Genomic DNA, 57671 nt, shown 5'->3' with positions numbered 1-57671 from the left:
GAAACCCGCCGCACGTGCCCGTACGGATGGGTCTCGAAGACCACGGGGATGTCCGCGAAGAGATCATCGTTCCAGCCGTACGAAGCGGGACGGTCCTCGTGGTACCACGCGACGACCCGCTCCAACGGCGCCGGGCTGAACGGGCCGAGCAGACCGCTCTCCTTGCCGTCGTCGTGGATCACCCGGTACAGCGCGCGGAGGTCCTCCGGCAGGCGCACGCCAAGCTGATGCTCCGCGGCGAGGATCTCCGCTTCGCGGTAACCAGGTCCGAAGTCCGGTGGCGCGCCACTGCGCCTGGTGTGTTCCGCGACGAACTGCTCCACCAGCGTCCGAACCTCGACGAGCACGTCCGGATCGGTCGGTCTCCCGTCATTGGCGGCTGCCGCCGGTCGGAGCATCCCGGCGGGCGGGTGGTCCGGATATCGGTACTCGGCGTCGCGCACCACCATCGGTTCCAGCGCGGGCAGAACACCGCCGTGACCACCCGCGTGGTAGTCGACCGCGTAGCCGCCGGCCGGTTCCCCGCTCAGCTCGACGACGAACGCGCCGTCGACACCCGTCGCGGACCTGAGCCGGGCCAGCAGGCCGTAGACGTCGGTCCCCGACGACGCACTCCAACGACCGATCAACGCCGCGTCGCCGGCATCGTCGTAGGTCTGGCTCTGGTGACCGTGCGCGCTCAGAGACGCCCGCATCGAACCGACCCGCACAAGCCCGGCAACGAACGCGGCCCCGACCTCGTGCATAAGGGATTCGACCTCGTCCACGGCCGGGATTGTGCCACGCCACAACGCTCGACACTGCCGCCAGCTTCGCGAGCGCCCTTACCGTGCGCGACTCCGTAATCGGCGATTGGTGGGCCTGGACGCCGACGAGTTGGGGATCGTCCTCGCTGTCGCACTGCCGTTGTTGGCACTGGTCTCGCGCCGGGCGCGGGTCCTTCTCCGGCACGCCCGTGGCCGTGTCGCTCTGGCGCTCGGTCGGCCGCAGGAACGGTACGGCCGATGGTTCCTCGCGGAATACGGAGTCCTTCGCAACATCTACCTCAACCAGGTGGAAACTCTGGATCTGGCGGACTCCTACATTTCGCTGTCTGTGCAAGTCGAAGGCGAAGCCAGCGCGGCCCAGGTGCCCGCGACCACGCTGTTGGCGGAATTCGGGCCGCGGCGAATAGTGATCGTCGGAGACCCTGGAACCGGCAAGTCGACCCTGCTCAAGGCTTATGGATCGGGCCTTCTCCGCCGCACTGCCGGAAACAGCGAGCTGAACCTGTTCGGTCGCACCAACGAACTGCCATTCCTGATCACTCTGCAGCGGGGCCGGGTCGTCGTCCTGCTCGATGGACTCGACGAGATCTCTCCACCGGCCTACGAAGCGGTGCGGTCCGCCATCCACGCGTTCGTCACGGCGGACGAGCATGCCGAACTGCCGACCTCGATGGCGCGGGTGGTCATCACTTGTCGCAGACAGACGTACCGGCAGATCGAAGACGACTGGATGGCCTGGTTCTCCTCGACGTCGTACGCCATCGCCGCCCTTCGCGACGCGGACATCGAGCGCTTCGTCAACCGGCGCGCCGCGCAGTTCCCCGCCGAGCGGCCCGCCGCCGCGTTCCTCGCCGACGTCCGTGCCTCCGGCACGGTCGACCTGCACCGAGTCCCGCTGATCCTGACGATCTCGGTCGGCCTCTACACCCAACTGACCGCGTACGAGATCCCGCACTCGGTCGGCGCCTTCTACGACGAGATGGTGCGGGAGCTGTTGCGCCGCCACGACTTTCGCGCCGAGAACCAGCTTCGCATGAACCGGTACCGGGCTGAGGACAAGCACCGCTTCTTGCGCGAGCTCGCCGTGCACCTGGCGCGAACCCGCTGGTCGCCGTTCGCCGATTTCACGTACGGCGAGATCCTCGAGTTCTGCTCTGCCCGGCGGGGAACGGTGCCGCGGCTGCGTGACGACCGCGACTTCGTCGACGAGATCATCGACAGGTCAGGTCTGCTGATCCGCACGACCGACGCCGGCCATTTCGCCTTCGCCCACCGTGCCTTCCACGAACATCTCGCGGCGGCGCAGCTCGCGCGGGATCCGCAACTCGGCTGCACCTTCCTGTTGGAGCACGCTCAGAACCCGGAATGGCGGCAGGTCATCCTGCTGTTCTGCGGCGAGAACCACCCCTACGTCGCGCCCTTCCTGCAGGCGCTCGCCGACGAGTCCGTCGAACTGGCCTGCCACTGCCTCGCCACGGCGGAGGTGTCCACCGACGTGGCCGCCAGCCTGATCGACCAAGCCAGGCAGCTGTCGCTGTTGCCGGCGATCATGGAGACAGTGAAGTCGCCGGTCACCGATACCCGGTCTCTGGCGTTCGAGGCTCTGCGATCCGAGCTTCTGTGGATCGCACAGCGGGCCAGCCCGGCCGAGCGACGCCGCATCTTCTCCGGGCTGTTCGGCGGGCATCTTCCCGTCGCCGGCAAAGTCCTGCTCGCCATGTCGGACCACGCCACACCCGAGATGGCAAACGCCATCGCCGAGCTAACCGCCACGTTGCCCGACGACGAACCGACGCTTGTCGCGCCGTTGTGGCACTGCCTCGCGATTCCCGATCTGCACCGGCGGAGAACCACCGCGCAGCAGATCGTTGAACGGCTCCTGCTGCTCGCGATGAACCGGGAGTGCGCCGAGACGCTGGAACGTCTGCCCGCGTTGCGTCCCGCATGGGTCGCGGACGCCGATCGGACGGCGGCCTACCCACTCAAGCGAGGCCTACCGGCCAGCTCCAACCTCGTCAGCCTGCTCGGCATGGGCCACGCGCTGCGGGTGTTCGACCTCCTTCCCCGAAAGAACCTTTACCTGACCGCGTTGGCCGAGCCCGGCCGTCCACTCGCGATGATCGAGACCTCCCCGTTCTGGCTCAAGCTGAGCCCGCACCGGGTGGTGCAGGTCCTGTCCTGGAGCGCCTTCATCGCGGCGCTGGTCGGCAATCTCGCTGTGGCCAGGCTCGCCTACCGCGGCGGCGTCGACCTGCGGCAGGCATTGCTGCCGCTCCTCGTCAGCCTCGCCGTGTTCACCGTTGTCGTGGTCGCGACCAGCATGTGGGCGACCCGGAGATTCGTCGACCACCTGTACGCCGCCCCCTTCACACGATGGGTGTACCTGCTGCCGACGACGGAGTCGGCATTCAGTCCGTCCCAGGTCGAACGCTCTGGCTCCTCGTGGCAACGCGGCCACGCCACCTCACGGCGCGACACCTGGTGGCCTGGCTGATGGCGGGCCCAGCCGTGCTCGGCGTACACCTTTTCGAGACAGCGCTCTATGCCGTACCCATCGGGGCGGTGCCGTGGTTCTCGTCCTGGTTGATCCCGTTCGTTCTGGTGCCCGTGCTGGTGTTGCTCTACTGGCTGCCCTCGACCGAGCTGTGCGGCCCGCACACGACGCGCGCTTTCCAGTCGTCCCGCCGCTTCCTCGACATCTACCGAGATCCGGCCAGCCGCCACTGGGTCGTGCCACCCTCGGGAGTCCGGCCGCTGCACAGCCGGTCAGCCCTGGACGGGCGGAACAACCGGCAGTCCGTGTCGCATTGAGCTACTTCGGTAGCGGCACCCAGAACTCGACCTCGGTGCCTTCCGTCGGGGTGCTGTGGATTGTTGTCGTGCCGCCCAGGTCCGCTATTCGGCCGCGCATCGACTGCGCTACGCCGAGTCGGCCCGCCTCCGCCGCTTCCGACGGCCGCTCCGGTTCGAAGCCCACGCCGTCGTCGCGGACGGTTACGCGTACGCCGTCTGGTTCGTGCTCCACCAGCAGCCACGCCCGCGCTGTCGGGCCCGCGTGTCGGCGGACGTTGTCGAGGGCCGCCTCCACCGCCGCCGTCAGCTCTGTGACGACGTGTGCCGGCAGCACGATCGGCTCGGCCGGCGCCGAGACCTCGACCACTGTGGACGCCAGGGCGGACAGCGCGGAACGGAGGTCCGCCTCGACGCCGGGACGGGCCACCGCGGCACCACCCGTCAGCAGCGTGCGCAGGGCAACCTCCTGTTCGCCGGCCAGCGTTGCCAGTTGGGTGCCGGTCGCGCCCAGTTCCGGGCCCTGGCGCTGCACCAGGGCCAGCACCTGGAGGACGCCGTCGTGGATTGGGCGGGCCAGTCTGTCCCGTTCCGCGGCGGCGGCCTCCTGGCGGATCAACTCGGCTCGCTTTCGTTCCGCCCACCGCTCCGCGATGTGGTGCGCGACACCGATTCCACCGATCGCCGCGCCCGCCGCCAGCAGCAGGACGGCCGACGTGGTGAGGTGGGAGACCGGGTTCAGGTACGACGACTCCGGCAGGCCGTTCTCCCGCACGTAGGTCACCTGGACCGTCTGCAGCCCGCCGGCGGCCAGCACGCCGACCAGCGGGCCGAGCACGGCCGGGATGGCCCCGCGCGGCGCGAGCACCGGCGCGGTCGCGCCGGCGACGGCGGTGCCCGCCGCCGTGACGAGCACGAGCAGCAGCACGCCCGGCACGACGCTGTGCTGGTCGGCGAGCTTCGCCGGCTGGCCGGTGGTCGCCGCGTGTGCGATGAACAGCGCCGTCGCCGCGGCGGCGGCCAGGGTCGCCGCGGCCGGGATCCGCCAGCGGCTGCTCGCCGCCGCCGCGCCGATCGCCGCCCCGGTGAGCGCGCCGAGCCATCGCAGCGGCCCGACAAAGGCGAGCGCGCTGTACGCCAGGAGCAGCGGCGTCGCGACCGCTACCTGGGCTGTGGCGACCGCGATCGCCGCGGACAGCGACCACAGCCCGGTGGCCGCCGCGAGGCACAGCCCGACCGCCAGCGTGATCGCGCCGGCCACCGCCACGGCCACCAGGGGATGCCGGTACACGGCCGAGCGGCTGACATCCAGCAGCCCGGCGATCCGATCGGTGGTCAACAGCGACAGCGGCAGCACCAGGGACAGCGCCAGGCCGGCCGCGATGACCAGGCGCAGCCGTCGCCAATGCCACGGGGAGGTGTCCGGTGGTCCGGCCGCCATGGGGTCGCCGCGGCGGAAACGCCATACCGCTGGTGCGAGCAGCGCGAAACCGGCCACGATCATGCCCGCGTGCCAGGCCGGTCGGGTCAGGTCACCGCGCAGCCAGCCGGCTCCGACTATCGCGGAACCGAACAGCCGCGACCCGAACGCCAACCCGACCAGGGCCGCCCCGAGCCCCGGCGAACCGTTGCTCAGCAGGCCCTGGGCAGAGGCGAGGACACCGACCACGGCAAGGGGGTACGCGCACGCGTGCGCGAGGGACAGCAACGTCGGGTGTGCCATGGTGGTCAGTGGGCCGAGGACGAACGGGGACCCCAGCAGGCCGGCCACCAGCAGCAGGTATGGCCACCAGCGCAGCAGGCACAGGCCGGCCACCGTCACCACGATCGGGGCGAGCGCGAGCAGCCAACCCCGGCCGTGGAACTCCGGCGCGCCGCGGGTGGCGATGAACGGCGACACCTGGGCGTACACCGGTGACGTGGCCACGGCGAGGAACAGGCACCCGCCGAAACCAGCCGCGAAACCCCACCACCGCCACGTCATGGCGTCGATCATCACCGAATCGACGACCGCGGACCTGAGCCCATGTACTCAGCCAGGTCCGGCATTGATCCCGACCTATTGATCCCTTACGCTGAGCGGGTCGGCGAACGCACAGCGCTATCCCTTACCCGTCCCCTGCTTCGGGAGCGCCCGCATGAGTCGCCGTCGTCCGCTATTCCGAGCCTTCGCCATTGTCGCCGCCCTCACGCTCGCGGTGACCACCGCGATCGTCGGGCCGGCCAGTCCCGCCAGTGCCGCGCCGCGGTTCCGGGTGCTGGTGTTCTCCAAGGTCACGAACTTCTACCACGACTCGATCCCGGCCGGTATCGCCGCCGTGCAGCAGCTCGGCGCGGCGCACAACTTCGAGGTGGAGGCGACCACCGACGCGGCCGCGTTCACCGACGCCAACCTGGCGAGGTTCGACGCGCTGGTCTTCAACAACACCAACTCGACGCCGGAGGCGGGCGCGTTGCTCAACGCCGCCCAGCGCGCCGCACTGCAGACCTTCGTGCGGGCCGGTGGCGGCTGGGTCGGCCTCCACGCGGCGAGTGCCAGCGAGCGCGACTGGACCTGGTACGACGGCCTGGTCGGCACGATCTTCGACGTACACCCGGATTTCTCCTCGACCGGTGGCGTCTTCCCCGGGCGGATCAAGGTGCTCGACCGGGCGCACCCCTCGACGCGGAACCTGCCTGAGCTCTGGGAGCGCAGCGAGGAGTGGTACAACTGGCGCACCAACCCGACCGGTCGGGTGCACACGCTCGCGCAGATCAAGGTGCGCGACGGCATCCCGGGCCTGGACGAGGGCGTCGACCACGCGTACTCGTGGTGCCAGAACTACGACGGCGGCCGGTCCTGGTTCACCGCCGGCGGGCACTCGATCTCGTCGTTCAGCGAGCCGTTCTTCCTCGACCACCTGCGGTACGGCATCGAGTGGGCGGCCGGCGGGGTCGCCGGTGACTGCAGCGCCACCCAGAACAACAAGTTCCAGCGAGTGCCGCTGGTGACGCAGAACCTCGCCGACCCCTTCGAGCTGGCCGTCGCCCCGGACCGGCGGGTCTTCTACATCCAGCGCACCGGCGCCGTGAAGGTGATCGACCAGAGCACGCTGGCGGTGACCACACTGATCGACTTCGCGTACACGCCGGCGCAGACGAGCCAGTCCGACGGGTTGCTCGGGCTCACCATCGACAACAACTTCGCGACCAACAACTGGATCTATCTACTGTGGTCGGACAAGACGCTCAACCAGCTCAACCTCTCGCGGTTCACGGTGACCGGGTCGACGATCGCGCTCAGCTCGGAGAAGCGGCTGCTCACCATCCCGACTCTGCGCGGCGAGGCGCGGGCCAACTCGCACATGGGCGGCTCGATCGCGATGGGCCGGGACGGCAACCTGTACGCGGGGATCGGCGACAACACCGACCCGTTCGAGTCCAGCGGGTACGCCCCGATCGACGAGCGGGCCGGGCGCCGGGCCTTCGACGCGCAGGGCACCGCCGGCAACACCAACGACCTGCGCGGCAAGATCCTGCGCATCCGGCCGCAGGCGGACGGCACGTACACGGTTCCGGCGGGCAACCTGTTCGCGCCGGGGACAGCCCGTACCCGATCGGAGATCTATGCGATGGGGATGCGCAACCCGTTCCGGATCACCGTCGACCCGCACACCAACGCGGTGCTGGTCGCCGACTACGGACCCGACGCGACGGCGGCCAATCCCAACCGCGGGCCCGAAGGAACGGTCGAGTTCAACCGGATCACCAGCGCCGGCAACTACGGGTGGCCGTACTGCGTCGGCAACAACACCCCGTTCAACGACTACAACTTCGCGACCTCGACGTCCGGCCCGGTCTTCAACTGCGCGGCGATCGTCAACAACTCGCCGAACAACACCGGCCTGACGAACCTGCCGGCCGCACGTCCGGCATTGGTCTGGTACGCCTATTCGGCTTCGAGTCAATTCCCGGAGGTGGGCACCGGCGGCGGCGGCCCGATGGGTGGCCCGGTCTACGACTACGACCCCGCCAACCCGCGCCTGTCGAAGTTCCCCGAATACTTCGAGAACAAATGGATCGTGTACGAGCTGACGCGCAGGTGGTGGAAGACGCTGTCCGTCAACCAGACCGCGCAGACGTTCAGCGACCCGCGGTTCGGCCCGACCAGTGTCGGCGGGCTCCAGTCGATCAACACGATCTTCACGGGCATGAGCTGGATCCAGCCGTTCGAGGCGGAGTTCGGGCCTGACGGGTCGCTCTACGTGATGGACTTCGGGGCCGGCTCGGGCAGTGGGCGCGGTGGCACGAACGAGGGCGCGGGCATCTATCGCATCGACTACGTCGCCAACGGTGTGCCGCCCGTAGCGGTGATGACCGCTAACCGCGACTCGGGTGCGGCGCCGTTGGCGGTGACGTTCTCGAGCGCCGGCTCGTCCGGAGCTCTCAGCTATGCGTGGGACTTCGACGGCAACGGGAGCGTCGACTCGACCGCCGCCAACCCTTCGTTCACCTATTCGACTCGGGGCCGGTTCACCGCGCGGCTCACGGTCACCGGCGCCGGCGGGCTCACCGCGATCGCCACCACGGAGATCACCGTTGGCAACACCCGGCCCACCGTCACGATCAACATTCCGCACGGCGGCTTCTTCGAGTTCGGCGACCGGATCCCGTACACGGTGACGGTCTCTGATCCCGAGGACGCCGCCATCGACTGCAGCCGGGTGGTCGTGCAGACGTTGCTGGGCCACGACGCGCACGCGCATCCGCTCGACAACTATGTCGGTTGCTCCGGCACGCTGGTCACCGAGTCGGGCGGCGGCGACGGGCACGGGCCGGGCGCCAACCTGTACCAGCTGGTCAGCGCGCAGTACACCGACGCGGGCGCGACCGGCGGCATTCCGGCGCTGACGGGCTCGACCCAGATCGCGTTGCAGCCGCGCAGCACGGAGGCCGAGCACTTCGACGCCCAGTCCGGGGTGAGCATCCTCGACCGGCCCGCGGCACAGGCCGGACGGCGGCTGGGCGACCTCGACAACGGCGACTGGATCAACCTGGGTCCGGTCAACCTGACCGGCATCAGCGGCGTGACGGTCGGCGCGTCCTCGGGCGGCACGGGGGGCACGATCGAGTTCCGTGCCGGGTCAGCGACGGGCACACTGCTGGGCACGGCGACGATCAACAGCACGGGTGGGTACGACAACCTGATCTCACCCACGGTCGCCCTGACCAACCCCGGTGGCACCTTCCCGCTCTATCTGCGGTTCGTGAAGGCCGGCCAGACGGGCGATCCAGACATCATGGCGCTGGACTGGCTGCGCTTCAACGGCCGGGGAGTGAAGGTCGAGACGGGGGCGACGCTGACTGTCAGCGCCACGCCGAGCTCCGGGACCCGACCGCTGACGGTGGCCTTCACCAGCACGTCGACGGCGCCGCCGGGCCGCACCATCGTGGACCGGGAGTGGAAGTTCGGCGACAACACCGCGTCGGTCCACGCGGCGACGGCGAGCCACGTCTACTCCCGCGCCGGCACGTACACGGCTTGGCTGACGCTGACCGACAGCGTCGGCGCCACCCACTCGAGCAGCGTGACGATCACCGTGAGTTGAGCGCCTGACCGGAGCCGCCGCCCTCGTCGCGGGTGGCGGCTCCGCGGTCAACGGCCCAGAGCGCGGAGATCCGCGACGACGGCATCGTCGATGGGCCGGGCGATCCAGGTGCCGCCGTCGTCGCTCGGCTCGTCGAGGCAGACGTACACCTCGTCGTGTCCATCATGGACGACGATGTAGCCGCCGTGCTGCAGCAGCAGGCGCTGCCGCTGGAGGTCCTCCAGCGTCCGCGCGTGCCGGAGGCGGACGCCGCCGTCCTCGTCCCGGTCCGCCAGGTCGGCGTAGATCCTGATCAACCGCTTGCACGGCACATAGGTGGTGTATTCGTCGTTGCCGGCCTTGTCCCACATGACCGCTTCGCAGTTGGGGCAGGAGTACAGCCGGGTCAGGGCCGCGGTGCGCACCTGCTGAAGCTCCCACTCGTCCGTGGTGGCCGCATCCGTGAACAGCAACTTGCCCGTCGCCCAGTCCGGAAGGACCTGGAACCCGTCATCGGGAATCGGCGACAGGTCATGAACGTACCTACAACGACATGGCAAGTTCGGCATGACCGTGATGATCAACGCTTCGGCTGCTGGACGATGCGCCCACCCTGATGTGGGTCCGGTACATAGCCATCCGCCGGTTTTGGCAGCGCGCGCACGCAGGCGGTGGAGCACGCGTTCACCAGCAACGGCAGCACGTCGGTGGCGACGCGCAAGGAGATCCACCGTTGCTTGAACCTGGCCGGGTCGATGGGGCCGTCGCAGACACCGCAGGCACGGATGGCCTCGACACCCCACACCTGCGGATCCAGGTCGTCGTGGGCGGCCAGTGTTCCGCGGTTCTGCAGCCTCGGGAACGGGGGACGGAACTTGACGTTCCCGTACAGGGCCCGGGTGCTCACGGTGCTGTCACGTAGGTTCGGGCAGCGGGTCAGCTCGTACGGGAACCAGTGCAGCGAGTACGAGGTGTACGGCTCGAACACTTCGAGGCTGGTCATCGCGCCGATCTCGGGCGGAATCCGCACCAGCGGGCTGCCGTACAGCAGAAAATGCTTGACCCGGCTGAGCTTCGCGATCGTGGGCGGCAACGTCACCAGGTCGGCCCGCTCGCTCGGCGTGAGGTCGACCATCGGCCGAAACACCTCCCGCCCGTCGGCCGCCGCCTCGTCGATCAGCTCGACCATCCGCCGCCATCCGGCCGAGGCGGTGTCCTGGCGCTCACCATGGAACCTGACTCGCGCACCCGGCTGCGCGAAGCAGTTCTCCGCGGCGCGCAACGGGCCACTCCCGACCGTGTCGGCGGCGAAGCGATTGGGTAGCAACCGCGGGGTCGGCTCGGGCTGATCGTCCATGGCGACAACCTAACGTTGAGGTGGCGGGTCGTGGGCGAGGGTCATCGGCACCCGTGAGTGATTTACTCGCCTACTCTGTGACACGTTCGCTACGGTGGGTCAGGCAGTTCTGCGGTTTCCGAGCGTTCGTCAAAGCGAGGGAGACTATGGGCCGGCGCCAGCCCTGGATCGTCACACCGTTGATTGCCGTGGCGTTGCTTCCTGTCGCCACAAACGTGGCGGCCAACTCACTGCCGGATGCGTGGCGGCCGTTCCTATGGATCGCGTGGCCCTGCGCAGCGCTGTTGGCACTGCCCCTGGTTTGGGCTGAAGCCCGGACTCGTCGGCATAGGGCAATGCGCAATATCGACGTGCCGACCCCCTCGCAGGCGCGTTCTCAGCGGGTATGGAACGTACCCACGCAGGGCCGACACTTTTCGAACCGGACCAGTGAGCTCGCCGCAATCGGCGACCTCATGATGCGCGGGGTCGGGCGGGCGCTCCTCTTGCACGGCATGGCCGGCGTAGGAAAGACCGAAACCGCCATCGCCTTCGCGTTGCGTAAGCGATCCGAACTGGAGATCGGCTGGTGGATCGACTCCGCGACCCGCGTCACCGTGATTGCCGCGCTCGCGCGCCTAGCAGAACAGCTCGGAATCCCTAGCGCCAATGATTTAGAAGCCGCCCAGGCGGTGGTAAACAGACTCGGCGAAGCCGAGCGCTGGTTGCTGATCTTCGACAACGCCGAGGAACCGGCCGACCTCGATGGGCTCGTGCCGATGGCGACGACCGGAACCGTGCTGATCACGTCTCGGAATCCACGGTTTGAACGCCTCGCTGAACAGATGATGGTCGAGCCGTTCGACCACGAGCACGCGGCCCGGTTCCTGACGAACCGATCAGGTGATCGAGACGTGGCGACCGCGCGCGTACTGGCTGGCGAACTAGGCGGTCTGCCGCTTGCCCTGGAACAGGCAGGCGCGTACTGCTCGGATGCCGGCGTCGACCTCGATGGTTACCTGGACAGGTACAGCTCACGGAAGGTGGCTCTCCTTCAAGAGGGAGCCGCCACGCAGCATGTCAGCGTCGACACGACACTGCGGATCTCCGTTGCACGGGCGCGCCGGCTCAACCATGCCGCCGCGGACTTGCTGCAGCTTATGGCGTTCCTCGCACCGGCTGACGTACCGCGCGATCTTTTGGTTGGTGCGCCCACTGCCGATCTACCGACGCCGCTTGCCCAGGCCTCCGGTGACATCCTCGTGCTGGATCGGGCGGTCGCGGTGCTGCGCCAGACCTCACTGCTGACGGCCGCGACACCAGTGTCGCTGCGGGTTCATCAGCTGGTCGCGGATCTCCTTCGTAGTCACCTCGAGCGACGGAGCTCGCGGATCTCCCGTATGGTGCCAACGCTGAGGTGGCCGGGTCAGCGCTGGCTACGGTGTGCGCTGCGCGTACTCGGGCACTACGGTGCCCCAGACGGCCGGGACCCAAAGAGCTGGGCTCGAGCCGCTGTTCTCCAACCTCACGTGCTAACCGTGTTGGGACACGTCGAACGGCTTCGTGTGGCGCTCGGCCAAGCCGACACCGGCGTAGCGGCTGGGCTGCTCGGCGACATCGCGATCAACGTGTCTCGCGGCGGCGCCGTCAGTGACGCGGTGCCGCTTGCTGAGCGGGCCTTGGCTCTGGCACGAGCACTGGACGAAGGCAGCCCGGAGCGCGTTCGGGTGACGAACAAGGTTGCGCAGGTGCTTCACGGAGCCGGTCGTCCGGCGGAAGCGGAGTCGTTGTATGTGCCCATGCTTGAACTGTTGGAACGGACGCGGGGGTGGGACGACGCGTTGACCGCCGAGATCGCCAACAACCTCGCCGGCGTCTACATGGAGCAGGAAGACCATCTGGAACAGTCGTTGTCGCTGATGGACGCCGCTCTCACCACGTGGACCAGGGTTCTTGGCACGAGCGACCTGCGGACGCTGATCGCCATGCAAAACAAAGCGCGGAACCTGCGACGCCTCGGGCGCAACGACGAGGCGCTCACGCTCGCGCGCGAGGCCTACAACCTGCAGGTCGCCCTCAACGGCGAAGACCATCTTGACGCGCTCGTCTGCCTTAACAACCTTGCCGAGTCCACGCGCGTGGCGGGTGACCTCGTCGAGTCCGAGCGTCTCCACGCTCGGGCGCTCGCGGCGCGAGAGCGACTGCTCGGCCCTGCTTCGCCACCCACGATGATCTCTCGCAATAACCTCGCTCGGGTGAGGGCTCTGCGCGGCGACCTTTTCGCCGCCGGCGCCATGTACCGACAAGTGTTGGCAGACGCGGAAGGTCGCTTACCCGCGGACCATCCCTGCGTGACCAACGCCAAGAACGGAATCGCGCAATTCTCGAGCGGCGCGAACACGGCCTGAGGACCCGACAGGACGGATGCGGACGTACTTGGACCGGGGGGCGAAGTTTGGGGGCTGCCTCAGCGCGATTCCGGGTCCTGTCCCTGTGCGGCGCGGCCGCCGTCGACCGGGATGACTGCTCCCGTGATCAGGCTCGCGGCGGGGGAGAGCAGGAAGGCGACCGCTTCCGCGACCTCGTCGGGGCGGCCCACGCGGCCGATCGGGTGTAGCCGGGCCATCTCGGCCGCGACCTGGGTCACCGCTCCCGCCGGCAGCCCGGCCAGGTAGCCCGCGTAGCGCTCCGTTTCGATCGAGCCCAGCGCCACCGCGTTGGTGCGGATGCCGGCTGGGCCGTAGTCGACGGCCAGCGACCGGGTCAGGCCCTCGATCGCGGCCTTCGCGGTCGCATACGGCAGCGCGCCGCGGACCGCGCGTTGGGCCTGGTGGGACGAGACGTTGACGATCGCGCCGCCGGTGCCGGCCGCCAGGAAACGGCGGACCGCTACCGCGGCGCCGACCACCGCCGGCGCCAGGTTCAGTGCGATCAACGCGACCACCTCGGCCGCTGGTGCCGCGTCCAGCGCGAGGTCCCGGAAGACCGCGGCGTTGTTGACCCAGCCCGCCAGCGGCGCCGCCGCGCAAGCGGTGTCGGCTGCCTCGGACGCGGCCGCCTCGTCCGTGGCGTCGCCGGTCACCGAGCGCAGGCGCGGGTGTGACCAGGTCGTCGGGGTCAGGTCGAGCACGACCACTGTGGCGCCATCCAATAGAAGCAGGCGTTCGGCGATCGCGCGGCCGACCCCGCCCGCTCCGCCTGTGACCACATAGGACCCCGTCACGGGGCGCGGTCTCCTCGGTCGCGTTCCTGGTCGCGGACCGCGCCCAGGTCCTCGAGCCGATCCAGTTGGCGCATCGCCTGGCCGATGCGCGCGTTGCCGAGCAGGCGGCCTCGGTTGCGGTCCAGGAACGACCAATAGCCGGCCGTGTACGGGCACGCGTTGACGCCCAGTCGTGATCGCGGGTCGTAGCGGCAACCCCGGCAGTAGTCGCTCATCCGGTTGATGTACGCGCCGCCGGCCGCGTACGGCTTCGTGGTCATCGCCCCAAGATCCGCGTACTGGCTCATGCCGATGACGTTCGCCGTCATCACCCACTCGTAGCCGTCGACGAAGCTGCGGTGGAACCAGTCGACGATCTCCGCCGGGCGCCAGCCCCGTTGCAGCGCGTAGTTTCCCAGGACCATCAGGCGGGGGATGTGGTGCACCCAGCCCCGGTCGCGGACCCCGGCCAGCACGTCCGACAGGCAGCGGGCCTCCAGCTCGTCGGCGTCCAGGTCGCGGAACCACACCGGGACGTGGCGGGTGGCGCGCAGGCCGTCGGTGGCCGCGTAGCCCGAGCCGAAGTACCAGTAGAGGTGCCAGATGTAGTCGCGCCAGCCGATCAACTGGCGGACGAAGCCTTCCACCGAGGACAGCGGCGCCGCGCCCGAGCGGTAGGCCGCTTCCGCCCGGTGCACCGCGTCCAGCGGGTCGATCAAGCCTAGGTTCAGCGGCGCCGACAGGAGGCTGTGGGCCATCCAGGGGTCGTCGGCCAGCATCGCGTCCTCGTACGGGCCGAACGCCGGTAGTCGGTGTTCCACGAAGTGGCGCAGGCGGGCCAGGGCCTCGCGGCGCGTCGCCGGGAAGAGGCGCGGGCCGTCGCGCCCGACGAAGCGGATGCCTTCGCGCTCCCAGCGGTCCAGGTCACGCCGTACGCCCTCGTCGATCTCGTCTTCGACCGGCATCGGCGGCGGCGCTGCCGGCACGCCCGATGCCGGCGGGGGCTGGCGGTTCTCCGCGTCGAGGTTCCACTTGCCGCCGGCCGGCGTGTCGCCGTCCATCAGCACGTCCAGGCGGCGGCGGGCGTCGCGGTAGAAGTCCTCCATGCGTAGTCGGCCGTGGCGGCCGTCGGCCCACGTCACGAACGACGCCGGGTCGGTGGCGAAGCCGCGCGGCGGCAGCACCGTCACCCCGTCGAGGTCCTGCACGAACGAGAGAGCCCGGCGAGAGGTCGGATGGCATACGTCGAGTGGCTCGCCGCTGACCTTGCGTAGCGCTTCGCCGTAGGTCTCCGTGCGGAGGTAGATGGCCTGGTCGCCGAGCTCGGCCGCGCGGTGCCGCAGAGCGGAAAGGACGAGGTGGGCCTTTTGTCGGTGGAACGCCCGGCGCCGGAAGACGGCCTTCGACTCGACGAGCAGCACCGGTTGTCGGGGCGCGTCCAGGAAGTGTGGCCCCAATTGATCGGCGAACAACCACCGACGGATCATCCGATCATTGTGCCCCTCTAACGGCTGATTCAACCCGCCGATTTGCGGGTCACGATCGTGTCGCGTAGTTGACTCAGCCGCGCGTTGCTGTCGTCGATGCCGAGCCGGGTGAACACGCCCGTGCCGAGGCTGCCGTGGTCGGCCCACGAACAGACGACGACGTCGGCTCCGTTGTCGACGCCGACACCGCAGCGTCGGCTCTCGCCGCGATCGGTGGCGTCGACCGTGCGCACGTCGCGGAGGCGGTAGGAACTGGTCACGCGGGTGATCTCGTCGACCACGTCGCCGTCGGGGGAGAGGTGGAAGCCCGTCGTGCCGTACACGGTGGCGCGTTTGTTGTCACCGTCCACATATACGCCGGCGAACGTCGACTCCTTCCACAGGTACGCCTTGTTGAGCTCGTCCGTCAGGCGCTTCGTGGTGGTGCGGCTCTGCGCGTCGTCCCGCAGCGTCAGGCCGCCGACCACGCTGGGCGTCACCGACTCGGCCGGGTACTGCGCGAAGATCGGCTGGCCGAACCACGCCGGGCAGCCGCAGCAGCAGAGCAGCGAGAGCAACGCGAACCAGGGCCAGCGACGGCGCCGGCGGACGGGCACCGCGACGTAGCCGGGCGGAGGCCGCCAGCCCGGGGGCGGGCCGGCCGGCTCGGGCCGCTTCGCCTTGCGCGCCTTACGCACCTGGACCGGCGGCACAGGAACCGGCAACGGGGGAGGCACGTGCGAGACCGGCGGCGGTGCGTGCGGAACCGGCGGTGGCACCGGGGGCTCCACCCGCGTCGGCGGATAAGAGAGATCCACCGGGTACGACGGCAGCGGGTCGACGTCGCCCCACGGATCCACCGGGGTGTCCGGCTCGTAGGACGTGGGCAGGCTCAGCGTGGGATCGCGCTTCTCGGCCGGCGGCGGCGGTGGTGGCGGGAAGACCGACTCGTCCTCGAGCCAGCGCTTGCGCTTCGGGGCCGGCGGTGGCACCGGCGCGGCACCGCTCCAGCGCGGCTCGCCCGGCTCGGTCGCGTCGTCCTGACGCTCCCGCTCCTCCTCCGCCATCGCGGCGCTCCTCTCCCAGCCCGACCCGAGGTTAGACGAGCCGGGCTAGTCTTCCCCACCATGCACATCGAACTTGCCGCGGTGGTCGTCGACGACTACGACGAGGCGATCGGCTTCTTCGTCGACGCCCTCGGATTCGACCTCGTCGAGGACAGCCCGTCGACCACGAACGACGGCCGGCCGAAGCGCTGGGTCGTGGTCCGCCCGCCGGGCGCGGCGACCGGCCTGCTGCTCGCCGAGGCCGACGGCGCGGACCAGAAAAAGGCGGTCGGCAACCAGCTGGCCGGGCGCGTCGGCTTCTTCCTGCGCGTCGACGAATTCGACGCCGCGTACGCCCGGATGCGCGAAGCGGGTGTCACCTTCCACGGCGAGCCACGGCACGAGGTCTACGGCTCCGTCGTCGTCTTCGAGGACGTGGCCGGCAACAAGTGGGACCTGCTCGGGCCGCGCCACTAAAACGCCTGGTAGACAGCCCAGGCCGCCAGGCCGACGATCAGCAGCGCGCCGGCCCGCCGGGTGTGGATGAACGCCAGCGGTGCCCACCACAGTGGCCAGACCGGGTTGTTGGGCGGCGGGTCCACCGGCTTCGGCTCGCGGAACCGCCGCCACACCCAGACCAGCGTCGGCAGCCCGCCCAGCGTGAGCAGGGCCGGCCAGGGCAGCTCACCGACGGCGACCAGGACCACGACCCCGACGTAGTAGAGCAGCATCATCCCGACCGTGGCCGCCTTGGCCAGCGGCTCGCCGAGCAGCACCGGCAGCGTCCGCGTCCCACCAGCAGCGTCGTACGGCAGCTTGTCGATGTGCTTGCCCATCAGCACGGTGGTCGGCAGCAGCGCGTAGACGAAAGCGGTGACCACGACGGCCCAGGGCAGCGTGCCGGTGCCGGCGTAGTAGACCCCGCCGACCATCAGCGGACCCCAGGTGACCAGCACGTCCGCCTCGCCCAGGCCGACCTTCTTGAGCCGCAGCGGCGGCGCGGTGTAGGCCCACGAGAGGAACAGCCCACCGAGCGCGAACGCGGCGACCCACCAGTCCTGCCGCACGATCAACGTGATCATGATGGCCAGGTCGATCACCTGGCAGAGCAGGATGCCGACGAGCAGCTGCCGGCGGGTGACCAGGCCGGCGAGGATCGGGTGCGGCGCGTAGAGCGCCCGGGGGTAATCGGCGGTGTCGTTGCCGATGTCGGTGTCGGTCAGGTCGTTCATCAGGTTGTTGGCCAGGTGCGCGACGACGATCCCGACCACGGCCAGCGCGATGTTGAGCCAGTCGACCGGGACGACGGCGACGGCCGCGAGCAGGACCGCGATCAGACCCGAAACGAAGGTCATCGGGAGTACGCCGGCCCGGGTGACGACCAGCCAGCGGGTGACCGAGTCGACGACGCCCTGCTCGGGCGGGTTGGTGGTGGCGAACGCGTAACGCCAGGCCGACAGCCGGTCGGCCACGCTGAGGGTGGTCACGCCGTCGATGTTACGCCGATCTTGAACTCGTTCAACTCGGCCACCTAACGCGGCAAAAACCAGGCAACCGGCGCCGCGTACCCTGGTGGATTGGGATTGAAGGAGGGGTCTATGACCGTCGCAACCGTGTGGCCGCGGCTCGAAGAGCTGCTGCCGCGGGTCAGCAAGCCGATCCAGTACGTCGGCGGCGAGCTGGGCGGGGTGCGCAAGGAGTGGGACACCACCACCGTGCGCTGGGCCCTGATGTACCCCGACGCGTACGAGGTGGGCGTGCCCAACCAGGGCGTGCAGATCCTCTACGAGGTGCTCAACGAGCAGCCCGACGTCCTGGCCGAGCGCACGTACGCGGTCTGGCCGGACCTCGAGGCGCTGATGCGCGAGCACGGGGTCCCGCAGTTCACGGTCGACGCGCACCGCCCGGTCCGCGCCTTCGACCTACTCGGCGTCTCCTTCGCCACGGAGCTCGGCTACACGAACCTGCTGACCGCGCTCGACCTGGCCGGCATCCCGCTGCTGGCGCGCGACCGCACCGACGAGGACCCGATCGTGCTGGCCGGCGGGCACGCCGCGTTCAACCCCGAGCCGATCGCCGACTTCCTCGACGCGGCCGTGCTCGGCGACGGCGAGGAGGCGGTCCTCGAGGTCACCGCGCTGGTCCGGGCCTGGAAGGAAGAGGGCTCCCCGGGCGGTCGCGACGAGCTGCTGCTGCGGCTGGCCAAGACCGAGAGCGTCTACGTGCCGCGCTTCTACGACGTCGACTACCTGCCCGACGGGCGGATCCAGCGGGTCGTGCCGAACCGGGCCGGCGTCCCGTTCCGGGTGCACAAGCGCACCACGATGGATCTCGACCAGTGGCCGTACCCGAAGAAGCCCCTCGTGCCGCTGGCCGAGAGCGTGCACGAGCGCTACGCCGTGGAGATCTTCCGGGGCTGCACGCGCGGCTGCCGGTTCTGCCAGGCGGGCATGATCACCCGGCCGGTACGCGAGCGGTCGATCACCACGGTCGGCCAGATGGTCAAGGAGGGCCTGGAGTTCTCGGGCTTCTCCGAGGTCGGCCTGCTGTCGCTGTCGAGCGCCGACCACTCCGAGATCGGTGACATCTGCTCCGGGCTGGCCGAGCAATATGAAGGCACCAACGTCTCGCTGTCGCTGCCGTCCACCCGGGTCGACGCGTTCAACATCGAGCTCGCCCAGGAGCTGTCGCGCAACGGCCGGCGGACCGGTCTGACCTTCGCGCCCGAGGGTGGCTCCGAGCGCATTCGCAAGGTGATCAACAAGATGGTGTCGGAGGAAGACCTCATCCGCACCGTGGTCACCGCGTACACCAACGGCTGGCGCCAGGTGAAGCTCTACTTCATGTGCGGGCTGCCCACCGAGACCGACGAGGACGTGCTCCAGATCGCCCGCCTCGCCCACGAGGTGATCAAGGCTGGTCGCGCGGCCACCGGTTCCAAGGACATCCGGTGCACGGTCTCCATCGGCGGGTTCGTGCCCAAGCCGCACACGCCGTTCCAGTGGGCCTCGATGTCGACGCCCGAGGTGATCGACAACCGGCTCAAGCTGCTCAAGCAGGAGATCAACAGCGACCGGTCGCTGGGCCGGGCGATCGGCTTCCGCTACCACGACGGCCAGCCGTCGCTGATCGAAGGCCTGCTGTCCCGCGGCGACCGCCGGGTCGGCGCGGTCATCCGCCGCGTCTGGGAAGAGGGCGGCCGCTTCGACGGCTGGTCGGAGCACTTCTCCTACCAGCGCTGGGTCACCGCGGCCGGCGAGGTGCTGCCCGGGTTCGGCCTCGACCTCGACTGGTTCACCACCCGCGAGCGCGACGAGCTCGAGGTGCTGCCCTGGGACCACCTCGACTCCGGGCTCGACAAGGACTGGCTCTGGCAGGACTGGCAGGACTCGATGAGCGAGTTCGAGCAGGACGACTGCCGCTGGACCCCGTGCTTCGACTGCGGCGTCTGCCCGTCCATGGACACCGAGATCCAGATCGGCCCCACGGGTCGCAAGCTGCTGCCGCTGACGCCGGTCGGCAGCGGTCGTGACTGAGCTCCGGTTCGTTTCGCCCGCTGACGACCCGGCGCTGGAGGATTGGCGCCTGATCCACAACGTCGTCGTCCCGCCCTGGCCGCTCTCGCTGCCCGAGGTGACCGAGCGGGCCGGCCGGAATCTTTTAGAGGTGGCCTACCTGGACCGGGTGGCGGTCGGCAACTCGACCGTCCGGCCGCCGGGCGACGACGGTGTCGCCACCGTCATCGCCCGGGTGCTGCCCGCCCACCGGGGCCGCGGGTTCGGCACGCTGATCCACTCGCGTGCGCTCGCCGCGGCCAGGGAGCTTGGTCCAGCGGAGATCGAGACGCTGGTGCTGGCGGCCAACGTCGACGGCCTGCGCTTCGCCGAGCAGCAGGGGTACGTCGAGGTCGAGCGCTACGAGGTGCACGGCGCTCAGGAGGTCAGGCTGCGCCTGCGGTAGGCGGCCAGCGCCAGCGGCGCGAACACCGCGACGAAGCCGACCATCCACGCCAGGGTGATCAGCACCGGCTGGGCGACCGGACCTCCGAGCATCAGCCCGCGCAGCGCGTCCATCAGGTGCCGCACCGGGTTGACCTGGACGAACGCCGCCAGCCAGCCCGGCATCGTGTCGGTCGGCACGAAGATGTTGCTGGCGAACGAGAGCGGGAAGATGATCACCGCGCCCAGGCCCTGCACCGCCTGGGCGTTGGGCAGCGACAGGCCGAGCAGCACCCAGACCCACGACAGCGCCAGCGCGAAGCCGAGCGCCAGGGCGCAGGCCGCGAGCACGGGCAGGGGACCGGTGCTGAAGCGGAAGCCGAGTGCGAGGCCGAAACCGAGCAGGGCGACGATCGCGATCACCTGGCGTACGACGTCGGCGCCGATCGCGCCGACCAGCGGGGCGATCCGCGGGGTCGGCAGGCTGCGGATCCGGTCGAAGACGCCCTTCTCGATGTCCTGGTTGAGCGCCGTGCCGACGCCCATCGTCGCCAGCAGCGTCATCAGGCCGAGCATGCCGGGCAGCACGAACTGGAGGTACTCGCGGGTGCTGCCGGAGATCGCGCCACCGAACACGTAGACGAACAGCACGAGGAAGATGGCGGGCCCGAACACCACGTCGGCCAGCGACGCGGGGTGCCTTCGGAGTTTGACGATGCCGCGCCAGGTCAGGGTCAGGCACTGGGTCATGCGGTCAACTCCTTCGTCGTCGTCAACGCGCGGAACACGTCGTCGAGGCTCGGCAGGTGCAGGGCGATCTCGGCGATCTCGGCGCCCGCGTCGTCCAAGCGGCGCACCACGGCCGGCATCATCGCGCCGTCGGTGACCGGGACGCTGAGCCGCTCGCCGACCCGGGCCGGCGCCGTGCCGACGACGGCGGCGACCAGCGCGGCGGCCTCGTCGGCCCGGGCCGGGTCGGCCAGCCGCAGGTCGAGCGTCTGGCTGCCGAGCCGGCGCTTGAGCGCGGTGGGGGTGTCCTGGGCGGCCACCCGGCCGTGGTCGATCACCACGATCTCGTCGGCCAGCGCGTCGGCCTCCTCCAGGTACTGCGTGGTGAGCAGCACCGTCGTGCCCTCGGCCACCAGCGCGCGGATGCGGTCCCAGAGCGCGCCCCGGGCGACCGGGTCGAGCCCGGTGGTCGGCTCGTCGAGGAACACCACCCGGGGCCGGTTGACCAGGCTCGCGGCGAGGTCGAGCCGGCGCCGCATGCCGCCCGAGTACGTCTTGACCGCCCGGTCGGCGGCGTCGGTGAGGCCGAACTCGGCGAGCAGCGTGGTCGCCCGGGCCGCCGCGTCCTTGCGGGAGTAGGTGAGCAGCCGGCCGACCAGGCGCAGGTTCTGCCGGCCGGTCAGGTCCTCGTCGACCGAGGCGTGCTGCCCGGCCACGCCGATCAGTTGCCGCGCTTGGTGGCCGGCCGTGGTGACGTCGTGGCCGAGCACGGCCGCCGTGCCCGCGTCGGGGCGCAGCAGGGTGGCCAGGATCCGCACCGCGGTCGTCTTGCCGGCACCGTTCGGGCCGAGCACGCCGATCACCGTGCCGGTCCGGACCGCGAGGTCCACCCCGTCCAGGGCGGTGACCTCCCCATAGCGCTTGACCAGGCCGTACGCCTCGATCGCAAGCTTTGACATCACGACTGTAATGTAAAACGCGGCCGACCTTCGCGTCAATACGAATGCAATGTGAAAGCATGGCCGCATGCCGAAGCGGGTCGACCCCACCGAGCGGCGCACGCTGATCGCCGACGCGTTGATGCGGGTCGCGGCGGAGCGTGGCCTCGAAGCGGTCAGCCTGCGCCACGTGGCGGCCGAGGCCGGCGCGACCACCGGCCTGGTGCAGCACTACTTCGGCACCAAGGACGAGATGATGCTGTTCGCCCTCGAAGTGGTGAGCGGCCACATCGGGGAGCGGATGGAGGCGGCGGTCAACGCGCTGGGCCCGTCGCCGGCGCCGCGGGACCTGATCAGGGCGATGGCGACCCAGCTCCTGCCGCTCGACGAGCAGCGGCGGGCCGACGGCCGGGTCGGGCTGGCCTTCTTCGCGTACGCGGCTACTCGGCCCCACGTCGCCGAGGTGCAGCGACGCGGCTCGGAGGGACTGCGCGACTTCTTCGCCACGATGATGCCGGAGCCGGCCGCGACCACCCTGCTGGCGCTGGTCGAAGGGCTCGCGCTCTACCTGCTCACGGACACGTACTCGGCGGCTACCGCGCTCGGGGCACTCGACGGCTATCTGGACTCGGTGTTCGGGCGACCGTGATCCGCATGCCCGACTCCTTGGCATAGCCGCCGTCCGGCTGGCGCAGGTGCCGGTCCAGCACGTCGGCCAGCGCGGCCCGGGCCTCCGGCTCGCGGTCCGGCGGGATCCGCTCGAGCTGGCGGCGGGAGCCCGCGGAGAGCATCCAGTCCCAGTACGCGTCGGCCGTCGGATAGACGCTGCGTACCGCCATCTCGGTCATGGTCACGTCGACCAGGCCGGAGTCTCCGAAGAGCGCCTCGACCCACCCCCGCGACATGGTCGAGCCGTCGGACGTCTCGCGGTCCATCTCCGGGTCCGGCGTCTGGAACGGCCGCAGTGCCGCGGAGCGGTCCCGGTAGAACGCCAGGCCCGCGTCGTCGAGCTCGGCGAAGGTGCTGACCGCCACCCGGCCGCCCGGGCGCAGCAGGGTGGCCCAGCGGGCCACGGCGGCCGGTGGGTCGGGGAGCAGGAAGACCATGAAGCTGGCCGTGACCACGTCGAACGAGGCCTCCGGGAAGTCCGGGTGCTCGGCGTCGCCGCTGCGATGCGCGCCTTGGGGTCGACGTCCGTCATGGCGGCAGATTAATAGGTGGGAGGATGGAGTCGAAGCGGTCGAACAGGCGAGGAGCACAGCGATCAGCAGGAAGCCACAGCCGGAAGGCGGGCAGGCGCCCGTCGTCCAGCGCATCCGGATCAGGTACGCCAAGCGGGGGCCGTTGCGGTTCACCTCGCACCGGGACTTCGCGCGCGCTTTCGAGCGGGCGTTGCGGCGGGCCGGCGTACCCATCGCGTTCTCGCAGGGATTCACACCGCACCCCAAGATTTCGTACGCCAGCGCGGCGCCGACCGGCACCGGGAGCGAGGCCGAATACCTGGAGATCGGGCTGCAGCGGGTGGTCGACCCGGCCTGGGTCGTCACCGCTCTGGACGCCGCGCTCTCGCCGGGTCTCGACGTGCTGGACGCGGTGGAGGCCATTCCGGGGGAGAGCCTGGCGGACCGGATCGACGCGTCGCGGTGGCGGTTGGAGCTGCCGGGGGTTCCTGATGCGGTGGTGTCCGAGGCTGTCACGAAATTTCGGGATTCATCCGAAGTGCTGGTGGAGCGGCAGACCAAGCAGGGCCGGCGCACCTTCGACACGCGGGGCGCCGTGGTGTCCATCGAGGTGATCACTTCCGGTCCGGCCGCTTCCGGAGCCCCCGACGTGCCGTGTGCGATACTCGACGTAGTCGTGCGGCAGGTCACCCCGTCCGTACGACCCGATGACGTCCTTGCCGGCCTCCGTGTGGTGGCCGACCTGGAGCCGCCGGTCCCGCCAAGGGCAATCCGGCTGGCACAGGGCCGGCTGACCGCGCAGGGGGCGATCGCGGATCCGTTGGAGGCGGACCGCGACGGTGCTGTCGTCGGTGAACGCTGACCACGGTGACGTGATCGGCGTTTAGCCCGCCAGACTTCGGTCTGCCCGCCGCTCCCACAGCAGCGGGCGTGGCCGGAAACACTTTGCGGCGACCCTGCGTGGCAGCGCTCACCCGCGCCCGGGGTTGCCAGAACTGGAGAACGTCCATGCTCGAGAACGAGCCAACGGGCGGCGAGGTGCAGGGCAACGCGCCCGACGCCGAGACCGAAGCCCCGGCCACGCCCGTCAAGCGCACCCGCGCCCGGAAGTCGACGGCGGCCGCTGCCGCTGCTTCGGATGGTGCCGAGGAGGCCGCGCCGACGCGGCGCCGGCGTAAGGCCACAACCGCCGCCAAACCCGACACCGAGGGCGAGTCCCCGGCAGAGGGTACGAACGAGGCGCCCGTCAAGCGCACCCGGCGCCGCAAGGCCGCGACCGAGGCCCCCGAGCCGGCCGCCCGCGCCGTCGACGACGTGGTAGCCGAGGAGTCCGACGACCCGGTCGCCGAGCCCGCCGCCGGGCTGGGCGACGTGGAGCCCGCTCCCGCGCGCCGCCGCTCCACCCGGCGCGTGGTCGCCGCCGAGTCCGCCGACCTCGCCGCCGAGCCGGCCGCCGGCCTCGGCGACGTCGAGCCGGGCGCCGCCGGTGCCGGTCCGCGCGACGGGGACCCCGGCCTGGTCGAGAGCCAGGCACCGGGCGTGCCCGGCGAGCCGGCCGACGACGAGGAGACCGAAGAGGCCGCCACCGAGCCGCTGCGGGTCGACGACGAGCCCGCGCCGAGCCGGCGCCGGCGTGCGGTCGCGGCACCTTTGCTGTTCATGGCCCCGCAGCCCGACGACGAGCCGGCGGCGCCGGCCCGGCGCACCCGGCGCACCCGGGGCGCGGCCGACGAGCCCGCCGAGGCCCCGGCCACGGCCGCTGTTGACGCACCCGCTGCCTCGGCCGACGCCGAGACCGACGTCGCCGAGACCACCACCACCAGCAGCCGGCGGCGTCGGCGCGGGCGGCGTACCGGTGAGGAACCGGCCGTGGTCGAGGTCGAGGAGACCGACGACGCCGAGGCGACCGCGAGCGACGAGTCGTCCGACGAGCCGGACGACGACGACCTCGACGAGAACGGCCGTCGCCGCCGGCGGCGTGGCCGCCGTGGCCGCGGCCGCGGCAAGGGCCCGGTCGACGAGGCCGACGAGACCGAGGAGCCAGTGGCGGCCGCCGACGACTCCGACGAGTCCGAGGACGGCGACGGGGTGACCCGCCGGCGCCGGCGGCGCCGCCGCAAGGGCGACACCGACACCGGCGCCGACGACGGCGTGCACACCGTGGTCCGGATCCGTGAGCCGCGCACCACCTCCGACGAGGTGCAGGGCGTCTCCGGCTCGACGCGGCTGGAGGCCAAGCGGCAGCGCCGGCGTGACGGTCGTGAGCAGCGCCGGACCCGCCCGCCGATCCTGAGCGAGTCGGAGTTCCTGGCCCGGCGCGAGGCCGTCGACCGGGTGATGGTGGTCCGGCAGCGCGCCGACCGCACCCAGATCGCGGTGCTCGAAGACGGCGTGCTGGTCGAGCACTACGTGACGCGGGCGTCGTCCGGCGCGATGGCCGGCAACGTCTACCTGGGCAAGGTCCAGAACGTGCTGCCCTCCATGGAGGCGGCGTTCGTCGACGTCGGCCGGGGCCGCAACGCGGTGCTCTACGCCGGCGAGGTCAACTGGGACGCCTCCGGCCTGGAGGGTCGGGCCCGCTCGATCGAGCAGGCGCTGCGCTCGGGCGACTCCGTGCTGGTGCAGGTCACCAAGGACCCGATCGGCCACAAGGGCGCCCGGCTGACCAGCCACATCGCGCTCTCCGGCCGGCACCTGGTCTACGTGCCCGGCGGCAACGCGTCCGGCATCAGCCGCAAGCTGCCCGACACCGAGCGCAAGCGGCTCCGCGACGTGCTGAAGAAGCTGATCCCCGAGGGCGCCGGCGTGATCGTGCGGACGGCCGCCGAGGGCGCGTCCGAGGACGAGCTCGCGCGCGACGTCAAGCGGCTCCAGGCGCAGTGGGAGGACATCCAGGAGAAGGCGGCCGCCGGTGGCGCGCCGACGCTTCTCTACGAGGAGCCCGACCTGCTGATCCGGGTCGTCCGCGACCTGTTCAACGAGGACTTCCGCGAGATCGTCGTGCAGGGCGACGACGCGTACGAGATGGTCGACACCTATCTCGGCCACGTCTCGCCGGACCTCGTGCCGCGCCTGCACCGGCACACCTCGACGGTCGACCTGTTCGCCGAGAAGCGGATCGACGAGCAGATCCTCAAGGGTCTCGACCGCAAGGTGTTCCTGCCCTCCGGCGGCCACCTGGTCATCGACCGCACCGAGGCGATGACCGTGGTCGACGTCAACACCGGTAAGTACACGGGTGCCGGCGGCAACCTCGAGGAGACGGTCACCCGCAACAACCTGGAGGCGGCGGAGGAGATCGTCCGCCAGCTCCGGTTGCGTGACCTCGGCGGCATCGTCGTCATCGACTTCATCGACATGGTCCTGGAGAGCAACCGCGAGCTGGTGCTGCGCCGGCTGACGGAGTGCCTCGGCCGCGACCGCACCAAGCACCAGGTCACCGAGATCACCTCGCTGGGCCTGGTCCAGATGACCCGCAAGCGGATCGGCGCCGGGCTGCTCGAGGCGTTCTCCGAGACCTGCGAGACCTGCAAGGGCCGTGGCCTGATCATCCACACGGAGCCTGTTCCGGTGAAGGGTGCCGGGCCTGGGCATTCGCACGGGGCCAACGGCTCCGGCTCCGGGTCCGGCTCTGGCTCTGGCTCCGGCGACAAGGTCAAGGCGGTGGCGTCCGCGCCGGCTGCCACGACCTCCGCTTCTTCGCGGCGGCGCGGCCGCAAGGCGGCGCCTGCGCAGGCCTCGGCTCCCGACACGGTCGAGCCCACGGTGGTCGAGGAAGACGACACCATGGGGTACGACCTGTCCCGCTACGACGACGTCGTGCTCGACCCGGTCGACGAGGTCGAGGCGCCGACCGACATCGCGCCGGGCACCAACGGCCGGCTGGCCGGCACCGACGACCCGGACGCGGTCGGCGACGACGAGGACGGCGAGCTGGCCGAGGCCAGCACCAGCCGTCGCCGTGGTCGCCGGGGTGGTACCCGGCGGCGTACCCGGCCGTAGTTCGTGTTCTCCGCTGCCCGGCCCCCCTTTGTGGATGCCGGGCAGCGTCGTGTCCGGGGCCTGGGTCGGCGGCGTTGGTGAATGCGCGTTAGGGTCGCGGCAGCGTTCCGCCGCCACCCCCGGAGGACACCCCCCCATGCGCCTGCGCCGTCAGCTCGCCGTGCTCGCCGTCTCCGTCGCGTTCGTCGCGGCGGCCGGTTGCTCCGCGGAGGTGGAAGGCCGCGGCGACCCGGCGCTCGGCACGCCGGGGCCGGCACCGTCGGCTTCCTCGCTCGTACCCTCGGCGTCGGCTCTTCCTGGTTCTTCAGCCGCCCCCGCGCTGTCCCTGGGGCCGGAGCCGACCGGCAAGGCGGGCGGCAACGCGACGCAGGTCTGCGCCGACGTCACGAAGGCCTCGGAGAAGGGCACGGCCGCGTACGTGCAGCAGCTGACCGCCGTCCTGGAGGCGCAGGGCAGGAACGACAAGTCCGCTGAAGAGGCGGCGGAGAAGCGGCTGGGCACCGTGATGGCCACCTGGGCCACCGACCTACGCAAGGCTTCCTCTGCGGCGACCGACCAGCAGCTCAAGACGACGCTGACGCAGATGGCCGGCCAGATCGCCAAGATGACGTCAAACGTGGCAACCATCGACGACGCCGCACTGGGCGCGATCCAGGATCGCCTCGAAACCCTCTGCCCACCGTCCTGATCCCCGCTGTCTCCGCACCCGGGGTCGCGTTCGTCGTATGGGCTGGCCGGTCGTGGCGTGGGGGTTGGAAGGTGCTGGCTGCGCTCCGCGCGCGCCGGGCCGCGTCGTGCGCCGGCTGGATCACCAGGATGCCGAGCAGGGCCACGGCGCCCTGTCGGCAGCCTTCCTCGCGCCGGTCGTCACGGCATCGCAGGCGCGGCTCACCGGTCCGCGGCGTTCCCCCGCGTGGCCTGGCCTGGCCGGCCGTGGCGTGGGTGTGACGGTGTCGGGTTGGTCTGCGGCGGTTCCCGCGGCGTGGCCTGGCCGGGCGTGGTGTGGGGTGTGATGGTGTCCGGGTTGGTCCGCGGCGCTTCCCCCGCGTGGCCTGGCTGGGCGTGGCGTGGGTGTGACGGTGTCGGGGTCGGTCTGCGGCGGTTTCCGCGGCCTAGCCGGCCGTAGCGCGGGGTGCGACCGCGCCGTCGACGGTGCGGACCAGGAGCTCCAGGACCTCGTGCCGCGACGCGCCGTGCTGGGAGACGTAGCTCCACCCGGCGTAGAGCTGTGACCACATCAGACTGGACAGCCATGGCGCGGGCAGGGCGATGTCGATCGTGCCGTCGCGGTGGCCTCGGTCGATCATCGCGGAGAAACGGTCGTCGCAGCCGTCGTCGAGGATCGGCGTCGCGTCGCTCAGGCAGTCGGGATCGGTGAAGATCAGCGACAGCAGGCTGCCCAGGTCGAAGTATTCGCGGCAGAGCCGCAGCAGCGCGTCGGCGCCCGAGCCCTCGTCGAGCCTGGCGCTGGCGGTGGCCCGGTCGAGCCGGGTGGAACCCTCGGCGGCCACGGCTTTCAACAGGTCGGACCGCTCCGGGAAGTATCGGTGCAGCGTCGTGCGGCCGACCTCGGCCGCCGCGGCGATCTCGCTCAGCGCCGCCGCCGGGTTCTGCCCCAGCACCTCGATCGCGGCAGACAGGATCGCCTGCCGGGTGCGGGCCCGCGCACCTCGTTCATTTTCCGGCACATCGTGAGGTTAGCAGTCTCAAATCGGATTATCGCTTGACTCAAGTGGAACACCTCAGTTCCACTAGAGCGCATGGCTGACCCACCGCTGTCCCGGCTCCGCACTCTCGTCTCCTTCGTCGTGCCGCACCGGCGGGTGCTGGTCGCGGGGTTCCTGCTGGGCCTGCTGGGCAGCGCGGTCGGCCTGGCCCTGCCGCTGGTCACCAAGTGGGTGATCGACACCCTGGGCCCGGGCGACACGTCGCTGTGGCGGCCGGTCGGAGTGCTGCTCGCCCTGGTGGTGGTCGGCGCCGCCATCTCGATGTGGCAGTGGGTGATCATGGGCACGGTCTCCGAGAAGGTGGTGCTCGACGCCCGGGTGTCGATGATCAGCCGCTATTTCGCCGCCCGGGTCCGGGAGATCACCGGTCGCCCGAGCGGTGAGCTGGTCACCCGGGTGACCTCCGACGCCGGCCTGCTGCACAACGCCTCGGCCAGCATCGTGGGGTTGCTCAACAGCACCCTCGCCCTGATCGCCACGCTGATCCTGATGGGCGTGCTCGACCTGGTCCTGCTCGGCCTGACCCTGGCCTCGGTGGTGGTGATCGCCGCCGTGATGACCGCGCTGATGCCCGCGATCGCCAAGGCGCAGGAGGCGGCCCAGGAGTCGGTCGGCCGCCTGGGTGGTGCGCTCGAGGGCACGCTGCGCGCGATCCGCACGGTCAAGGCGAGCCGTGCCGAGCGCCGCCAGACCGACCGGATCGTCGCCGACGCCCGCGACTCGGCGGCCCACGCCATCCGCGCTGCCCGCCGCACGGCCACGGTCTGGACCATCTCGTGGACGGGCATCCAACTGGCGATCATCGTGATCCTCGGCGTTGGCGCGTGGCGGGCCGACCGCGGCCTGATCGAGGTCTCCAGCCTGATCGCGTTCCTGCTCTACGCGTTCCAGCTGATGAGCCCGGTCACCGAGCTCACCCAGAACATCACCAACCTCCAGGCCGGCATGGCCGCCGCCGCCCGGATCCGCCAGGTCGAAGCCATGGAGATCGAGCCACTACACCCGGCGGCGCCGTCCCCGTCGTCGGGCCCGTCGTCCTCGTCCCCGGTGCTGGAGCTCCGCGGCGTGACGGCCCGCTATGCGCCGGGCACCGAGCCGGCGGTACGCGGCATCGACCTGGTCGTCCCACGCCGCGGCCACACGGCGATCGTCGGCCCGTCCGGCGCGGGCAAGACCACACTGTTCTCGTTGATCCTGCGCTTCCTGGAGCCGGAGAGCGGCGAGCTGTTGCTCGACGGCCGCCCGTACCGCTCCTACACACACGACGAGGTGCGCTCCCGCCTGGCCTACGTGGAGCAGGAGACCCCGGTCGTCCCGGGCACGATCCGCGACAACCTGCTCTTCACCCACCCGGACGCCACGGAGGCCGAGGTCCTCTCGGTCCTGGCAGCGGTCCGCCTCGACGACAAAATCGACGCACTGGCGGACGGCCTCGACACGTCCCTGACCGAAAACGAGGTGAGCGGCGGCCAGCGCCAACGGATCGCCCTGGCGCGCGCGATCCTGCGCACACCGGAGGTCCTGCTCCTGGACGAAGCCACGGCCCAGGTAGACGGCCTGACAGAGGCAGCGCTGCACGACTGCATCCGCGAACGCGCGGCCGTGGGCGCGGTCGTCACCATCGCCCACCGACTATCGACGGTCCTGGACGCGGACACCATCGTGGTGCTCGACGAGGGCGGCATCCGCGCCCGCGGCACCCACACGGAACTACTCGCGACAGACGCCCTCTACCGCAAACTGGTCAAGGCCCTACGAATCGCGGAAACCCAACCGCAACCCATCGGCGCCATCTGACAACGACGCTTCCGGGCCGCAGCCGCCCCGGACTTCGGCCCGACCCGCGCCGCTCAACGGCCTCACCGTGCGGCGCTGCGCAGCCGCGTTCGCGCGTTCGCCCGGTGGTGTGGGGGCGCGGTGGTGTGGGGGCGACCATCGCGAGCCGCCACGACGCTGCCCGGGCGGCGCCGTTTCGGTCCAGGCCGGGTTCGGGCCGTGAACCCGGCCGACGCCGTCGGTCAGTTGGGCGGGAGTTGTCCTCCGCGCCGGATCGTCTGACGGCTTCGTACGTTGACGCGGGCTGTGCCGGGCGCCGTCCGCCCCGGGCCTCCGTCCGCGTGCGGGCCTGGGCCGCGTCCGGGTCCGCGCCCGCGCCCGGGCCGCGCCCACGCCGGGTCCGCGTCCAGGCCGCGTCGGGGTCCGGGCCGCGTCCGGGCCTGGTCCGGGTCCGCGCCCGCGCCGGGTCTGCGCCCGCGCCGGGTCTGCGCCCGCGCCGGGTCTGCGCCCGCGCCGGGTCTGCGCCCGCGCCGGGTCTGCGCCCGCGCCGGGTCTGCGCCCGGGCCGGGTCTGCGCCCGGGCCGGGTCTGCGCCCGGGCCGGGTCTGCGCCCGCGCCGGGTCCGCGCCCGGGCCGGGTCTGCGCCCGCGCCGGGTCCGCGCCCGGGCCGGGTCCGCGCCCGGGCCGGGTCCGCGCCCGCGCTGCGCCCGCGCCGGGTCTGCGCTCTGCGCCGGGTCCGCGCCCGCGCTGCGCCTACGCCGGGTCTGCGCCCGCGCCGGGTCTGCGCCCGCGCCGGGTCTGCGCCCGCGCCGGGTCTGCGCCCGCGCCGGGTCCGCGCCCGCGCCGGGTCTGCGCCCGCGCCGGGTCCGCGCCCGCGCCGGGTCTGCGCCCGCGCCGGGTCCGCGCCCGGGCCGGGTTCGCGCCCGCGCTGCGTCTGCGCCCGCGTCCGCGCCCACGCCGGGTCCGCGCCCGCGTCCGGGCCGCGTCCGGGCCCGCGCCCGCGCTGCGTCCGCGCCTGCGCCTGCGTCCAGGTCCGGGCCAGTGTTCGGGGCTGATGTTTCGGGTGGGTTTGGTTGGCGAGGTGGTGGGCTGGGTGGTGTCGGGGTTGGTGAGGTCGTTGTGGTCGGGCGGTCGGTCTTAAGCTGGGCGGCGTGGGTGAGATCGAACGTCGCCTGACCGAACTTGGGCTGCAGCTACCGGAGCCGATGCGGCTGCCGCCCGGTGTGACGTTGCCCTTCCCTTGGGTGCGGGTGCATGGCAACCGGGTGTTTGTCTCCGGGCATGGGCCTCTGCTGGCCGACGGATCGTTGGCCGGGCCGTTCGGCAAGGTCGGTGACCAGGTGACGCCCGAGCAGGCCTATGAGGCCGCCCGGCTGACCGCCCTCGCCATCCTCGCCAGCCTGCGTCGGGAGCTCGGTGATCTTGATCGGATCACGGCCTGGCTGCGGGTCTTCGGCATGGTCAACACGGCCCCGGGCTTCACCGGCACGCCGATGGTGATCAACGGGTTCTCCGACCTCGTCCTGGAGTTGTGGGGCGAGTCTGCTGGCAGTCACGCCCGGTCCGCGGTGGGGCAGGCCGAGTTGCCGTTCAGCATTCCGGTGGAGATCGAGGCCGAGGTGGCCATCGACGGCTGACCCCGGCCCGACGCCTCGGTAGGCTTGAGTAGCCCCCATGGGGTGAGCGGGGTTCCCGGGGCTGGTTTGGGGAGCAGGCGGGGATGCCGTACGCTTGCCTGTGGCGCACTCCCGTGCGTCGCGTTCATGTGTGCCCGCCGATGATCCGGCGCCGCGTGCAACGCCGAAAGACCCGCCACGCTACGACAGGAGTCCGCGTCCCATGTACGCGATCGTCAAGACCGGCGGCAAGCAGTACAAGGTCGCCGAGGGTGACGTCATCGAGGTCGAGAAGCTCGTCGGCGAGCCCGGCGACGCGGTATCGCTCGCCGCGGTGCTCCTCGTTGACGGTGCCGACCTGGTGACCGACGCGGCGCAGCTTGCCAAGGTCTCGGTGTCCGGCGAGATCGCCGCGCACACCAAGGGACCGAAGATCCGGATCCACAAGTTCAAGAACAAGACCGGCTACCACAAGCGCCAGGGTCACCGCCAGAAGCTGACCCAGGTGAAGGTCACCGGCATCAAGAGCGGGAAGTAGGCGTTTAGGCGATGGCTCACAAAAAGGGTGCGTCCAGCTCGCGCAACGGTCGTGACTCTGCGGCTCAGCGCCTGGGCGTCAAGCGGTTCGGTGGCCAGGTGGTCAGCGCCGGCGAGATCCTGATCCGCCAGCGGGGCACCAAGTTCCACCCGGGTGACCTGGTCGGCCGCGGCGGCGACGACACGCTGTTCGCGCTCGCCAACGGCGCCGTTCTGTTCGGCACCAAGCGCGGTCGCAAGACCGTCAGCATCGTGCCGAGCGAGCACTGAGGCGGGGTAACCCCCACACCAGCAGTTCCCGAAGCGGGCCGTGGACCAGGTGTCCCGGCCCGCTTCGCGTTGCTGCGAACCCGGCCCCGCCAGCCCGACCTGATGGACATCACGTCCACGGCCGGCTCCGGGCGTCCGATTCGGGCAGATCGGTCGGTCACAATGGGAAGAGATCGGTGACCGTCGGCGGACCTGGCAGCGAAGCGAAGCGAGCGCTCCCTGGCGGGAGCGACGGTCGCGCCCACGGCGGGCCCGAGCAAGCAGCTTGAAGATCTTGATTGAAATGAGGAGTCGTGGCGACGTTCGTTGACCGGGTCGTCCTGCATCTGCGGGCAGGCGACGGCGGGCACGGCTGCGTGTCGATCCATCGGGAGAAGTTCAAGCCGCTCGGCGGCCCCGACGGCGGCAACGGCGGGCACGGCGGCGGCATCTCGTTCACGGTCGACCCGCAGATCCACACCTTGCTCGACTTCCACTTTCGGCCGCACGTCAACGCGCCCAACGGCGTCGGTGGGGCCGGCTCGAACCGGGACGGCGCCCAGGGCGACGACCTGGTGCTGAAGGTGCCGGACGGCACCGTGGTGCTCACCCCGGACGGCGAAGTGCTGGCCGACCTGGTCGGCGCGGGCACGACGATCGAGGTGGCCCGCGGCGGCCGCGGTGGCCGGGGCAACGCGTCCCTGGCCAACTCGCGCCGCAAGGCGCCCGGCTTCGCCGAGCTCGGTGAGCCGGGCGAGCGGTTCGACGTCGTACTCGAGCTCAAGAGCGTCGCCGACGTCGGGCTCGTGGGCTTCCCGTCGGCCGGCAAGTCGTCGCTGATCTCGGTGCTCTCCGCGGCCAAGCCGAAGATCGCCGACTACCCGTTCACCACGCTGGTGCCGAACCTGGGCGTCGTGCGGCTCGACGAGCACACGTTCACGATCGCCGACGTGCCGGGCCTGATCCCGGGTGCGGCCACCGGCAAGGGGCTCGGGCTGGAGTTCCTCCGGCACATCGAGCGCACCGCCGTGCTGGTGCACGTGGTCGACGCGGCCACGCTGGAGCCCGGGCGCGATCCGGTCTCCGACATCGACGCGATCGAGGCGGAGCTGAGCGCGTACGGCGGGCTCGAGGACCGGCCCCGCCTGGTCGCCATCAACAAGGTCGACGTGCCGGACGGGCGCGACCTCGCCGAGATCGTCCGGCCGGACCTGGAGGAGCGCGGCTACCGCGTGTTCGAGGTCAGCGCCGCGACCCGCGAAGGGCTGCGCGAGCTCACGTACGCGATGGCCGAGCTCGTCAAGGAGGTCCGGGTGACGGTCCCGGACGCCGAGGCGACCCGGATCATCCTGCGCCCCCGGGCGGTCGACGATGCCGGCTTCACCATCGAGGAGACGCCGGACGGCGCGTTCGTCGTGGTCGGCTCGCAGCCCGAGCGTTGGGTGCGCCAGACCAACTTCGACAACGACGAGGCCGTGGGCTACCTGGCCGACCGGCTCAACCGGCTCGGCGTCGAGGAGAAGCTCGCCAAGGCCGGCGCCGTGCAGGGCAGCCTGGTGCGGATCGGCGACCGCGAGTTCGACTGGGAGCCGACCCTCGGCGCGGGCGTCGACCCGACCGCCGGCCTGCGCGGCACCGACCCGCGCATCACCGAGCGCTCGACCCGGCCCCGGGCATCGGACCGGTTGGCCGCCCGCAAGGCGCGCCGCCAGCCGACCCCGGACCTGCCCGACTACGGCAGTGACTTCGACGATGACGACGACGAGTCGTAACAGTCCGGAAACGACACCTCGCTAGCGTTCGGCCGGTGAAGGTCGAAAGCCGGCAGGGCGACGAGCCGGACCTGGTCTCGCTGGTCACCGCCCAGCAGGCGGAGCTGCGTGCCGCGGAGCGGGCCAGCGACGCCATCGATGGGTCGTTCCCGCTGCACGACGACATCCGCTATCTCGTGGTCGTCGTCGACGGCGTGGTGGTCGCCTGCGGTGCGCTCCAGGCGATCGACGCGCGCGCCGTCGAGATCAAGCGCATGTACGTGCGCCCGGAGCGCCGAGGCGACGGCTTCGGCCGGACGATGCTCGCCGCACTGGAGGAACGCGCGGCGGCCGACGGTTTCACCGTCGCCCGGCTGGAGACCGGCAGCTATCTGCCGGCGGCGCTGGGCCTCTATCGCAAGGCCGGGTACCGCGAGATCCCGACCTATGGCGAGTACGTCAGCAACCCGTACAGCCGCTGTTTCGAGAAGCCGCTCAAGGCCCCCGCGCCGGCTTAGCTCACGCCTGCGCTGGTTCCTCCGCGCGCAACGGGTCGGTCGGCGGGGCGGTCTCGGTCGGGCGGTTGCGGACGAGCAGGCAGCTGACCGCCGCCACCGCGAGCACGATCAGGGGCAGCAGCAGCGTCACCTTCATCGCGTCGGTGAAGCCCTCGTGGAAGGTGCGCGTGGCGACCTCGGTCAGCGTCTGCCGGTATTGCTCGGGCACGTCCGCGGGTAGTGCCGCACCCGACTGGCCAGCGCCGATGTGCAGGCTGCCGCCCGTCGCCCCGGCGACCGCGTCGACGAACGGCTGCCGCACGTCGGGCGGGAGGTCGGCGGCGTTGGCGCGGGCCGCCGACGTCAGCTTGTCGGCCAGTTGGGCCTGGAGCAGGGCGCCCACCGCGGCCGAGCCGATCACCCCGCCGAGCTGCCGGGCGGTGTTGATCAGGCCGGAGGCGGCGCCTGCCTGCTGCGGTGCCACGTTGCGCATCGCGATCGTCTGGAGTGGAGCGAAGACCATGCCGAGGCCGGCGCCCGCGATCAGAAGGCCGGGTAGCAGGCCCCACTGGCCGGTGCCGACCTCGGCCAGCGCGACGACGGTGGCGTTGCCAGCGCACCAGAGCGTCAGGCCGGCGACCAGCACCCACTTGCCGGCCGCGCGGTCGGAGACCCGGCCCGCGAACGGTGCGATCACCATCGACAACAGCGACAGCGGCGCTACGGCGAAGCCGGCCTGCAACGCGGACAGGCCCAGGACCGACTGTAGGTAGATCACGAGGGGTAGGAACAGGCCCAGCATGCTGAACGCGATCGCCGCGCTCAACCAGCTCATCACCGCGAAGTTGCGGTCCCTGAAGATGGTGAAGGGGATCAGCGGCTCGCCGGCCCGGCTCACGTACTGGTGGTAGAGGAAGACGACCAGCACCAGCACGCCGGCACCGATCACCTCGACGATCGTGATCGGACCCCAGACCCGGCCCCAGTCGTGCGGCTCGCCCTCGATGAGGCCGTAGACCAGCAGGAACAAGCCGAGGGTGGCCAGGCCGGTGCCGGCCCAGTCGAGCCGGTGGCGGCGGTTGAGCCGCAGGTCGGGCATCGCGACCAGGGCGAGCACGACGGTCACGATGCCGACCGGCACGTTGACGAAGAAGATCCACTCCCACCCGAAGTCGGTGACCAGGTAGCCGCCCAGGGTGGGACCGGCGACCGTGGCGATGCCGGCCACCGAGCCCCACACTCCGAACGCGACACCGCGCTTGTCGGCCGGGAAGATCACCGTGATCGTGGACAGCGTCTGCGGTGTGAGCAGGGCGCCACCGACGCCCTGGATCACCCGGAAGACGATCAGCTGCTCGGGCGTGCTGGCCAGGCCGCACGCGGCCGACGCGGCCGTGAAGACCACCAGACCGAGGATGAACAGCCGCTTGGGCCCGAAGATGTCACCGAGCCGCCCGGCGGTGATCAGGAGGACCGCGTAGACCAGCACGTACGCGTTGATGATCCAAAGGATCTGGTCCAGGGATGCGTCTAGGCTCGTGCTCATGTCGGGGATCGCGATGTTGACCACGGTGGTATCTAGCAAGATCATGAAGAAGCCCAGGCAGAGTATCGCCAGGACCAGCCACGGGTTGGCCGGGCGTTCCTGCTGCGGCGTGCCGGTCGGTGCGGTCATCACATGACCCCCTCGGACGTGGATGTGCGTCCATAGGTCTAACACGCGCGTACGACAGGAAGGTCACGTGAGTACCCCGATCGCGCGCTTCGCGCGGAAGACCGTCTGCGCGGTCCGGCCCCGCGCCCGCTCGGCGCCCTCGGCGAGCATCCGACGTACGTAGCCGGGATCGCGGGCCAGCGTCTCGAAGCGCGAGCGCAGCGGCCGCAGCAGACCCAGCACCGCTTCGGTGGTGGCGCTCTTGAGCTCCCCGTACCCGCGCATCCCCGATCCGATCTCGACCGGCGACCCGCCGACGCACGCGGCCATGATCTCCAACAGGTTGCTGACGCCGGGCCGCACCGCCGGGTCGTACGCGATGATCCCGTCGGAGTCCGTGACCGCCCGGCTTATCTTGCGGGCGACCAGGTCAGCCGGGTCGAGCAGGCCGATCGCACCGGACGCGGACGACGTCGTCTTGCCCGCCTTGACCGCCGGATTGGCGAGATCCATCACGCGCGCCGCGACCGTCGGCGTGACCACCTCGGGCACGACGAAGGTGTCCCCGTACCGTCGATTGAAGCGGTTCGCGATGTCGCGGGTGAGCTCGACGTGCTGCCGCTGGTCCGCGCCGACGGGCACCTCGGTCGCGTCGTGCAACAGGATGTCCGCCGCCTGCATCACCGGGTACGTGAGCAGGCTCAGCCGGACGTTCTGCCGGTCGACGGCCTTGTCCCGGAACTGGATCATCCGATGCGCCTCGCCGTACGCCGTCGTGCATTCCAGCAGGTAGTGCAGTTCGGAGTGGTCGGGCACCTGGGACTGCACGTAGAACAGCGTGCGGTCAGGGTCGAGACCGGCCGCGAGGAGCACGGTCGCCTGGCGCAGCGTGGTCTCGCGCAGCGTGCGCGGCTCGTGCGCGACGGTCAGCGCGTGCAGGTCGGCGAGGAACACGGTCGAGTCGGTCGTGTACTGGTCGCGGACCATCGGCGCGATCGCGCCGAGCAGGTTGCCCAGATGCAGCTCACCGGTGGGTTGCAGGCCGGTGAGGCGACGGGTCGCGACGGTGGTGGTCATGGCTGCCTCCGTGGTTGGAGAGGAGCCGCGCGAGCCGGATGGGGCCGGTGCACAAAGAAACGGCCACCCGAGCTCGGGCGGCCGTTGACGTGGGCACGCGGATGCGGGGCCGCCCTTAGGGCGACCACCAGCCGAGGAAACTCAGCGTCCGCATCTCTCGAGACTAGCAGCCGGTACGCGGCCGGCGGTATCGCGAAGACGCGGTCGCTGGCCCCCTCCGCTGGCTCCTCCCCGGGAGCCGGATGGCAGCCAGAGTCGACCACGAGCGGGTGCACGGGGCGCCCGGCGGGGGAGGCGGCGATGCGGGTCCAACATTTCCTCCTGGTGGTCGACCGGGCGCCCGGCCTCACCCAACTGCGCGCCCTGGCCGCGTTGCCGGCGCCGCCGCTGCACCAGGCCGGCGACGACGGCACGCACCGGCTGGCGTTCGACCGTCCCGCCGACGTGGTGGCCGACGCCGTCGCGATCGCGATCACCGAGGTCGAGACCAGGACCGATCTGCACGTCGTACGGGTGGCCGACCGGGACTGGCTGACCCTGGCCGAGATCGGGGCGCGGATCGGTCGCTCGCGCGAGATCGTCCGGCTCTGGGCGCTGGGCCGGCGGGGTCCGGGCGGTTTCCCGGCGCCGCTGGAACCTGATCGGGACACCAGCTACTACAGCTGGGCGCAGGTGTCGCCGTGGCTACGCGAGCGGATGGGCTACGACCTGCCCGACGACGAGCCGATCCTGGCGGCCACCAACCTGGCGTTGCAACTGCGCGCGCTGGCGCCCCGGATCCGGGACATGCGGCTCATCCGCGACCTGCTGGCGGCGGCATGAGCGGGGCGCCGTCAGGCCAGGTCGAACTCGCCGTCGCGGGCGCCGGCGACGAACGCGTCCCACTCGGCCTGCGTGAAGACCAGCACCGGCCCTTGCGGGTCGGCCGAGTTGCGCAACCCGATCAGGTCGTCGACGAACGCGACCTCGACCGCGCCGCGTTCCGCCGAGGCGTCGCCGTAGCGTTGCCAGTTGGCGCGCGCCAGGTCGAAGTCTCCCTTGGGATGGTGTGCCATCACGCTGCTCCTCGGATGCTCGGGCCGCGGGGGCGGACAGTCAGGCTATACCGCCTCCGGGCCGGGTCGCCCCGTGCGCACTCGTTCGTGCACGATAGGCGGATGCGCAGCCTGACGCAGCAGGAAGCGGCCGACCGGGCGGCCGCCATCACCGTCGAGTCGTACACGATCGACCTCGACGTAACCACCGACGACCGTTTCCGGTCGACCACGACGGTGCGGTTCCGTGCCACGGAGCTCGGCTCCGCGACGTTCGCCGAGGTCAAGCCCGTCCGTCTGCACGCGGCGACGCTCAACGGCGCGACCATCGACCCGGCCACGCTGGACGGCAACCGGCTCCCGCTGCGCGACCTGCGCGCCGACAACGTGCTGACGGTCGAGGCCGACATGGCGTACTCGAACAGCTCCGAGGGTCTCCACCGGTTCGTCGACCCGGCCGACGGCGGCGTCTACCTGCACGCGACGTCGTTCCTGGACGAGGCGCAGCGCATCTTCGCCTGCTTCGACCAGACCGACCTCAAGGCACCGGTCAACATGCGGGTCACGGCGCCGACCGGGTGGATTGTCGCCGCCAACGCCGCGGTCGCGTCCACGACACCGGCCGGCCCGACCACCGCCTGGGAGTTCGCCACCAGCGAGCCGCTGGCCACCTACTTCGTCACGCTGATCGCCGGCCCGTACCACGTGGTCCGTTCCGAACACGACGGCATCCCGCTGGCGCTCTACTGCAAGGCCTCGTCGGCCCAGCACCTCGACAAGGACGCCGACGAGATCTTCGAGATCACCCGGCAGTGCCTCGACAAGTTCCACGAGCTGTTCGGCTACCGCTACCCGTTCGGCAAATACGAGCAGGCCTTCGTGCCCGAGTTCAACGCGGGTGCGATGGAGAACCCGGGGCTGGTGGTGATTCGCGACGAGTACGTCTTCCGGTCGGCGGTCACCGACTCCGAGCGCGAGCTGCGTGCCATCACGATCGCGCACGAGATGGCGCACATGTGGTTCGGCGATCTGGTGACGATGCGCTGGTGGGACGACCTGTGGCTCAACGAGTCGTTCGCGGAGTACATGGGCGTCCGGGTGACCGCCGAGGCGACCCGGTTCAGCACCGCGTGGACCAGCTTCGGCATGCGGCGCAAGGCCTGGGGGTACGAGACCGATCAGCGGCCGTCGACCCACCCGGTCGCGCCCACGAGCGTGCCGGACTCCGCTGACGCGTTGGTCAACTTCGACGGCATCTCGTACGCGAAGGGCGCCGCAGCTCTGCGCCAGCTCGTCGCGTGGGTAGGCGACGAGGCGTTCCTGGCCGGCATTCGGGCGCATTTCGAGGCGCACGCGTTCGGCAACGCGACGCTGGCCGATCTGCTGGCGGCGTTGACCACGTCCAGCGGCCGTGACCTGTCGGCGTGGGCCTCTTTGTGGCTGCGTCACGCCGGGGTCAACACCCTGCGCGTCTCCGCGCCCGCCGGCGGAGGGGTGGCGGTGCTCCAGTCCGGCGACGTGCTGCGGCCCCACCGGGTCGCGTTCGGCCTCTACGACCGCGGCGACGGCGGCGCGACGACGTTGCGCCGCCGGGTGGAGGTCGACGTCGACGGCGCGCGCACCGAGGTGCCGGAGCTCCGCGACGAGCCGGCCGCCGACCTGCTGCTGCTCAACGACGGTGACCTGACCTTCGCCAAGGTCCGGCTCGACGAAACGTCGGCCGCGGCGGTGCCGACCGTGCTGCCCGGGTTGCGCGACCCGCTGAGCCGGGCCGTCGTCTGGACTTCGACGGTCGACGCGGTACGCGACGCCGAGCGCCCCGTCAGCGACCTGGTCGATCTGCTGGTGGCGGCCCTGCCGGCGGAGTCCGAGGTGATCGTGGTCCAGGACGCGCTGCTGCAGGGGCGGGCGCTGATCGACCGCTACCTGCCGGCCGCCGAGCGGGCGGCGGCGCTGGCCCGGGTGGCGTCCGTGTGCGAGGAACTGGTCGGCATGCCCGACGCGGGTGCGTCGCGGCGGCTGGCCGCCATGCGGGCGTTGGTCGACGTCAGTGTCGACACGGGCCGGCTGCTCGGCTGGCTCGACGGTGCGGGCGTACCCGACGCGATCGAGGTCGACACGGACCTGCGCTGGCGGATCGTGCTCCGGCTGGCCGTGCTCGGCGCGGTCGACACCGACCGGATCGCGGCCGAGGCCGCCACCGACCGCAGCGCTGCGGGGGAGGAGTGGGCGACCCGGGCCCGCGCGGCACGGCCTGACCCGGCCGCCAAGGCGGTGGCCTGGCACGCCGTGATCAACGACGACCACCTCTCCAACCGCATGCTGGAGGCCAACGGCCGGGGGCTGTTCCAGCCGGAGCAGGTGGAGCTGACGGCGCCGTACGTCGAGCGCTACTTCCTGGAGATGCCGGCCGCCGCTCGGCGCCGCACCCCGTACGCCGCGGAACGGCTCGCGGACCTGGCATTTCCCCGGTACGCCGTCGAACCGCGCACCCGCGAGTTGGCAGCGGCGATGCTCACCCGCGACGACCTCCCGCCCGGGCTGCGCCGGATAGTGATCGACAACGATGATGACCTTCGTCTCGCCCTGGCTGCCCGGGCTCGGTGACAGGCATACGATCCGGTCATGAACGCTGACGACGATCTCGGTGTGCGCCGGGTCGGGATCATGGGTGGCACGTTCGACCCGATCCACCACGGCCACCTCGTCGCGGCGAGCGAGGTCGCGGACAACTTCGCGCTCGACGAGGTGGTCTTCGTCCCGACGGGCAACCCGTGGCAGAAGGACAGCCGTGAGGTGTCGCCGGCCGAGGACCGCTACCTGATGACGGTGATCGCGACGGCGTCCAACCCGCGGTTCCACGTCAGCCGGGTGGACATCGACCGCGACGGCCCCACCTACACCGTCGACACCTTGCGCGACATCCGTGCCATGTACGGACCCAAGACGCAGCTCTTCTTCATCACGGGCGCGGACGCGCTCCAGCGCATCCTGTCGTGGAAAGACACCGACCAGATGTTCGAGCTGGCGCACTTCGTGGCGGTCACCCGGCCGGGTTTCACCCTCAGAACGGATCACCTGCCGACGGACGCGGTGTCGACGATCCAGGTGCCGGCGATGGCCATCTCCTCCACGGACTGCCGCACCCGCGTGGCCGCCGACAAGCCCGTCTGGTACCTGGTGCCGGACGGAGTCGTCCAGTACATCGCGAAACGGCACCTGTACCGCGCCGGCTGATCCGGTGCGGGGCCCGGGAGCGCCGGTCGGCGGTCGGAGTCGGCGTGGCGCTCGGGGCTGTCGTGGCGGTTGGGGCTGGCTGGACCGCCGGTTGGTGTCGCCGTGCGGGGGTGTCACCCCGGTCGAGGACGCTTGGGCGGACCATCGTGCGGCATGTGAGAGGCTTGAAGGGAACGTCGTCAACCAGAGGAGCACGGTGACCGCTTCCGACCGCACGCGCGAGCTGGCGCTCGCCGCCGCGCAGGCCGCTGCCGACAAAAAGGCGCAAGACATCGTCATCATCGATGTCGCCGACCAGTTGGTGATCACAGATGCCTTCCTCATCGCCTCCGCGCCCAACGAGCGCCAAGTCCTCGCCATCGTGGACGCCATCGAGGAGCAGTTGCTCAACCTGCCCGAGAAGGCCAAGCCCGTCCGCCGCGAGGGTGAGCGGGCCGGCCGGTGGGTGCTGCTCGACTACGTCGACCTGGTAGTGCACGTCCAGCACACCGAGGAGCGCGAGTTCTACTCGCTCGACCGGTTGTGGAAGGACTGCCCGACCATCCCGTTCGTCGATCGCGATCTGGTGCCGGCCGCCCCCGCCGCCGCTACCGGCGACGAGGCGAGCCCGGCCGAATGACCAGACTGCTCGTCTGGCGGCACGGCAACACCGACTACAACGCGGGCGGCCGCGTCCAGGGCCAGACGGACGCGCCCTTGAACGCCCGTGGCCGCGACCAGGCCGCCGCGGCGGCCGCCCTGCTGGCCTCCTTCCATCCCGATGTGCTGGTCAGCAGCGATCTGTCGCGGGCGCACGACACCGCATCGGCGCTCGCCTCGCTGACGGGCCTGTCGATCACCCCGGACCCGCGCCTGCGCGAACGCCACTTCGGCGAGTGGCAGGGCGCCCTGCTGACCGACATCGAGTCGCAGCACCCCACCGAGTACGCCCGCTGGCGCGCCGGCGACCCCTCACCCGGCTGCGGCATCGAGAGCCTGGACGACCTGGCCAAGCGGGTCGTCGAGGCGCTCCAGGACGCCGCCGAGCTCGCGCCCGGAGGCACGGTCGTCGTGACCACCCACGGCGGGGCGGCCCGGCAGGGCTGCGGAGCACTGCTCGGCTGGCCGAACGAGGCGACCCGGACGCTGGGGTCGTTGGGCAACTGTCACTGGACGGAGCTCACCGACCGCTCACGCCGCGTAGGCGGAACCGGTTGGCAACTGACAGCGCACAACGTGGGCGTACCGAGCTAGCACCGCCCACCTACCCGGCGTGCGCCCCGGCGCTTAGGTCAGGGTGGTTGAGCTTTGTCGGATTCGTCTTCGGTCACAGTGAAACCTTCTTCCTCGCATCGTCGGCGTGGCCGGCTGATCTCGGCTAACGTGCCGGCATGTCCGTAGCGGTCGTCACCGACTCCACCGCCTACCTGCCACCGTCCGTGAAGACGGCGCTGTCAGTGGTGCCGTTGACCGTGGTGATCAATGGCGTCGAAGGTGCGGAAGGCGTGGACGTCACGCCCGCCGAGGTGGCCCGTGCTCTGGGCGGCCGCCGGGTCTCGGTCAGCACCTCCCGTCCGTCGCCGGCCGCCTTCGCGGCCGTGTACCAACGTCTGCTCGACAACGGCGCGTCAGCCGTCGTCTCCGTGCACCTGTCGGAGCAGCTGTCCGGCACGATCGACGCCGCCCGGTTGGCTGCTGCCGAGGTCGGCCCGGCCGTCTCCGTCGTCGACGCGAAGTCGACCGGCATGGGCCTGGGCTTCCCCGCCCTGGCGGCGAGCGCGGCGGCCGACGCCGGTGCCGACGCCGAAGAGGTCGGTCGCGCCGCCGTCGAGACCGCGGATCGCACCTCGACGCTGTTCTACGTGGACACTCTGGAGTTCCTCCGCCGCGGGGGCCGCATCAATGCCGCGTCGGCGCTGCTCGGCACCGCCTTGTCGGTGAAGCCGATCCTCAACATGGTCGACGGCGGCATCGTCCTGCGTGACAAGGTGCGCACCGCCAGCCGAGGCCTCGCCCGCCTGGTCGACCTGGCCGTAGAAGCCGCCGGAGACGCCGACGTGGATCTGGCTGTGCACCACCTCGACCGCGCCGAGCGCGCGGAAGAGCTCGCCGCGACCCTCACGGAGCGGCTGGGCGACCGGCTGCACGACTGCTATGTGACCGAGGTCGGCGCGGCGGTGGCCGCGCACGTCGGCCCCGGACTGGCCTCCGTGGTCGTGCACCGCCGCCCGTAGCCGCCATCGGCCGGTCGGTCGGCCCGGTGGAATCGATCGGGATCATGGTCTGGCTCCTTCCTCGTGTCGTGCTGGGGACCCAGTGTGGACGAAGCCGAGCAAGATCTTTCGGTTATCCACAGGACGGAGTTATCCACAGGCTGCGACGGATGGCACACTTCGAGTGAGGCGTTCGCTCTAGCGTCGCCCGCGTGTCCGATGACGAGACGCTCGTACGCCAGCGGTTGGCACGGCTGCGTGCCCAGCCGAGCCCCGGCGACCCTCACGCGGCGCTAACCCGACCGATCCGGTCGCCGTTCGAGGGCCTCGACGACCCGGCGACGTTCGCGACCACGTTCCCGCATCCGGCGCCGCCGTCTCTGGGCCCGCAACCGGTGACTCCGCGCCCGGAGGGGTTCGGTCCGGAGCCGACGCCCGAGCAACCGCGACTGCTGGGCGGCACTCGCCGCTTCGACCCTGGCCGGCGCGGCGTGAAAGCCCTGGCCGTCGTAGCCGCGGTAGTGGTGCTGGTGGCAGCCTTCTTCGCCTACCGGGCGCGTCCGAAGGTCGAGCCGGTCACCGCGGTCTCCGAGCCGCCGGCGGCAGACGTTGCCGCGCCGGCGACCACCGGTGCCACCGAGATCGTGGTCTCGGTGGCGGGCAAGGTGCGCAAACCGGGCCTCGTGCGCCTACCAGCCGGCTCCAGGGTGGCCGACGCGGTGGAAGCAGCCGGCGGCACTGTGCCCGGCACCGACCTGGCGTCGGTCAACCTCGCCCGCCTGCTCGTCGACGGCGAGCAGGTGCTCGTCGGCGTCACGCCACCGCCAGGGGCGGCGGGCGATACGCCATCGGGAGGCACCGGCTCCGACAGCGGGGCAGGTGGCAAGGTCAACCTCAACACCGCGACGCTGGCCGAGCTGGACAGCCTGCCCGGCGTGGGCCCCGTCCTCGCCCAGCGGATCCTCGACCACCGCACGGCCAAAGGCGGCTTCAAATCTGTCGGCGACCTCCGCAACGTCGACGGCATCGGGGCCAGCCGCTACGAGGACCTCAAAGAGCTGGTCACGGTATGACCAGCCGCCCGGATCCGCCCTCCGCCGGCGAGCACTGGGCCTCCGCCACGGAGCACCGGCCGTCCGCCGGGGTGCACCCGCCGGCCGCCAACGGGCCTCCGCCGTCCGGCGACGAGCGGCCGCCGCCAGACCTGCGCCTGGCCGGCATGGCCCTGGGGACCTGGCTGACGGCCCTTGCCGCGCTCTACCTGAGCGCCCGCACGGGCGCCCTGCTCGCGGCTGCGGCGGCAGTGCTCGCGACGCTGTCGCACCTGAGCCGCGACGGCTTCCAAAGGCCGTGGATGCGGTTCGGCCGCCTGACACGCACCCCGCGCCGCGTGGCGAATGGGCCGGTCCGACGGCGGATCGCGGCTGCGGTCCTGCCGAGCCGCGCGGGAGATTGGCTGGCGCGCTGGCGGATGGCGGCTGCTGTCGTGCTGGGCCGCGCGGGCGATCGGCCGGTGCGGCGGCGGATCGCGGCCGCTGTCCTGCTCGGAGCCGTCTGTGGGGCGGGCGCGACCGCGGCGCGCGTCGCGGTCCGGGACGCGCCGGTCCTCACGGACCTGGCCGACGAACGCACGTCGGTGGTCGCCGAAGTCGTCGTGCGCGACGACCCTCGGCTCGTCGGCGCTGCGAACAGGCCGATGTACGCCGTCTCCGCCGAGTTGCGCCGGCTGCGCCCGATCACCGACGACCAACGCCAGATCGACGTCCGGGCCCGCGTCCTCGTTCTTGCCACCCATGGGGCGTGGGTTGCGCCGTTGCCAGGCCAGCGCGTACGCGTGGAGGGCAGGCTCGACCGACCACGCGGCGGTGACCTGACCGCCGCCGTCATTTCCAGCGGCGCCGCGCCTGAGCTCGTCGGACGACCGTCGTGGGCACAGCGGGCGGCGGGTTCCCTACGGGCGGGTCTCCAGCGCGCCTGTGTCGGCCTGCCGGCCGAAGCGGGTGGTCTCCTGCCCGGCCTGGTCCTCGGCGACACCAGCCGACTCGACCCCGCGGTGGAGGACGACTTCAAGACCACGGGCCTGACGCATCTGACTGCCGTCTCTGGTGCCAACGTCGCCATCATCATCGGCTTCGTGTTGCTCGTCACCCGCTGGTGCCGGGCCGGTCGCTGGACCTCCGCGATCCTGTGCGGCGTCGCGTTGGTCGGCTTCGTGATCCTCGTACGTCCCTCGCCGAGCGTGGTGCGGGCCGCGACCATGGGCGCGATCGGGCTGATGGCGCTCGCGAGCGGGCGGTCCCGTGCGGCGGTGCCGGCGTTGGCGGCCGCGATCGTCGTGCTGGTGGTGGTCGACCCAGAATTGGCCGGCGACGCCGGCTTCGCGCTGTCGGTCCTCGCCACCGGCGGTCTGCTCCTGCTCGCGCCGAAGATGCGTGACTGGCTACGGCGTCGGCGGGTGCCTCCCGGCATCGCGGAGGCGCTCGCGATCCCCGCCGCGGCGCAGGTCACGTGCGGCCCGGTGGTCGCGGGGCTGTCCAGCGCGGTCAGTCTGGTGTCGATCCCGGCCAACCTCCTTGCTGCCCCGGCCGTCGCGCCGGCGACCGTCCTCGGTGTCTTCGCGACCATCTGCTCGGCGGTGTGGCCTGCCGGGGCCGGCTTTCTCGCGTGGGTCGCGCACTGGCCAGCGCGGTGGCTCGTGCTGATCGCCCGGCACGGTGCGAACACCCCGATGGGCAGCCTGCCCTGGCCGGGCGGCGTGGGCGGCGGGCTGCTGCTGGGCGCGCTGACTCTGGTGCTGCTGGTTGCCCTGCGTCGCCGGCTCGCTCGGCGCCTGGTCGCCGTCGTGGCGGTCGCGGCCGTCGTGGGCGCCCTGCCGGTGCGGGTGCTCACCAGCACGTGGCCGCCTACCGGCTGGGTGGTCGTGGCGTGCGACATCGGTCAGGGCGACATGGCGGTGCTGGCGGCTGGTTCGGCGACCGCCGTGGTGATAGACGCCGGGCCGGATCCAGCGTCGGCCGACAGTTGCCTGGACAGGCTCGGCGTGCGCACGGTGCGCCTGTTCGTCGTCAGCCACTTCCACGCGGACCACATCGGCGGGGTCGAGGGGATCGGCCGGGGCCGGCGGATCGAGGCCGTCGCCACGCCTCGGCACGCTGAACCGGCCGCAGGCAGAGACCAGGTGCTCAGCGCGGCGGCGCAGGCTGGTGCGACCGTCGCGGTGATCGACGTGGGCCGGCGACTATCGCTCGGCGCCGTCGACCTCGTCGTGTTCGGGCCGCCGGTGGAGATGGCCGGAACACGGTCGGATCCGAACAACAACTCACTCGTTCTCCGGGCGACAGTCGACGGGGTGGGCGTCATGCTTCCCGGCGACGCCGAAGAGGAGGAGCAGCGGGTGATCATCGACCATTTCGGCGGCGCCGCGCTGCGCGCGCAGGTGCTCAAGGTCGCCCACCACGGCTCCGCCTACCAAGAGCCGTCCTTCGTCGACGCGGTCGATCCGGCGGTGGCGCTCGTGTCGGTCGGTGTCGATAACGGTTACGGCCACCCGAACCCCGCGCTGCTGGCCCGGCTGACCCGTGGTGGCGCTCGGGTGCTGCGTACCGACCAGGCCGGTGACCTGGCAGTCGTGCGGAGGGGAGGTGGTCTCGCGGTCGTGGCATCAGGGGGGCCTCGCGGGAAGCACTGATCCCGTGTACGGGATGATCGACGCAACGCGGCACAGCTCGTGTCGCACAGTAATTTGTCGTGATTTGCGGTTGATGAGTGATCGACAACTCATATGGGTGAGGACGTTCGGTCCGTCAGAGGCGCATGCGAGTATGGCCCGGTGACCGGCGGCCTTCCCTCAACTCAACTCGTGCTCGGCGACGAGGAACTGCTGGTGACGCGTGCCGTCGACAAGGCGATCGAAGCCGCCAAAGCGGCGGACGCGGCGACCGACGTCCGGCAGTACGAGGCCAACGCCCTCGCGGCCGGCGAGCTGGCCGAGATGGTCAGCCCGTCGTTGTTCGGCGGTCGTCGCCTGGTGGTCGTCCGAGGCGGCCAGGACGCCCGCAAGGACGTCGTGGCGGCGCTGCTCGACTACGTGAAGCACCCGGATCCCGAGGTGACCCTCGTCGTCACCCACACCGGCGGCGGGCGGGCGAAGGCCCTCGCCGAGGGGCTCCGCAGCGCCGGCGCCGACGTCGTGACCGCGGCCAAGCTCAAGTCGCATCGCGACCGGGTGGCGTTCGTCCGCGAGGAGCTTCGGCGCGGCAGCACGCGCGGCTCCGAGGAAGCCGCCGAGGCGTTGCTCGCCGCCGTCGGCAACGACCTGCGCGACCTGTCGGCCGCCTGCTCGCAGCTGCTGGCCGACGTCGAGGGCCGGATCGACGCGGCGACCGTGGCCCGCTACTACCGCGGGCGGGCCGAGGTGAGCGGCTTCACGGTGGCCGACGCCGCGATGGTCGGCGACGTGCCCGGTGCGCTCGAGGCCCTGCGTTGGGCGCTGCACGTGGGCGTCGACCCGGTGCCGATCGCCGACGCGATCGCAGACGGCATTCGCACGGTCGCGCGGGTCGCGTCGGCCGGGCGCGGCAACGCCTACCAGATGGCGAGCACGTTGGGCATGCCCGCCTGGAAGATCGAGCGCGCGCAGCGCCAGGGCCGCGGCTGGACGCCGGAGGGCCTGGTCGCCGCGATGCGTGCCGCGGCCGACTGCAACGCCGCGGTCAAGGGTGGCGCCGACGACCGGGGGTACGCCCTGGAGCGCGCCGTCTTCGCCGTGGCCGCCGCACGGTCCGCGGAGTCCGGCGGCAGCGGCTCGGCGGTCGACACGCACGGCGGCCCGGCCCACCGACCCGACCCGTCGGGCCGGTCGGGTGGGCAGATGGACGGTCGTGCGGCCGCTCGCGCGGCGGCCGCGGGCCGAGGTGGCTCCGCGGCGGGCGGCCGACGGCCGGGCGGTGGCCGATGATGGCGCGGCGGCTCGCGGCCCAGTTCGCGCCGGCGGGCGGCGACAGCGGGCGGCCGTTCTACGCCCGCGTGCTACGGCTGCGGCACCTCAACCCGAGCTCCACGGTGTGCTTCGTCTTCCTGGAGGGCGCGACCGCGTTCGCGATCATCCTGGCGCTGGCCGAGCTGATCCCGATGTGGGGCGTCGTCCTCCTGCCGATCTGCATCGCCGCGATGGTCAAAATCAACGACCTGGTCGCCGGGGCCGCGGTCCGGGCCGCGGCGACCCGCTCCGGAGGCGGGTCCACCCGTCGCCCGATGCGCCCCTTCCGCACGATCGGCCGAGCCACGGTCCCGGGCGGTGCCGGCACGGACAACGTCGGCCGGGTCTACCGCTCCACGTTGCCGGAGGCTGCAACCCAGCCCGACCCGGCAACCGCCAACACCACGGGTCAAAGCCGCCCGCCCGCCTTCGACGACGATGACGACGTCTGGGGCGACGACCCCGAGCCCACCGAACCCCACCGCCGGCCGCACGGCGGCGCCATCCCGGCGGCCCGCCCCACCAGCCCGGCCGGCGCCGTCAACTCGCCACCGGTCGACCTCGACCACGGAAAAGCGGCCCGCACCACCACGGCCCGCGAGTGGGCAGCAGACGTCTTCGACACCCCAACCCAACGCGCCCGCCACTCCGCAACCCGCCGCTACGAATAACCGCCCAGCGCCAGGCGCCACCGCGCACCGCGCCAGGCACTAGCGACGCCTCGCGCCCTGCGTACATCGGCTCCGCGCCGCGCGCGCACCGGCCCCGGCGCTCGCCCTCGCCGCTGTGCTCGCCCGGCCGACACGTCCGACCGGCTCAGCCCTTGATTGCTCCCGCGGCCAACCCGCTCACCATCCGTCGCTGGACTACGAGGAAGAAGATCAGTACCGGGATCGTGAGGAGGGTCGACGCGGCCATTACCGGGCCCCAGGCCGTGTCGTCCCGGCCGAAGAAGAAGGTCATCGCTACCGGCAACGTGTACCGCGTCTGGTCGTTGAGGAACGTCAACGCGAAGATCAATTCGTTCCAGGCCACGATGAACGAGAAGATGCTCGTCGCTGCCAGGCCGGGCGCCACCAGCGGCAGCAGGATACGGCGGAAGATCTGGGCCCGGCTCGCCCCGTCGATCGCCGCCGCCTCCTCCAGCTCGACCGGCACGGCGGCCACGAAACCGCGCAGCATCCAGACCGCGAACGGGAGCGAGAACCCCACGTACGTCAGCACCAGGCTGGCCAACGTGTCGTACAAACCCAGCCGCTGGATCATCAGGAACAGCGGAATGACCAGCGCCTCGAGCGGGATCATCTGCACGACCAGCAGCATGATCAGGATGCTCGTACGAAATCGGAACCGGAACCGGGAGACCGCCGTCGCGGCCAGTAAGGCGATCAGGCCGCTGAGGACAACCGTTGCCACGGCCACCAGGACGCTGTTGCGGAAGAAGTCGACGAAGGTCACGCCCGGGATCAGGTCACCGGTCAAGATGGTCCGGTAGTGGTCCAGCGTCGGGTGCCGCGGGAACGGCACCGGGCCGCCCGAGAAGATCTCCGGCGTCGACTTGAACGAGGTCGCGACCATCCAGACGACCGGGAACACGGCGAACGCCGCTACCAGCAGGCCCAGCAGGTTGAGCGCCGACCGTCTCACAGTTCCTCCTGCTTGAGCAGGGATCGCACGTACACGCCGGTCACGATCAACAGGATCACCGTCAGCACGACCGCGATAGTCGCGCCCAGGCCGTATTTCGGCGGCGGCGAGAAAGCCGTGGCGTACGAGTAGATGGACAGCATGAACGTCGGGCGGTCCTGCGTACCCCCGGCCAGCACGTACTGCTGTGTGAAGACCTTGAAGTCCCAGATCGTCGAGAGCACCACCAGGATCCCGAACACGGGCCGCAGCAGCGGGAACGTGATCGACCAGAACGACCGCCACGGGCCCGCGCCGTCCACCCGCGCGGCCTCCAGCAGCTCAGACGGCAGGCTCTTCAAACCAGCCAGCACCGACACCGCGATGAACGGGAACGAGTGCCAGACGACCACCAGCGTCAGGATCGAGAAGAACGACAATGGCGCGTTGAACCACCCGTAACCGGTCCAGTCGGACCGTCCGAACAAAGCGGACGAAAGCCCGTCCGGCAAAGCGTTGAACAGCCACGTGACCAGACCGTTCGTGTCGTCGAAGATCCACTTCCAGGTGATCGTGCCGGTCAGCGCCGGAGTAGCCCAAGCGAGCAACACGCAACCACCGACGAACGCGGCCATCCGGCGCCCGAGCCGGTGCAGCAACAACCCGACCAGCGTCCCCAGCACCATGGTCAAAACAACGTTGGCCACGGCGAACAGCACCGTGTTGCGCAGGACCGTATGGAAGAACGGGTCCGTCAGGACCTCGCGATAGTTCGCGAGCCCCGCGAACGGCCACGGCCGCTGGCCGCGCACCTGCCGCACGCTGTCGAGGTCGTACAGCGACATCACCACGACCTGGCCCAACGGCCAGAGCAACAGCGCGCCGATGACCAAGAGGCAGGGGAGCAGCAGGAGGTACGGAACCCGGCCCGCTCCCCGGCGGAAGGATCGAGCCGGGGGAGCGGGCCGGGTAAGAAAAGCGTCAGGAGCGGTCACTTGGCGTTGAGGATGCTCTCGATCTCGGCGGCCGCGTCGGTCGTCGCCTGGTCGACCGTCTTCTGGCCCTTCATGACCGCGCTGTTCATCGCCTGGGTCACCGTCTTGGTGCGGCTGACCTCGACCCACTTCGGCGTCATCGGGGTGAGCTTGGTGCTCTTCATGCTCGCCGCGAAGGCCGCCATGATCTTGTCGTCGTTGTAGCCGCTGGCGACCAGGTCGGAGTACACCGGGAAGAACTTGAGGCTGTCGGCGTACTTCTTGTTGTTCTGCTTGTCGAGCAGCACCGTCATGTAGTCCCAGGCGACGTCCTTGGCCTTGCTGTCCTCCCAGATCGCGATGTCGGACCCGCCGGCGAACGCGGGCGACTCACCACCGGTCGGCCCGGGGATCGGGAAGGTGCCCCAGACCTTGTCGAGGTTGGGGTCGGCCTGCAGCATCGCGCCCTGCTGCCAGCTTCCGGCGAAGGCCATGGCCGCCTTGCCGGTGGCGAACTGGGTACGCGCGTCGACCTCGTTCCACGCCGCCGCCGCCGGTGGCGCCACCTTGTGCACGGTGACCAGGTCGGTCCAGAACTTGACGGCCTGGCGCGCCTCGGGCGAGGTGTAGCCGGCCTTCCAGGTGCCGCCGTTGTCGGTCGCGATCTCGCCGCCCGCGCCCCAGAGGAACGAGTAGAACGGCAGCTCGGAGTTGCCCGGCACGGCGATGCCGTACGTGCCCGGCTTCTTCGCCTGCACCGCCTTGGCCACGGTCACGAGCTCGTCCCAGGTCTTCGGCGGCTGCACGCCGGCCGCCTGGAACCAGTCGGTCCGGTAGTAGATCGCGCGCACACCGGCGTACCAGGGAATGCCGTACTGCTTGCCGTCGAGCTGCGCGTTCTTCACCAGGTCGGGAAGGATGTCCTTGCCCGGTGCCCAGCCGCCGAGCCGGTCGGTCAGGTCGGCGAGCGCCTCCTGCTGAGCCCAGCCCTGCGTCTCGGTGTTGCCGAGCTCGGTGACGTCGGGGCCTTCGCCGCCGGCCAGCGCCGCCTGGAACTTCTTCGGTGCCTCGAGCCACGGGATGTACTGCACGACCACGTCGGTGTTCGGGTGCTTCTGCTTGAACTCCTGCTCGACTCCGTCGAGGAAGGTGTTCTGTGCGTCGCCGCCCTCACCCATCATCCAGACGGTGAGCTTGGCCGGGTCTGCCGCTTTTTCCTCGTTGCCGCTATCGTCGCTGCCGCACGCGCTGGCGAGCATCGCGGCGGTCAGGATCACCGTGACAACCTGGAACGGTTTCCGCCTCGTCTTCACGACGCATTCCCTTCCGCGATGGGGGTTCGGGTGATGTAGGTAACCTTCTTCGCGGCAGACTAGTACGAAAATTTCTTTTACGACAGTGGTGTACGTCGTTGCCAAGGTTGCACATAGGAAACGGGCGCCCCGAAGGGCGCCCGTTTCGTGGTTACCGTGCGTCAGTAGCGGCTGACCCGGCGACGGCCACGGCCGTACATGCTCACGGTCAGCAGCACACCGACAGCGGCGAGGGCGATCTGCAGCAGCAGCTCGCGCCAGTCGACGAAGCCCCCGGTGTCCGCGAAGCCACCGGCGCGGGCGATCGCGGAGCCCAGCAGCGCGGCGACGACACCGATGACCAGCGTCAGCCAGATCGGGATGTTCTGGCGACCCGGGACGACCAGCCGACCCAGGGCACCGATGACGAGACCGATAATCAGAGCGGTGATGATCCCACCTGCGGTCATGGCCTTTCCTCCTCCTCGGGGGGTGTGTGACAACCCGTAAATAACCGAGGCGGTCGAGCGCCAAACCGGGTACGTCGCCCGGATGGCAGGTTTATTTCCCAGACGGCAAGGATTCGGGTACGAGAGCCCGCAGCCGGGCCGCGTCCACCAGCGCGGAGTCCATTGTCGAGAACGCCATCTTCGGTGGGTCGGCCAGGTCGAACCAGGTCAGGTCGGTGGCCTCGGCCGGGTCGAGCCGGATCGCCGAGGCGTCCAGGGTCGCGAAGTAGAAGCAGTCCAACACCGGCAGGAACTCGTGCTGGAACTCGTACGTGCCGACGTACATCCCGATGAAGCCCGTGATCTGGACCTCGACGCCGAGCTCCTCGCGCCCCTCGCGGACCGCGGCGTCCACGGGGTGCTCGAAGCCGTCGCAGAACCCGCCCGGCACCTCCCAGAGGCCGGCCATCGGGTCGATCGCCCGCCGCAGCGCGAGAAACCGGCCCGCGTCGTCGACCACGATCAGGCTCGCGGTCGGTCGCGCGTTGACGTAGAGCTGATAGCCGCAGGACGCGCACGCGGTCGGCGGCCGGCTGGCCAGCGCCGACCCGCACCGTGGACAGAAACCGGCGGTCGGCCCGGCCCCGAGCGGAGCCGGGTCCGACGACCCGGCGCTCACTTCTTCGCGGCCTTGGCGTCGGCGGGTGCGTCCGAGGTGGACAGGGCGGCGATGAAGGCCTCCTGGGGCACCTCGACCCGGCCGACCATCTTCATCCGCTTCTTGCCTTCCTTCTGCTTCTCCAGCAGCTTGCGCTTACGGGTGATGTCACCGCCGTAGCACTTGGCCAGGACGTCCTTTCGGATCGCCCGGATGGTCTCGCGGGCGATCACCCGGCTGCCGATCGCGGCCTGGATCGGCACCTCGAACTGCTGGCGGGGGATCAGCTTCTGCAGCTTCGACGCGATGTTGACGCCGTAGTTGTAGGCCTTGTCCTTGTGGACGATCGCGCTGAAGGCGTCGACCGCCTCGCCGTGCAGCAGGATGTCGACCTTGACCAGGTCGGAGTGCTGCTCGCCGGAGGGCTCGTAGTCGAGGCTCGCGTAGCCCTTCGTGCGGCTCTTCAGCTGGTCGAAGAAGTCGTAGATGATCTCGGCCAGCGGCAGCGTGTAGCGCAGCTCGACCCGGTCGGTCGACAGGTAGTCCATGCCGAGCAGCGAACCCCGCCGCCCCTGGCACAGCTCCATGACCGCGCCGACGTAGTCGTTGGGCGTGAGGACCGTCGCCCGCACCACCGGCTCGTACACCTCGGCGACCTTGCCGACCGGGTACTCGCTGGGGTTCGTCACCGTGATCTCGCTGGCGTCGTCCATGATCACGCGGTAGACCACGTTGGGTGCCGTGGAGATCAGGTCGAGGGCGAACTCGCGCTCCAGCCGCTCCCGGATGATCTCCAGGTGGAGCAGGCCGAGGAAGCCGCAGCGGAAGCCGAAGCCGAGCGCGGCGCTGGTCTCCGGCTCGTAGACCAGGGCGGCGTCGTTGAGCTTGAGCTTGTCGAGCGCGTCGCGCAGGGCCGGGTAGTCGGAGCCGTCGATCGGATAGAGGCCCGAGTAGACCATCGGCCGCGGGTCCTTGTAGCCACCGAGCGCCGTCGTGGCCGGCCGCCCGTTGATCGTGACCGTGTCACCGACCCGGGACTGCCGGACGTCCTTCACGCCGGTGATCAGGTAGCCCACCTCGCCGACACCGAGCGCCGGCGACTTGACCATTTCGGGCGAGATGACGCCGATCTCCAGGAGCTCGTGCGCCGCGCCGGTCGACATCATCTTGATCCGGTCGCGGGCCTCGATCTTGCCGTCGATCACCCGGACGTACGTGATCACGCCGCGGTAGATGTCGTACACGGAGTCGAAGATCATCGCTCGGGCCGGAGCCGCCGCGTCGCCGACGGGCGGGGTGAACTGCCGGACGATCTCGTCGAGCAGGTGCGCCACGCCCTCGCCGGTCTTGCCGGAGACCCGCAGGCAGTCCTCGGGCCGGCCGCCGATCAGGTGGGCGAGCTCCTCCGCGTACTTGTCGGGCTGCGCCGCCGGTAGGTCGATCTTGTTGAGCACCGGGATGATGTGCAGGTCGTTCTCGAGCGCCAGGTAGAGGTTGGCGAGGGTCTGCGCCTCGATGCCCTGCGCGGCGTCGACCAGGAGCACGGCGCCCTCGCAGGCGGCCAGGCTGCGGGACACCTCGTACGTGAAGTCGACGTGCCCCGGGGTGTCGATCATGTTGAGCACGGCCTGCTCGCCGGCCTGCTCACCCTCGCGCACGGTCCACGGCATCCGGACCGCCTGCGACTTGATCGTGATGCCGCGCTCGCGCTCGATGTCCATGCGGTCCAGGTACTGGGCACGCATCTGGCGCGGGTCGACCACCTCGGTCAACTGCAGCATCCGGTCGGCCAGCGTCGACTTGCCGTGGTCGATGTGGGCGATGATGCAGAAGTTGCGGATGCGCGCCGGGTCGGAGGAGCCAGGCTGGTTGGCGCCGGGGTCGAGCGTCGGTGGCACGGTGGTCCGTTCTGGTCGGCAGCGGTCAAGGTCGCTCTCTATGCTCCCATGTCCAATTGGGTTGGCCGGCAGGGCGCGGTCCGGCAGCATGCTGGCCATGCTCGCGACACCGCCGTTCGCGTACGACGCGACCGCCCGCCGCCCGTCCTGGGCGGATCTGTCCGGTGACCTGCGGAACGCGATCGAAACCCGACTCGGCGCCCCGGTGGTCGCCGCGCACACCGCCGGCGCCGGCTTCACCAGCGGCTTCGCCGCGCTCCTTTCGACCGCCGCGGGCGACCAGGTGTTCGTCAAGGCCGCGCGGTCGGCGGACCAACGGCATCTGTGCGACTGGTACGCCCACGAGGCGCTGGTCAGCGCCGCCCTCCCGGCGACCGTGCGGGCACCGCGGCCGCTCTGGACCCTGGCCACGCCGGACTTCTTCGTGCTGTGCGCGGAGGCGGTCCCGGGTCGTACCCCCGGACTGCCCTGGTCCGCCGCCGAGCTGTCGGTGACCCTCGACACCTGGGCCGAGGCGGCCGCCGCCCTGGCCGACCCACCGCAGGCCCTGCTCGACCTGGGCCTGCCCGCGCTGGCGCCGATGCTCGCCGACGAGTTCGGTGGCTGGCGCTGGATGGTCGACGGCCGCGTGCCGGTGCCGCCCGCCGCCGAGCCGGCGGCCCGCGACCGCATGCGCGAACTGGCCGCCCTGGAAGCTGAGGCACCGGCGCTGGTCGCCACCGCGGGCCGGGAGCTGACGCACTGCGACCTGCGCCTGGACAACGTCATCATCGACGAGGCGGGCCAGGCCTGGCTGTGCGACTGGAACTGGCTCTGCCACGGCCCGGCCTGGTTCGACACGGCGGTCCTGCTGATCACCGCGCACGCCGGCGGCCTCGACGCCGACAAGCTCTGGTCCACCCACTCGACGGCGGCCGATGCCCCGGAGGGAGCGCTCGACGCGACGCTGGCGGCGTTGTCCGGCTACTTCCTGACCCGCGGCGCCGCACCACCGAACGACGCGGCCCCGACGGTCCGCGCCCACCAGACCTGGCACGGCGAGGTGGCTCTCGACTGGCTATACCTTCGCCAGGGATGGCGGAGTTTCGTCGGGCGCTGAGCCGGGGCTCGGTTGAGAAGGCCAGGAGCGGAATGCGGACTCGGGTCCGTCGGGGGCGCGACCGATGCTCCCGCCAGGGAACGCTCGCTTCGCTTCGCTGCCAGGCTCGCGAAACAAGCCCGAACCCCACGCGACCGACTACCTGGCCCCAGGGTGCCGAGCACGCACCATGCCGGTCGATGCCCACGCGCCGCGGCGGCTGATGCGTTCGTCGCGCATTGCGCCCGGGTGGGCTCGGTGCTCGGTGCGCTGCGCGTCACCGGGCGCGCCGCGCCGGCCGGTGGCGGCTGGGAGCGTTCGGTCGGCGCCACCCTTGAGGCCATTTGCGGAGGTCATCGAGCCCGACCGGGTACCCGGAGTTCGTACCGCGGCCGACCCGGTCCGCTCGT

The 57671-nt window shown here is 70.9% G+C and carries 48 protein-coding genes and 1 pseudogene (1 of these 49 only partly in view); 28 read left to right on the top strand and 21 right to left on the bottom strand.

Annotated elements, in window-relative coordinates; genetic code table 11:
* Positions 1-767, bottom strand: partial view of an SMI1/KNR4 family protein gene (locus CHC05_RS15805; RefSeq protein ID WP_144022610.1) — the 5' end (the start) only. It extends 808 nt beyond the left edge of the window; only the first 767 of its 1575 coding nucleotides appear in the window; the start codon lies at positions 765-767; the stop codon falls past the left edge of the window.
* Between the two features lie 88 nt (positions 768-855).
* Between CHC05_RS15805 and CHC05_RS15800 the strand changes: the two genes are divergently transcribed.
* A complete protein-coding gene (locus tag CHC05_RS15800; protein WP_089249355.1) occupies positions 856-3261 on the top strand; it encodes an NACHT domain-containing protein in 2406 nt (801 codons plus the stop codon).
* Positions 3261-3578 carry a hypothetical protein gene (locus CHC05_RS15795; RefSeq protein ID WP_144022609.1) on the top strand — a complete coding sequence of 106 codons (318 nt, stop codon included), beginning with the start codon at positions 3261-3263 and terminating at the stop codon, positions 3576-3578. Before CHC05_RS15800 ends, CHC05_RS15795 begins: the two co-directional genes overlap by 1 nt.
* 1 nt (position 3579) lies before the next feature.
* Here the strand turns inward: CHC05_RS15795 and CHC05_RS41470 are convergent, their stop codons facing one another.
* Positions 3580-5541: a sensor histidine kinase gene (locus CHC05_RS41470; RefSeq protein WP_218824554.1), complete on the bottom strand. Its 1962-nt coding sequence runs from the start codon at positions 5539-5541 to the stop codon at positions 3580-3582.
* A gap of 154 nt (positions 5542-5695) precedes the next feature.
* Here CHC05_RS41470 and CHC05_RS15785 point away from each other — a divergent pair, with 154 nt between their 5' ends.
* The gene (locus CHC05_RS15785) at positions 5696-9145 is read left to right on the top strand and encodes a ThuA domain-containing protein (RefSeq protein ID WP_089249351.1); all 3450 of its coding nucleotides are present in this window, start codon (positions 5696-5698) and stop codon (positions 9143-9145) included.
* A 47-nt stretch (positions 9146-9192) separates the two neighbouring features.
* Here CHC05_RS15785 and CHC05_RS15780 read toward each other — a convergent pair whose 3' ends face one another.
* Together CHC05_RS15780 and CHC05_RS15775 are read right to left on the bottom strand one after the other, a co-directional pair.
* A complete protein-coding gene (locus CHC05_RS15780; protein ID WP_144022608.1) occupies positions 9193-9693 on the bottom strand; it encodes a hypothetical protein in 501 nt (166 codons plus the stop codon).
* A gap of 11 nt (positions 9694-9704) precedes the next feature.
* Entirely contained in the window at positions 9705-10481 is a 777-nt protein-coding gene (locus CHC05_RS15775) for a leucine-rich repeat domain-containing protein (RefSeq protein ID WP_218824553.1), read from the bottom strand.
* Positions 10482-10816: 335 nt separating this feature from the next.
* Here CHC05_RS15775 and CHC05_RS15770 point away from each other — a divergent pair, with 335 nt between their 5' ends.
* Positions 10817-12868, top strand: coding sequence for a tetratricopeptide repeat protein (locus CHC05_RS15770; RefSeq protein WP_179266202.1), 2052 nt, complete (start codon positions 10817-10819; stop codon positions 12866-12868).
* Between the two features lie 59 nt (positions 12869-12927).
* Here the strand turns inward: CHC05_RS15770 and CHC05_RS15765 are convergent, their stop codons facing one another.
* Genes CHC05_RS15765 through CHC05_RS41465 form a run of 3 tightly spaced genes read right to left on the bottom strand, consistent with a single transcriptional unit; the run spans position 12928 to position 16195 of the window.
* Positions 12928-13683, bottom strand: a complete 756-nt coding sequence (locus CHC05_RS15765) for an SDR family NAD(P)-dependent oxidoreductase (RefSeq protein WP_089249345.1) — start codon at positions 13681-13683, stop codon at positions 12928-12930.
* On the bottom strand, positions 13680-15149 hold the full coding sequence (locus tag CHC05_RS15760) for a cryptochrome/photolyase family protein (RefSeq protein ID WP_089249343.1): 1470 nt from the start codon (positions 15147-15149) through the stop codon (positions 13680-13682). Before CHC05_RS15760 ends, CHC05_RS15765 begins: the two co-directional genes overlap by 4 nt.
* A 29-nt stretch (positions 15150-15178) precedes the next feature.
* On the bottom strand, positions 15179-16195 hold the full coding sequence (locus CHC05_RS41465) for a hypothetical protein (protein WP_179266201.1): 1017 nt from the start codon (positions 16193-16195) through the stop codon (positions 15179-15181).
* A 60-nt stretch (positions 16196-16255) separates the two neighbouring features.
* On the opposite strand from CHC05_RS41465, the gene CHC05_RS15750 reads away from it, so the two are divergent.
* A complete protein-coding gene (locus tag CHC05_RS15750; RefSeq protein WP_089249339.1) occupies positions 16256-16651 on the top strand; it encodes a VOC family protein in 396 nt (131 codons plus the stop codon).
* Here the strand turns inward: CHC05_RS15750 and CHC05_RS15745 are convergent.
* Positions 16648-17661, bottom strand: a complete 1014-nt coding sequence (locus CHC05_RS15745; protein WP_089249337.1) for a prenyltransferase — start codon at positions 17659-17661, stop codon at positions 16648-16650. The two genes, CHC05_RS15750 and CHC05_RS15745, sit on opposite strands and share 4 nt — an antisense overlap.
* Positions 17662-17772: 111 nt before the next feature.
* Between CHC05_RS15745 and CHC05_RS15740 the strand changes: the two genes are divergently transcribed.
* Together CHC05_RS15740 and CHC05_RS15735 are read left to right on the top strand one after the other, a co-directional pair.
* On the top strand, positions 17773-19710 hold the full coding sequence (locus CHC05_RS15740; RefSeq protein ID WP_089249335.1) for a TIGR03960 family B12-binding radical SAM protein: 1938 nt from the start codon (positions 17773-17775) through the stop codon (positions 19708-19710).
* Positions 19703-20134, top strand: coding sequence for a GNAT family N-acetyltransferase (locus tag CHC05_RS15735; RefSeq protein ID WP_089249333.1), 432 nt, complete (start codon positions 19703-19705; stop codon positions 20132-20134). Before CHC05_RS15740 ends, CHC05_RS15735 begins: the two co-directional genes overlap by 8 nt.
* Here the strand turns inward: CHC05_RS15735 and CHC05_RS15730 are convergent.
* Positions 20107-20862 carry an ABC transporter permease gene (locus CHC05_RS15730; RefSeq protein WP_089249331.1) on the bottom strand — a complete coding sequence of 252 codons (756 nt, stop codon included), beginning with the start codon at positions 20860-20862 and terminating at the stop codon, positions 20107-20109. The two genes, CHC05_RS15735 and CHC05_RS15730, sit on opposite strands and share 28 nt — an antisense overlap.
* A complete protein-coding gene (locus CHC05_RS15725; protein ID WP_089249329.1) occupies positions 20859-21800 on the bottom strand; it encodes an ATP-binding cassette domain-containing protein in 942 nt (313 codons plus the stop codon). The genes CHC05_RS15730 and CHC05_RS15725 overlap by 4 nt, the downstream gene beginning before the upstream one ends.
* 67 nt (positions 21801-21867) lie before the next feature.
* On the opposite strand from CHC05_RS15725, the gene CHC05_RS15720 reads away from it, so the two are divergent.
* Positions 21868-22428: a TetR/AcrR family transcriptional regulator gene (locus tag CHC05_RS15720; protein ID WP_089249327.1), complete on the top strand. Its 561-nt coding sequence runs from the start codon at positions 21868-21870 to the stop codon at positions 22426-22428.
* Here CHC05_RS15720 and CHC05_RS15715 read toward each other — a convergent pair.
* The gene (locus CHC05_RS15715; RefSeq protein WP_089249571.1) at positions 22373-23095 is read right to left on the bottom strand and encodes a class I SAM-dependent methyltransferase; all 723 of its coding nucleotides are present in this window, start codon (positions 23093-23095) and stop codon (positions 22373-22375) included. The two genes, CHC05_RS15720 and CHC05_RS15715, sit on opposite strands and share 56 nt — an antisense overlap.
* A gap of 4 nt (positions 23096-23099) precedes the next feature.
* Between CHC05_RS15715 and CHC05_RS15710 the strand changes: the two genes are divergently transcribed.
* From CHC05_RS15710 to CHC05_RS15700, 3 genes are all read left to right on the top strand, one after another.
* Entirely contained in the window at positions 23100-23822 is a 723-nt protein-coding gene (locus CHC05_RS15710) for a TIGR03936 family radical SAM-associated protein (RefSeq protein WP_281257678.1), read from the top strand.
* A 146-nt stretch (positions 23823-23968) separates the two neighbouring features.
* Positions 23969-26962: an Rne/Rng family ribonuclease gene (locus tag CHC05_RS15705; protein WP_089249325.1), complete on the top strand. Its 2994-nt coding sequence runs from the start codon at positions 23969-23971 to the stop codon at positions 26960-26962.
* A 136-nt stretch (positions 26963-27098) separates the two neighbouring features.
* On the top strand, positions 27099-27650 hold the full coding sequence (locus CHC05_RS15700) for a hypothetical protein (protein ID WP_089249323.1): 552 nt from the start codon (positions 27099-27101) through the stop codon (positions 27648-27650).
* A gap of 424 nt (positions 27651-28074) precedes the next feature.
* Here the strand turns inward: CHC05_RS15700 and CHC05_RS15695 are convergent, their stop codons facing one another.
* Positions 28075-28650, bottom strand: a complete 576-nt coding sequence (locus CHC05_RS15695; RefSeq protein WP_089249321.1) for a TetR/AcrR family transcriptional regulator — start codon at positions 28648-28650, stop codon at positions 28075-28077.
* Positions 28651-28722: 72 nt separating this feature from the next.
* On the opposite strand from CHC05_RS15695, the gene CHC05_RS15690 reads away from it, so the two are divergent.
* From CHC05_RS15690 to CHC05_RS15665, 6 genes are all read left to right on the top strand, one after another.
* A complete protein-coding gene (locus CHC05_RS15690; protein WP_089249319.1) occupies positions 28723-30486 on the top strand; it encodes an ABC transporter ATP-binding protein in 1764 nt (587 codons plus the stop codon).
* Between the two features lie 1129 nt (positions 30487-31615).
* Complete coding sequence (locus tag CHC05_RS15685) at positions 31616-32101, top strand: RidA family protein (protein WP_089249317.1); 486 nt, start codon at positions 31616-31618, stop codon at positions 32099-32101.
* Between the two features lie 202 nt (positions 32102-32303).
* Positions 32304-32618, top strand: coding sequence for a 50S ribosomal protein L21 (gene rplU, locus CHC05_RS15680; RefSeq protein WP_089249315.1), 315 nt, complete (start codon positions 32304-32306; stop codon positions 32616-32618).
* Positions 32619-32629: 11 nt separating this feature from the next.
* Positions 32630-32887: a 50S ribosomal protein L27 gene (gene rpmA, locus CHC05_RS15675; protein WP_089249313.1), complete on the top strand. Its 258-nt coding sequence runs from the start codon at positions 32630-32632 to the stop codon at positions 32885-32887.
* A 293-nt stretch (positions 32888-33180) separates the two neighbouring features.
* Positions 33181-34638 carry a GTPase ObgE gene (obgE, locus tag CHC05_RS15670; RefSeq protein ID WP_089249311.1) on the top strand — a complete coding sequence of 486 codons (1458 nt, stop codon included), beginning with the start codon at positions 33181-33183 and terminating at the stop codon, positions 34636-34638.
* Positions 34639-34673: 35 nt separating this feature from the next.
* On the top strand, positions 34674-35135 hold the full coding sequence (locus CHC05_RS15665; protein ID WP_089249309.1) for a GNAT family N-acetyltransferase: 462 nt from the start codon (positions 34674-34676) through the stop codon (positions 35133-35135).
* 1 nt (position 35136) lies between these two features.
* Here CHC05_RS15665 and CHC05_RS15660 read toward each other — a convergent pair whose 3' ends face one another.
* Positions 35137-36789 (bottom strand): DHA2 family efflux MFS transporter permease subunit, encoded by a 1653-nt coding sequence (locus CHC05_RS15660; RefSeq protein ID WP_089249307.1) that lies wholly within the window; start codon positions 36787-36789, stop codon positions 35137-35139.
* 63 nt (positions 36790-36852) lie between these two features.
* Positions 36853-37845 carry a tryptophan--tRNA ligase gene (gene trpS, locus CHC05_RS15655; protein WP_089249305.1) on the bottom strand — a complete coding sequence of 331 codons (993 nt, stop codon included), beginning with the start codon at positions 37843-37845 and terminating at the stop codon, positions 36853-36855.
* Positions 37846-38145: 300 nt separating this feature from the next.
* Between trpS and CHC05_RS15650 the strand changes: the two genes are divergently transcribed.
* A complete protein-coding gene (locus CHC05_RS15650) occupies positions 38146-38667 on the top strand; it encodes a hypothetical protein (RefSeq protein ID WP_089249302.1) in 522 nt (173 codons plus the stop codon).
* 11 nt (positions 38668-38678) lie between these two features.
* Here CHC05_RS15650 and CHC05_RS15645 read toward each other — a convergent pair whose 3' ends face one another.
* Entirely contained in the window at positions 38679-38900 is a 222-nt protein-coding gene (locus CHC05_RS15645) for a DUF397 domain-containing protein (RefSeq protein ID WP_089249300.1), read from the bottom strand.
* Between the two features lie 102 nt (positions 38901-39002).
* Between CHC05_RS15645 and pepN the strand changes: the two genes are divergently transcribed.
* From pepN to CHC05_RS42480, 9 genes and pseudogenes are all read left to right on the top strand, one after another.
* Positions 39003-41486, top strand: a complete 2484-nt coding sequence (pepN, locus tag CHC05_RS15640; protein WP_089249298.1) for an aminopeptidase N — start codon at positions 39003-39005, stop codon at positions 41484-41486.
* 18 nt (positions 41487-41504) lie between these two features.
* Positions 41505-42116, top strand: coding sequence for a nicotinate-nucleotide adenylyltransferase (nadD, locus tag CHC05_RS15635; RefSeq protein ID WP_245870876.1), 612 nt, complete (start codon positions 41505-41507; stop codon positions 42114-42116).
* 196 nt (positions 42117-42312) lie between these two features.
* Entirely contained in the window at positions 42313-42735 is a 423-nt protein-coding gene (gene rsfS / locus CHC05_RS15630; RefSeq protein WP_089249296.1) for a ribosome silencing factor, read from the top strand.
* The gene (locus tag CHC05_RS15625) at positions 42732-43349 is read left to right on the top strand and encodes a histidine phosphatase family protein (RefSeq protein ID WP_089249294.1); all 618 of its coding nucleotides are present in this window, start codon (positions 42732-42734) and stop codon (positions 43347-43349) included. The genes rsfS and CHC05_RS15625 overlap by 4 nt, the downstream gene beginning before the upstream one ends.
* 137 nt (positions 43350-43486) lie before the next feature.
* Positions 43487-44329, top strand: a complete 843-nt coding sequence (locus CHC05_RS15620) for a DegV family protein (protein WP_089249292.1) — start codon at positions 43487-43489, stop codon at positions 44327-44329.
* A 191-nt stretch (positions 44330-44520) separates the two neighbouring features.
* A complete protein-coding gene (locus CHC05_RS15615; protein WP_089249290.1) occupies positions 44521-45381 on the top strand; it encodes a helix-hairpin-helix domain-containing protein in 861 nt (286 codons plus the stop codon).
* Positions 45378-47996: a ComEC/Rec2 family competence protein gene (locus CHC05_RS15610; RefSeq protein WP_245870874.1), complete on the top strand. Its 2619-nt coding sequence runs from the start codon at positions 45378-45380 to the stop codon at positions 47994-47996. The genes CHC05_RS15615 and CHC05_RS15610 overlap by 4 nt, the downstream gene beginning before the upstream one ends.
* Before the next feature lie 93 nt (positions 47997-48089).
* Positions 48090-49088 (top strand): annotated as a pseudogene (gene holA / locus CHC05_RS15605) (DNA polymerase III subunit delta); the annotation flags it as partial.
* A gap of 176 nt (positions 49089-49264) precedes the next feature.
* On the top strand, positions 49265-49957 hold the full coding sequence (locus tag CHC05_RS42480; RefSeq protein WP_245870871.1) for a hypothetical protein: 693 nt from the start codon (positions 49265-49267) through the stop codon (positions 49955-49957).
* Between the two features lie 145 nt (positions 49958-50102).
* Here CHC05_RS42480 and CHC05_RS15595 read toward each other — a convergent pair whose 3' ends face one another.
* The 6 genes from CHC05_RS15595 to lepA form a co-directional block, all read right to left on the bottom strand.
* Entirely contained in the window at positions 50103-50933 is an 831-nt protein-coding gene (locus tag CHC05_RS15595) for a carbohydrate ABC transporter permease (protein ID WP_089249286.1), read from the bottom strand.
* Positions 50930-51907, bottom strand: a complete 978-nt coding sequence (locus CHC05_RS15590; protein WP_089249284.1) for a carbohydrate ABC transporter permease — start codon at positions 51905-51907, stop codon at positions 50930-50932. Before CHC05_RS15590 ends, CHC05_RS15595 begins: the two co-directional genes overlap by 4 nt.
* A complete protein-coding gene (locus tag CHC05_RS15585; RefSeq protein ID WP_245870870.1) occupies positions 51904-53199 on the bottom strand; it encodes a sugar ABC transporter substrate-binding protein in 1296 nt (431 codons plus the stop codon). The genes CHC05_RS15590 and CHC05_RS15585 overlap by 4 nt, the downstream gene beginning before the upstream one ends.
* A 161-nt stretch (positions 53200-53360) precedes the next feature.
* A complete protein-coding gene (locus CHC05_RS15580) occupies positions 53361-53648 on the bottom strand; it encodes a GlsB/YeaQ/YmgE family stress response membrane protein (RefSeq protein ID WP_089249282.1) in 288 nt (95 codons plus the stop codon).
* 91 nt (positions 53649-53739) lie between these two features.
* Positions 53740-54306: an NUDIX domain-containing protein gene (locus tag CHC05_RS15575; protein WP_089249280.1), complete on the bottom strand. Its 567-nt coding sequence runs from the start codon at positions 54304-54306 to the stop codon at positions 53740-53742.
* Positions 54303-56183: a translation elongation factor 4 gene (gene lepA / locus CHC05_RS15570; protein WP_089249278.1), complete on the bottom strand. Its 1881-nt coding sequence runs from the start codon at positions 56181-56183 to the stop codon at positions 54303-54305. Before lepA ends, CHC05_RS15575 begins: the two co-directional genes overlap by 4 nt.
* Positions 56184-56280: 97 nt before the next feature.
* Between lepA and CHC05_RS15565 the strand changes: the two genes are divergently transcribed.
* Positions 56281-57282, top strand: a complete 1002-nt coding sequence (locus CHC05_RS15565; protein WP_089249561.1) for a phosphotransferase — start codon at positions 56281-56283, stop codon at positions 57280-57282.
* Positions 57283-57671: the final 389 nt, after the last annotated feature.

It is taken from the genome of Asanoa hainanensis (assembly GCF_900188485.1).
Taxonomy (GTDB): Bacteria; Actinomycetota; Actinomycetes; order Mycobacteriales; family Micromonosporaceae; genus Asanoa; species Asanoa hainanensis.
The sequence above is the reverse complement of the archived record's forward strand: the minus strand, read 5'-3'. Positions and strand labels throughout refer to the sequence as shown.

Bases quoted from the DNA above. Each gene is read 5' to 3' on its own strand.
- CHC05_RS15565 (WP_089249561.1), top strand. From the start codon at position 56,281: ATGCTCGCGACACCGCCGTTCGCGTACGACGCGACCGCCCGCCGCCCG.
- trpS (WP_089249305.1), bottom strand. From the start codon at position 37,845: ATGACCACCACCGTCGCGACCCGTCGCCTCACCGGCCTGCAACCCACC.
- CHC05_RS15620 (WP_089249292.1), top strand. From the start codon at position 43,487: ATGTCCGTAGCGGTCGTCACCGACTCCACCGCCTACCTGCCACCGTCC.
- CHC05_RS15690 (WP_089249319.1), top strand. From the start codon at position 28,723: ATGGCTGACCCACCGCTGTCCCGGCTCCGCACTCTCGTCTCCTTCGTC.
- CHC05_RS15740 (WP_089249335.1), top strand. From the start codon at position 17,773: ATGACCGTCGCAACCGTGTGGCCGCGGCTCGAAGAGCTGCTGCCGCGG.
- CHC05_RS15725 (WP_089249329.1), bottom strand. From the start codon at position 21,800: ATGTCAAAGCTTGCGATCGAGGCGTACGGCCTGGTCAAGCGCTATGGG.
- CHC05_RS41465 (WP_179266201.1), bottom strand. From the start codon at position 16,195: ATGGCGGAGGAGGAGCGGGAGCGTCAGGACGACGCGACCGAGCCGGGC.
- CHC05_RS15610 (WP_245870874.1), top strand. From the start codon at position 45,378: ATGACCAGCCGCCCGGATCCGCCCTCCGCCGGCGAGCACTGGGCCTCC.
- CHC05_RS15705 (WP_089249325.1), top strand. From the start codon at position 23,969: ATGCTCGAGAACGAGCCAACGGGCGGCGAGGTGCAGGGCAACGCGCCC.
- CHC05_RS15770 (WP_179266202.1), top strand. From the start codon at position 10,817: ATGCGCAATATCGACGTGCCGACCCCCTCGCAGGCGCGTTCTCAGCGG.
- CHC05_RS15760 (WP_089249343.1), bottom strand. From the start codon at position 15,149: ATGATCCGTCGGTGGTTGTTCGCCGATCAATTGGGGCCACACTTCCTG.
- rpmA (WP_089249313.1), top strand. From the start codon at position 32,630: ATGGCTCACAAAAAGGGTGCGTCCAGCTCGCGCAACGGTCGTGACTCT.
- CHC05_RS15650 (WP_089249302.1), top strand. From the start codon at position 38,146: ATGCGGGTCCAACATTTCCTCCTGGTGGTCGACCGGGCGCCCGGCCTC.
- CHC05_RS15625 (WP_089249294.1), top strand. From the start codon at position 42,732: ATGACCAGACTGCTCGTCTGGCGGCACGGCAACACCGACTACAACGCG.
- CHC05_RS15795 (WP_144022609.1), top strand. From the start codon at position 3,261: ATGGCGGGCCCAGCCGTGCTCGGCGTACACCTTTTCGAGACAGCGCTC.
- CHC05_RS15730 (WP_089249331.1), bottom strand. From the start codon at position 20,862: ATGACCCAGTGCCTGACCCTGACCTGGCGCGGCATCGTCAAACTCCGA.
- CHC05_RS15750 (WP_089249339.1), top strand. From the start codon at position 16,256: ATGCACATCGAACTTGCCGCGGTGGTCGTCGACGACTACGACGAGGCG.
- CHC05_RS15645 (WP_089249300.1), bottom strand. From the start codon at position 38,900: ATGGCACACCATCCCAAGGGAGACTTCGACCTGGCGCGCGCCAACTGG.
- CHC05_RS15720 (WP_089249327.1), top strand. From the start codon at position 21,868: ATGCCGAAGCGGGTCGACCCCACCGAGCGGCGCACGCTGATCGCCGAC.
- CHC05_RS15785 (WP_089249351.1), top strand. From the start codon at position 5,696: ATGAGTCGCCGTCGTCCGCTATTCCGAGCCTTCGCCATTGTCGCCGCC.
- CHC05_RS15715 (WP_089249571.1), bottom strand. From the start codon at position 23,095: ATGCGCTGGACGACGGGCGCCTGCCCGCCTTCCGGCTGTGGCTTCCTG.
- CHC05_RS41470 (WP_218824554.1), bottom strand. From the start codon at position 5,541: ATGACGTGGCGGTGGTGGGGTTTCGCGGCTGGTTTCGGCGGGTGCCTG.
- CHC05_RS15780 (WP_144022608.1), bottom strand. From the start codon at position 9,693: ATGCCGAACTTGCCATGTCGTTGTAGGTACGTTCATGACCTGTCGCCG.
- CHC05_RS15775 (WP_218824553.1), bottom strand. From the start codon at position 10,481: ATGGACGATCAGCCCGAGCCGACCCCGCGGTTGCTACCCAATCGCTTC.
- CHC05_RS42480 (WP_245870871.1), top strand. From the start codon at position 49,265: ATGGCGCGGCGGCTCGCGGCCCAGTTCGCGCCGGCGGGCGGCGACAGC.
- rplU (WP_089249315.1), top strand. From the start codon at position 32,304: ATGTACGCGATCGTCAAGACCGGCGGCAAGCAGTACAAGGTCGCCGAG.
- CHC05_RS15580 (WP_089249282.1), bottom strand. From the start codon at position 53,648: ATGACCGCAGGTGGGATCATCACCGCTCTGATTATCGGTCTCGTCATC.
- nadD (WP_245870876.1), top strand. From the start codon at position 41,505: ATGAACGCTGACGACGATCTCGGTGTGCGCCGGGTCGGGATCATGGGT.
- pepN (WP_089249298.1), top strand. From the start codon at position 39,003: ATGCGCAGCCTGACGCAGCAGGAAGCGGCCGACCGGGCGGCCGCCATC.
- CHC05_RS15700 (WP_089249323.1), top strand. From the start codon at position 27,099: ATGCGCCTGCGCCGTCAGCTCGCCGTGCTCGCCGTCTCCGTCGCGTTC.
- CHC05_RS15660 (WP_089249307.1), bottom strand. From the start codon at position 36,789: ATGACCGCACCGACCGGCACGCCGCAGCAGGAACGCCCGGCCAACCCG.